This is a genomic window from Enterobacter sp. 50793107, from assembly GCF_001463365.1.
Taxonomy (GTDB): Bacteria; Pseudomonadota; Gammaproteobacteria; order Enterobacterales; family Enterobacteriaceae; genus Enterobacter; species Enterobacter cloacae.
In genome coordinates, this window is sequence record NZ_LNII01000130.1 from 1 (window position 1) to 57,671 (window position 57,671).

Here is a 57,671-nt window from a genome sequence, read left to right on the forward strand (position 1 = left end):
GTGTTAGGCCTGCCGCCAGCGTTCAATCTGAGCCATGATCAAACTCTTCAATTTAAAAGTTTGATGCTCAATGAATTAAACTTCGTAATGAATTACGTGTTCACTCGTTGAGACTTGGTATTCATTTTTTGTCCGAAGACATTAAGAATCCATGTCACTTTGAGTGCCCACACAGATTGTCTGATAAATTGTTAAAGAGCAGTGCCGCTTCGTTTTCGCTGCGGCGCGGGGTGTGCATATTACGCTTTCCCGCTTCAGAGTCAAGCGTTTAATTTGCTTTTCTCTGCTGACCCGGCGGCGTGTGTGCCGTTGTTCCGTGTCAGTGGAGGCGCATTATAGGGAGTTATTCTGAAGTGACAAGCACAAAATACAAAAAACTTTTCGTTCGCTCACTTTTCAAACTCCACGCTTAAATACGCCGCGATTCGGGTGATAAATGCGCGATTTCCCGGGCAAAACTGCTCACCTGCGTCCAGTCGGTATAAACCACTTCTTTACGCGTATCGGTTTCACCGCCGGTCATTTTCATAATCAGCCGAATCATAAAGCGGTCATACCAGCGATAGCGGGGATAACGCAGCGCCCCTGCAAAGACGGCACACACGTCTGGCTGCCATGGCGAATTCAGCAAAAACTTGCGCGTGTAGCTGTTGGTCTGCGGTGTACGCTTTTCAGGTTTGCGGGCCACCAGATTGACCGAGTAGAACGCCCCGGGCAGCTTATTGAGCGCTGCCGTATGCTTTTTCACAAAGCGATCCAGCGCAGGATGGAAATGCCCGTAACGGATAGACGCCCCAATCACCACGCGGTCGTAATCCTGCCAGGCGATTTGCTCCGTACGGTTCAGGTTCACCACATCAGAGTAAATGCCCAGCTCTTGTAGTTCAGAAGCCAGATAAGAGGCAATCTCACGCGTTTGCCCGTCTCGCGTAGAGAATAGAATAAGTGTTTTCACCGACGACTCCTTACTCGCGCCAGAATGTTGGGGTGAACAGCACCAGCAGCGTAAAGACCTCAAGACGCCCAAACAGCATATTGGCGATTAGGATCCATTTCGCGACCGGGTTCATACTGGCAAAGTTATCCGCCACGACCCCCAGGCCAGGCCCGAGGTTATTAAGTGTTGCCACAACGGACGCAAAGGCAGAGAAATCATCCACCCCCGTCGCGATGATTGCCAGCATACTGACGATAAAGACCAGGGCATACGCCGAGAAGAATCCCCACACCGCTTCGAGAATACGTTCCGGCAGGGCACGGTTGCCCAGCTTGATGCTATAGACTGCATTCGGGTGAACCAGGCGTTTTAATTCACGGTTCCCCTGCTTGAAGAGCAGCAGAATACGAATCACCTTCAGGCCACCGCCCGTCGACCCTGCGCAACCACCAATAAATGCCGAGCACAGCAGCAGCACAGGCAGGAACAGCGGCCAGCGCGCAATGCTGTCCGTGGTAAAACCTGCGGTTGTCGCCATCGACACCACCTGGAAGAACGCCTGGTTTAGCGTGGTCAGCGCCGAGTTATAGACATCGTGGAACCAGAGCACCAGCGTACAGATGACCACCAGCGTGAGCTGGACGCCAATAAACATACGGAACTCCGGGTCGCGCCAGTACACCTTCAGGCTACGTCCGCTGAGTAATGAGAAGTGTAGACCGTAGTTACAGCCGGAGATCAGCAGGAAAATAGCAATAATGGTGTTGATCGTTGGACTATCAAAGTAGCCCACGCTGGCATCGTGGGTAGAGAACCCGCCGATGGCGATTGTCGCGAAGCTGTGCCCGATGGCATCGAACGCGGGCATACCGGCAAACCACAGCGCCAGCGCACAGGCAACGGTCAGTAAAACATAAATCAGCCACAGGGTCTTCGCCGTCTCGGCAATACGCGGGCGCATCTTGTTATCTTTCAGTGGCCCCGGCATTTCTGCCCTGTACAACTGCATGCCCCCGACGCCCAGGATAGGAAGGATGGCAACCGCCAGAACAATGATCCCCATACCACCGAACCATTGCAGCATCTGGCGATAAAAGAGAATGGCGTGGGGTAACGAATCCAGCCCAACCAGCGTAGTCGCGCCGGTAGTCGTTAAGCCGGAGAAGGATTCAAAAAAGGCATCCGTGATGCTCAGATTGGGCTGTTCAGAGAAAATAAAGGGCAGCGAACCGACGCTTCCCAGCACCGTCCAGAACAGCACCACAATCAGAAACCCTTCACGTGATTTCAGCTCACCTTTCTGACGACGGTTTGGCCACCACAGCAGCGAGCCAATCGCCAGCGCAACAAAGAAGGTCTGGGTAAATGCCCGCCCCGCGCCGTCCCGGTAGATAAGCGCCACCAGTCCTGGGAGAATCATTGTCCCGGAAAAAAGTATGACCAGCAGTCCAACGATTCGGGTTATGGCACGAAAATGCATCTCTGCCGCTTCCTTTGGTATTCAAAAAGTGAGGTGGGGATTATTCTTCAATCGGCAGCAATTGCAACGAACCGCGACTAAAATCCGCCAGTTTTGCCGAAAAAGCAGCCTGTTCAGCCTGAGGAAGCGCCACGCGCAATTGCACCATTGCCTGGTAATCACTGTGTGCAATCACACCGTTAAACTGTTTAAGCAGCGCTTCGACACCCGATAGCTGGGCGTAGTCGCACAACAAAGTATATTCGGTGAGTGGCGTTTTGCGGGTAGTGACCAACATATTAAGCGCCTGCTGTACGCCCCCGCCATACGCTTTCACCAGCCCACCGGTACCTAATAAAATGCCGCCGTAGTAGCGAACAACCACGGCGGTGATTTCACCCACGCCACTGCCCATGAGCTGGGAAAGCATAGGTTTACCGGCAGTACCCGCCGGTTCACCGTCATCAGAAAAACCCAGCTGCTGCGAATCGTCTGGCGGCCCGGCGACCCACGCCACGCAGTGGTGACGGGCGTCGGGATGCGCAGCGCGGACAGACTCAACAAACGCCTTTGCCGCCTCTACGCCATCGGTGTGTGCCAGCAGCGTAATAAAGCGGCTTTTCTTGATTTCTTCAACAAAGGTGACCGGCTCAGCCGGTATCAGCCAGCTTTCCATCAGGCCAGCTTCAGGTCTCGCGTCATATTCTCGATACCGTTCTCATGAATCACGACGTTATCTTCGATACGAATACCGCCAAACGGCTTCAGCGCGTCAATTTTTTCCCAGTTGAAGTGCTTGCTGAACTGACCTTCGCGCCATGGCGCTAACAGCGATTCGATAAAGTAGATCCCCGGCTCGATGGTCAGCACCATGCGCGGCTCAAGGATACGCGTGCAGCGCAGGTAAGGATATTTAGACGGCGCGGCGAGGTGCGTGCCGGTATCATCCTGCATAAAGCCCGCAACATCATGAACCTGCAGACCCAGCGGGTGGCCGATACCGTGCGGCATAAAGGGTCCGGTCAGATCGTTTTCGACCATCGCCTCTTCGCTCATGTCTTTCACGATCTGGTGTTTACGCAGCAGTTTAGCGATGCGCTGATGGAACTGGATATGGTAATCCACATAGCTGGTTCCGGCTTTCATGGTGCTGATAAGCGCCAGTTGCTCATCGTTGACGTCTTTAATCAGATGCGCAAAATCGGTATCCGCATTGGCCGCCCAGGTACGGGTCAAGTCAGCCGCGTAGCCGTTGTACTCTGCGCCCGCGTCCAGCAGGAAGCTGCGCATCTCAGACGGCACATGGTGATCCAGTTTGGTGTAATGCAGAACAGAGGCATGCTCATTCAGGGCGACGATGTTGCTGTAAGGCACATCGGTGTCACGGTGACCGGTCGCGGTGAGGTACGCCTGATTGATATCGAACTCGCTCATACCGGACTGGAAGGCTTCATGCGCTGCACGGTGACCATTCACCGCCGTTTTTTGCGCTTCACGCATGCAGTAAAGTTCGTAGTCGGTTTTATACGCGCGGTAATAGTGCAGGAAATCCAGCACCCCTTTCGGGTTGAGTTTGTCTGCCGGGATATCCAGACCCAGCGCACGCTCCGGGACCGGGCCAATGTAGGCAATATTGCCACGCGCGGCAGGCAACTGGCTGCCAATACCGTCGGCTTTTGGTAAAGCCATGACGTCCACTTCTTCTGTCCAGAAGCTGGTCGGCAGCGGCTCAACGTTGTGCCAGTAATCCACAGGCAGATAGAACCACAGTTTCGGCTTGTTCACGCCATCCACCAGCAACCAGCAATTTGGCACCTGTGTTACCGGCACCCAGGCTTTAAACTGCGGGTTAACCTTAAACGGATACGCATGGTCATCCAGAAAGGTATTCATCAGCTCGCCAGAGTGGATTAACAGCGCATCCAGCTTAAAGCGGGCAAGTACATTACGGGTACGTTCCTGTAGGGTAACGATATGATTTTTATAAAGCGAAGCCAGTGAGTCCATCATTCTTCCTTTCGTTTTTTTGACCTCAAGTCCTCGCATCTTAGCACACCTGTCTCCGGCTGCGTGATTTCCACCGACCGTGATCAATGCAGCAATTTCTTAATGAGTAATTTGCATTTTATTAACATAAATCCCACACTCCGACTCATCTGGTATGACCAGATCCACTTGCTGGATTCAGGAGACTGACATGCTCTACAAAGGCGACACCCTGTACCTCAACTGGCTGGAAGATGGCATTGCCGAACTGGTGTTCGATGCCCCCGGCTCAGTCAACAAGCTTGATACCGCGACGGTGGCCAGTCTTGGCCAGGCGCTGGATGTACTTGAAAAACAAACTGATTTAAAGGGGCTGCTGCTGCGCTCGAACAAAGCGGCCTTTATTGTTGGTGCCGATATCACCGAATTTCTTTCACTGTTCCTGGTGCCTGAAGAACAGCTGAGCCAGTGGCTGCACTTTGCCAACAGCGTCTTTAATCGTCTGGAAGATCTGCCTGTCCCGACCCTTTCCGCCGTTAACGGCTACGCGCTGGGCGGCGGCTGTGAATGCGTGCTGGCCACCGACTACCGCCTCGCCACGCCGGATCTGCGCATCGGCCTGCCGGAAACCAAACTGGGCATTATGCCGGGCTTTGGCGGCTCCGTACGTATGCCGCGCATGCTGGGTGCCGACAGCGCGCTGGAAATTATTGCCGCAGGTAAAGATGTTGGCGCAGAGCAGGCGCAAAAAATCGGCCTGGTTGATGGCGTCGTGAAGCCAGAAAAACTGATTGAAGGCTCCCTCGCCATTCTGCGTCAGGCCATTAACGGCGATCTCGACTGGAAGGCCAAACGCCAGCCGAAACTGGAGCCGTTAAAGCTCAGCAAGATTGAAGCAGCCATGAGTTTCACCATCGCCAAGGGCATGGTGATGCAGACGGCGGGTAAACACTACCCGGCGCCGATCACGGCGGTGAAAACCATCGAAGCCGCAGCCCGCTTTGGCCGTGACGAAGCCCTGAAACTCGAAAACCAGAGCTTTGTCCCGCTGGCACATACCAATGAAGCCCGCGCGCTGGTGGGTATCTTCCTCAACGATCAGTTCGTGAAAGGCAAAGCAAAACAGCTGACGAAAAACGTTGAGACGCCAAAACATGCGGCGGTACTTGGCGCTGGCATTATGGGCGGCGGCATCGCTTACCAGTCCGCCTTGAAGGGCGTGCCGGTGGTGATGAAAGACATCAGCGAGAAATCCCTGACGCTGGGGATGACCGAAGCGGCCAAGCTGCTCAATAAACAGCTGGAACGCGGCAAAATTGACGGTCTGAAACTCTCAGGCGTGATCTCTACTATCCAGCCCGTACTGGAATACACCGGTTTTGACCGCGTCGATGTGGTGGTTGAGGCCGTGGTAGAGAACCCGAAAGTGAAGAAAGCGGTGCTGGCCGAAACGGAAGAGAAAGTGCGTCCGGAGACCGTACTGGCCTCTAACACCTCGACGATTCCGATTAGCGAGCTGGCAAGCGTCCTGAAGCGCCCGGAAAACTTCTGCGGAATGCATTTCTTCAACCCGGTGCACCGCATGCCACTGGTTGAAGTGATCCGCGGCGAAAAAACCTCTGACGACACCATCGCAAAAGTGGTGGCGTGGGCCAGTAAGATGGGCAAAACCCCGATTGTGGTCAACGACTGCCCGGGCTTCTTTGTCAACCGCGTACTGTTCCCTTACTTCGCTGGTTTCAGCCAGCTGCTGCGCGACGGCGCGGACTTCCGCAAAGTCGACAAAGTGATGGAAAAACAGTTCGGCTGGCCGATGGGGCCGGCGTATCTGCTGGATGTGGTTGGCATTGATACCGCGCATCACGCGCAAGCGGTTATGGCGGCGGGCTTCCCACAGCGCATGCAGAAAGATTATCGCGATGCGATTGACGCCCTGTTTGACGCCAACCGCTTTGGTCAGAAAAACGGTCTGGGCTTCTGGCGCTATAAAGAAGACAGCAAAGGCAAACCGAAGAAAGAAGAAGATCCGGCGGTGGATAGCCTGCTGGCCGGGGTTAGCCAGCCAAAACGTGACTTCACGGACGATGAAATCATCGCCCGGATGATGATTCCGATGATCAACGAAGTGGTGCGTTGCCTGGAAGAAGGCATTATCGCCAGTCCGGCAGAAGCCGATATGGCGCTGGTCTATGGCCTGGGCTTCCCTCCGTTCCACGGCGGCGCGTTCCGCTGGCTGGATACGCTCGGCAGCGCCCGCTATCTCGATATGGTGCAGCAGTATCAGCACCTCGGCCCGCTGTATGACGTGCCGGAAGGGCTGCGTAATAAAGCGCGCCATAACGAATCCTATTACCCAGCAGTTGAGCCAGCCCGTCCGGTTGGCGAGCTGAAAACGGCTTAAGGAGTCACAATGGAAAAGGTTGTCATTGTTGATGCGATTCGCACCCCGATGGGCCGTTCAAAAGGCGGCGCATTCCGTAACGTGCGTGCAGAGGATCTCTCAGCGCACCTGATGCGTAGCCTGCTGGCGCGTAATCCGGCGCTGGACCCGGCTGCGCTCGACGATATCTACTGGGGCTGTGTGCAACAGACGCTTGAGCAGGGCTTCAACATCGCCCGCAATGCTTCGCTGCTGGCGGAGATCCCACATTCGGTGCCGGCAGTTACCGTCAACCGTCTGTGCGGCTCCTCAATGCAGGCACTGCATGATGCGGCGCGTATGATCATGACCGGTGACGCGCAGGCCTGCCTGGTCGGCGGCGTGGAGCACATGGGCCATGTGCCAATGAGCCACGGGGTCGATTTCCACCCGGGCATGAGCCGTAACGTGGCGAAAGCCGCAGGAATGATGGGCCTGACCGCTGAAATGCTGTCCCGCCTGCACGGAATTAGCCGTGAAATGCAGGATACCTTCGCCGCGCGTTCTCATGCTCGTGCATGGGCCGCCACGCAATCCGGCGCGTTTAAGAATGAGATCATCCCGACCGGCGGCCATGATGCTGATGGCGTTCTGAAGCAGTTCAGCTACGACGAAGTGATCCGCCCGGAAACCACCGTTGAAGCGCTATCCACCCTGCGCCCGGCGTTTGACCCGGTCACCGGTACGGTCACGGCAGGTACCTCGTCGGCGCTGTCTGACGGAGCGGCCGCGATGCTGGTAATGAGCGAAAGCCGCGCCCGCGAGCTGGGGTTAACGCCTCGCGCCCGGGTGCGCTCAATGGCGGTGGTAGGCTGCGATCCTTCTATCATGGGTTACGGCCCGGTTCCGGCCTCGAAGCTGGCGCTGAAGAAAGCGGGATTGACCACCAGTGATATCGACGTGTTCGAGATGAACGAAGCCTTCGCCGCGCAGATCCTGCCGTGCATTAAAGATCTGGGGCTGATGGAGCAGATCGACGAGAAAATTAACCTCAACGGCGGCGCGATCGCCCTCGGTCACCCGCTGGGCTGCTCCGGGGCGCGTATCAGCACAACGCTGATTAACCTGATGGAACGCAAAGACGCGCAGTTTGGTCTGGCAACGATGTGTATTGGGTTGGGTCAGGGTATCGCAACGGTGTTTGAGAGAGTGTAAGTAAGGAAAAGTATCTCAAAGCCAATGACGTCAGAACAAGGCGGCAAGCGAGCGAATCCCGATGAGCTTACATTAGTAAGTGATTCGGGTGAACGAGCGCAGCCAACGCAGTTATGGCGTCATTGGCGAAGAGAGACAGTTTAGTTGCCGTTCTTCCCGCCTGTCAGGGGCGGGTTTTTTATTTAGATAAACGCAAAAGCATCGCCAAACAGACGATCTTCACGCGCATCTCGTTCGTTACAGAACAGGTCACGGGCAATTTTCGCCATCTCAAAGCGGCCAGCGATATAGATATCGTGCCCTGCCAGCGTGCCATGATCCTGTAGTACCGCCGTCAGCACTGTGCCGCTACGCCCACGCCAGCCCTCTTCCGGCTGCTCAACCACCGGTTCAACACGCAGGTTGGGATGGTTAACGCTCAGCGCTTCAAGCTCAGAGAGATCGTAGAGATGTTTCTCTTCGCGGCCACCCCAGTAGATAGTGATATCACGGTTCGGGTTACGCGCCAGGGCCGTCAACAGAATAGAGCGCACGTAGGAGAAGCCTGTACCACCTGCAATCAGGATCAGCGGACGGTCTTCATCGTCACGCAGCCATGCATCACCGTGGGGAATATCCACCACGATCTCGCGCTCTTTAAGAATGCGGTCCATGACGGCCATTGCATACAGGTTAAGCTCTGACGCACCAATATGAAGCTCAATAAATTCCTGCTCCGCTGGCGTTGAGGCCATAGAGAAAGGACGCTTATCACGTTCATCCATCACGACCATCAGGTACTGACCAGCACGGAAAGAGAATGCCGCTTCAGGCACTAAACGGACGCGATATACGGTGTCGGTGATAGCATCTACCGAGGTCACTTTACAGCTTAAGGTTGTCATTCGCTCTCTCTGTCGGGAAGTCTATAGGGCTTAACGGTCAGCCTGCGGTTTACCGTTATTCATTATGGCCAGTTCGTCCCAGATCGCGTCAATTCGCGCGGTCACAGCAGGATCTTTCTTGATCGGGCGACCCCATTCACGGTCGGTTTCGCCAGGCCATTTATTTGTGGCATCCAGTCCCATTTTTGAGCCAAGACCGGAGACCGGCGAGGCAAAATCCAGATAATCTATCGGCGTGTTTTCCACTAACACCGTATCGCGCGCCGGATCCATTCGCGTGGTAATGGCCCAGATAACATCATTCCAGTCGCGGGCGTTAACGTCATCATCGCAGACAATCACAAATTTGGTATACATAAACTGGCGCAGGAAAGACCATACGCCCATCATCACGCGTTTAGCGTGACCAGGATACTGCTTCTTCATTGTGACCACCGCCAGGCGATACGAGCATCCTTCCGGCGGCAGATAGAAATCAACAATTTCCGGGAACTGCTTTTGCAGGATCGGCACAAACACTTCATTCAGCGCCACACCCAGTACTGCAGGTTCATCCGGTGGACGTCCGGTATAGGTGGAGTGATAAATCGCATCTTCACGCTGGGTAATGTGCGTGACGGTAAACACCGGGAAGTTATCCACTTCGTTATAATAGCCCGTGTGGTCACCGTACGGGCCTTCGGGTGCCAGCTCGCCCTGTTCAATGTAACCTTCCAGGACAATCTCTGCACTCGCGGGCACTTCGAGGTCGTTAGAGATACACTTCACGACTTCCGTTTTGGTGCCACGCAGCAGTCCTGCAAAGGCATATTCAGAGAGTGTATCCGGCACTGGCGTTACCGCGCCCAGAATGGTGGCGGGGTCGGCCCCTAACGCAACTGAGACCGGAAAACGCTCGCCCGGGTGTGCAGCGCACCACTCCTGGAAATCCAGCGCGCCGCCGCGATGCGACAGCCAGCGCATGATGAGCTTATTCTTGCCAATCAGCTGCTGGCGGTAAATACCCAGATTTTGACGCTCTTTATGCGGCCCGCGTGTGACGGTGAGCCCCCAGGTAATGAGTGGCGCGGCATCTTCAGGCCAGCACTGCATGATCGGGATTTTGGTCAGATCAACCGCATCCCCTTCCAGCACTTTCTGCTGGCACGGCGCGCCGCGCAGACGTTTGGTTGGCATGTTCAGCACCTGCTTAAACTGCGGCAGCTTGTCGAACAGATCGCGGAAGCCTTTCGGTGGCTCCGGCTCTTTCAGAAACGCCAGCAATTTACCCACTTCACGTAACGCTGTGACGTCCTCCTGACCCATGCCCAACGCCACACGGCGAGGGGTTCCAAACAGGTTACACAGCACCGGCATTGAATAACCCTTCGGGTTTTCAAACAGAAGTGCCGGGCCACCGGCACGCAGGGTGCGGTCAGCAATTTCTGTCATTTCCAGATAAGGATCGACAGGAAGCGTAATGCGTTTGAGTTCGCCCTGCTTTTCCAGCAGCGTCAGGAAGTCGCGGAGATCGTGGTATTTCATGCAGTTAATCATGGCCTCTCTGTAAGCGCTTCATTATACGGCGTAAGCCTGCGTGATGCTGTAATTTTGTTAAATTAGCGTGAACTTCTGCATCCTGTTCCCTTTTCGGCCATTATAATCAACTTAGCGATCCCGCCAGGGTTTTGATATGCTTGCGCCCGAAACTAAGGGAAAGAGTGATTATGCAGGCCTGGTATTTACTGTATTGCAAACGCGGGCAACTTCAGCGCGCGCAGGAACATTTAGAACGTCAGTCTGTAAATTGCCTGACACCCGTGATCACGCTTGAAAAAATGCAGCGCGGGAAGCGCACAACCGTCAGTGAGCCGCTATTTCCGAACTATTTGTTCGTGGAATTCGACCCGGAAGTGATCCACACCACCACCATCAGCGCCACGCGCGGCGTCAGCCATTTTGTTCGTTTTGGTGCGCACCCGGCAACGGTGCCGTCGACGGTGATCCATCAGCTTTCGGTTTATCAACAACCTGAAGATATTACCGACCCGGAAACCCCGTACGCGGGAGACAGTGTCGTCATCACCGAAGGTGCCTTCGAAGGCCTGCAGGCGATTTTCGCCGAGCCGGACGGTGAAGCACGCTCCATGTTATTGCTCAATCTGCTTAATAAGCAGGTGCTACAGAGCGTGAAAAACACCGACTTCCGCAAAGTTTAAAAATCAATGCCAAACAGGCGACGCACGTTGTCATCCGTCTGCGCAGATAACCCGTGCGGATCCTCTCCGCGCCACTGCGCCACGCTCGTGACAATATGCCCCAGCCATGCCGGTTCGTTACGTCGCGATGCCGGTTTTGGTTTGATATCACGCGGCAATAAATAAGGCGCGTCGGTTTCGAGGAGCAACCGGTCGGCCGGGATCACCGGCAACAGTTCGCGAAGCTCCAGCCCGCGGCGCTCATCGCACACCCAGCCGGTAATCCCCAAATAAAGCCCACGATCCAGACAGTCCAGCGCCTCCTGACGTGAACCGGTAAAACAGTGCAGCACCGCGCCTGGCAGTTTATCCAGCCAGGGATCCAGCAGCGCGAGGAAGCGCTCATGCGCATCGCGACAGTGCATAAACACCGGCATTTCAAGCTCGGCCGCCAGGGCAAGTTGCGCCGTAAACGCTTTTTCCTGCTCGGCAGGGGTGGAAAAATTGCGGTTGAAATCGAGCCCACATTCCCCGATAGCCACCACTTCGGCAGTTTTCGCCAGCCTGTGAATGATATCAGCGCTCTCCGACGTCCACTGGCTGCTGTCATGAGGATGCACGCCCGCGGTAGACCAGCAACGGTCGTAGCGTTGGGCCAGCTGTTGCGCCTGCTCGCTTTCATGCAGGTTAGTGCCTGTCAGCAACAATCCTTTTACGCCAGCGGCAAACGCGCGCGCCACGACGTCGTCGCGATCTTTCGCAAACTGTGAACTGGTCAGGTTAAGTCCAATATCAAACATGCAATTCCCCATATGACAACCGCCCTGACGGGCGGCTGGTTTTACTCTTCAGTGCTCTTTTCAGAGACGTCGTCTTCGTCCTCTGATCGACGCCCTTTCCCCACATAGAAACGTGAGAAGAAGACGCCTACCTCAAACAGACAGTACATCGGTATGGCCAGCAGCGTTTGCGAGAAGACATCGGGCGGCGTCAGCAGCATGCCGACCACAAATGCGCCGACCAGAATATACGGACGCTTTTTACGCAGGTCTTCTGGTGTGGTTACACCCACCCAGCAAAGCAGCACAATCGCAACCGGCACTTCGAACGCCACGCCGAATGCCATAAACAGCGCCATCACAAAGCTGAGGTAGCTGGCAATATCGGTCGACACCTGTACCCCTTCCGGCGCGGTATGCGTCAGGAAGCCAAAGGCCAGCGGGAAGACAACAAAATAGGCAAACGCCATGCCGATATAGAACAGCAGCGAGCTGGAGACCAGCAGCGGGATCACCAGTTTGCGTTCATGCTTATACAGAGCGGGCGCCACAAACGCCCAGATCTGATACAGCAGGATGGGTGCAGAAGCGATCAACGATACCCAGAACGTGAGCTTAATGGGCGTAAAGAACGGCGAAGCAACGTCCGTCGCGATCATCGTTGCGCCCAGCGGCATCTGCTTTATCAGCGGCGCGGAGACAACCTGGTAGATGTCATTGGCGAAATAAACCAGGCATAAGAAAATAACGAAAACCGCAATAATGCAGTTTAACAGACGCTTACGCAGCTCAATGAGGTGCGTAATGAGCGGTTGAGTATCATCTACTGCCATGTTTACGCTTTATCACTCGACGAGGGGGATGATTCGGTAACAGGCGCGGCGGGCTTTGCTTCAGCCGCGTTGACCACAGGGTCTTCCGGCTGCGCCTGTTTTTTCAGTTCAGGTTCCTGCGGCGTATGTTCAGGCGCGGTGGCCTGATGCTCCGCGCTGGCAGGCGTTACGCCCTCGCGCTGCGCTTCACTATTTTTCACCACCGGGTTATGGATGGTGTTCGCTTCATCGCTCGCTTTTTCAGGATCGTTAACGCTGTACGAGCGCTTCATGGATTCTGCCGCTTCGCGCAGTTCATCCATGGAGGCTTTCAGTTCCGGCGTCAGGTTATCCATGCTCGCCTTCTCAACCTTTTTCAGGCTTTCCTGAAACTCCTGCAGCTTAAGTTCCTGCGCCAGCTCGTTCTGTACGGTGGATGCCAGCGAACGAAGCGCACGCACCCACCCCACAACCGTTTTGACTGCAACGGGTAAACGCTGTGGCCCCAGCACGATGAGGCCAATCACAAAGACCAGCAGCAGCTCACTAAAACCAATGTCGAACACGACTTACACCTGCTCTTTATCGTGGCGTTTAGCGTCTTCCTTTTTGGCATCTTCTTGCTTGTCGGAGATGGATTTAGCAGTAAAGTCAGCGTCCTGGCTGGTTTTATCCTGCTTGCTCTCATCATCGCTCATTGCTTTCTTGAAGCCTTTGATAGACGCGCCCAGATCGGAACCGATAGAACCGAGCTTTTTGGTGCCAAACAGCAGCACGACGATGACGGCAATAATGACTAATTGCCAGATACTGATACCACCCATACATATTCCTCAGAGATAGATGATTAATTAGTCAGACCGCATTATACGTATGCGACCTGGTGATAGCGATGCCTGTTCAGCGCGTCTTTCTCCAGCCAACGAACCAGACCACTATTCCGGCAGCCATTAGCCAGGCGGGCATCATCTGCCAGTCCGGACGGTTGATTAACAACAACGTACCACTGAGCAGCAGGGTTGCGCCAATGCCAAACAGATAGCGAGACTGGCCCTGGCGTACGCGGTTCGACTGAAGCTCGTGGGCGATTTTATCCATGCTGAGCTGAAGGTTCTTGCTCTGACGCAAACTGTCATACACCAGTTCTGGAAGTTCCGGCATTTTTTCAACCCAGAACGGTGCTTTCTCTTTGAAAGCTCGTACCAGAGCCGGAATGCCAACCTGATCCTTAATCCAGGATTCCAGGAACGGTTTCGCGGTCTTCCACAAGTCTAACTGAGGATAGAGCTGTCGACCTACACCTTCAACGTAAAGTAATGTTTTCTGAAGTAAAACAAGCTGTGGCTGCACTTCCATATTGAAGCGGCGAGCGGTGTTAAACAGATTCAGCAACACGTGACCGAACGAGATTTCTGCCAGCGGTTTTTCAAAAATCGGTTCACAGACGGTACGGATGGCAAACTCAAACTCTTCGACATTGGTGTCCGGCGGAACCCAACCTGAGTCAACGTGCAGTTCAGCCACTTTACGGTAGTCACGATTAAAGAAGGCGATAAAATTCTCCGCCAGATAACGCTTATCTTCTTTATTGAGCGAGCCGACAATACCGCAATCAATGCCGATATATTGCGGGTCGTCCGGATGCTCATAGCTCACAAAGATATTGCCCGGATGCATGTCTGCGTGGAAAAAGCTGTCGCGGAAGACCTGAGTAAAGAAGACCTGCACGCCACGTTCGGCCAGCAGCTTCATGTTCGTTCCCTGTTTCTCCAGGGCCACGACATCCGAGACGGGAATACCGTAAATACGTTCCATGACCATCATGTTCTGGCTGCAGTAGTCAGAATAGACTTCAGGAACATACAGCATCGGGCTGTTTTCAAAATTGCGCCGTAGCTGAATGGCGTTTGCCGATTCGCGCAGCAGGTTTAGTTCATCGATCAGCGTTTTTTCATATTCCCGTACCACTTCCAGCGGGCGCAGGCGGCGTCCGTCAGGGAGCAGACGCGGAACCCAGCGCGCCAGACGATAGATAAGCTTCATGTCCGCTTTGATGATCGGCAGAATATCCGGGCGGATAACCTTGATCACGACTTCTTTGCCATTCTCTTTCAGACGCGCGGTATGCACCTGGGCAATAGAAGCAGAAGCCAGCGGCTGAATGTCGAAATCGTCGAACCAGGTCTCAACAGGAATATTGCCCATCGCCTCTTCGATCTGTTTTTTCGCGCGCACGCCGTCAAACGGGGCCACACGATCCTGCAGCAGTGCCAGCTGATCGGCAATCTGGGGAGGGAAAAGATCGCGACGGGTAGAGAGCATTTGGCCGAACTTAATCCATACCGGGCCCAGCTCCTGTAGCGCCAGACGCAGGCGTTCACCCAGCGGCTGTCCTTTGTGGCGATTAGGCATCCAGAACAACATCCGCCGCCAGATACGAAGCGGCAGCGTGATACGCATTTTGGGGATAAGCTCGTCGAGCCCGTAACTCAAAAAGGTGTGGACGATAAAATAGAGGCGCCGAATTTCACCAGGCGTCATTTGCCCTCCAGTTTTTCCAGCCGTTTGGTTAACGCATCAACCGCACGTTCAACAGCCGCAGTCTCTTCCGCGAACCAGGCTACTTCCAGCGGTCCGGGGGCCATACGCCACTCTTCGGTCAGCACCTCTGCCGCATAGCGCTGCTGACGTTGCAGGCTTTTACGCAGGAAGGCGGTACCACCATGCAGGGCTTTGCCGATCCCTTCCGCTGCAATGTCGCCAATAAACGGGGCAAGCAGTTCCGCCGGGTCGAACTCGGCTAAATCGCTGAGCGCAACGAAATTTTGTACAACCTGAATGTCGCCTTCCACTTCCAGCTCACCGCTTCGGATCAGCGCCGTCAGCTGCTGGCGGTCACGCAGTTTTGGCAGCACGCTCATGCGCGTGATGACAGAGCAGTCGGCGTCTCCTTCCCACTCCCCCAGAACATCAAGCTGGCGTTCGCTGAAGACCAGCACAAGCGGCGTCGAGAACTCTTTTAAAACGATCCGCAATACCTTCCCGTTAAGTCGCTGCCGCGCGGCTTTTAGCGCTGGCGCACGATAGAGAAAGGCATTCAGTACATTCTCGATGCCTGCGGTGACTAAGGGTTTAAAGGGCACAGGACACCTCCACTCAGAACTTATAACCGCGATGCAGTGCGACGACACCCGCCGTCATGTTGAAATACTCAACGTTTTCAAACGCCGCATCCTGCATCATGGCCTTCAGGGTGTCCTGATCCGGGTGCATGCGAATGGATTCCGCCAGATAGCGGTAGCTTTCTGCGTCGTTTGCCACCAGTTCGCCAATACGCGGCAGAACATGGAATGAATAGGCGTCGTAGGCTTTGCTCAGTGGCTCGATAATCGGTTTGGAGAACTCAAGCACCAGCAGACGTCCGCCCGGCTTCAGCACGCGATACATTGAGCGCAGCGCTTTTTCTTTATCGGTGACGTTACGCAGGCCAAAAGAGATAGTGATGCAGTCAAAGGTATTGTCCGGGAACGGCAGCGCCTCGGCGTTTGCCTGCACATATTCCACATTCCCCACCACGCCGATGTTACGCAGCTTCTCACGCCCCATTTTCAGCATGGAGTCGTTAATATCAGCCAGAACAACACGCCCGGTTTCACCCACCAGACGGGAGAATTTCGCGGTCAAATCGCCCGTGCCGCCGGCAAGGTCCAGTACCGTTTGTCCACGACGCACACCGCTACAGTCGATGGTGAAGCGCTTCCACAAGCGATGAATGCCGAATGACATCAAGTCATTCATCACATCGTACTTCGCCGCCACGGAATGAAATACGTGGGCCACCATGTCAGCTTTCTGCGCTTTGGCGACAGTCTGAAAGCCAAAGTGCGTTGTGTCTTGTGAATCGTCAACCATCTCAGAGCCTGCTTATCAGTAAAATGTTCGTGAAGTGTAACAGATTGGGCGCGTTTGCCCTACGTTTCAACCACCACGTGAGAAACGCGCCAGATGCGGGTCTGGCGATAACTCTGCCGCTAACTCGTTGTCTTCACTGTCTCTCTTTTGTCCATCAGCGCCTTCGCGCAGGCGAAACTCTTCGTCCTGTGCCGTGGCTTGCTCAACCAGTTCCGGATTAATCTCGCGTTTAACCTCCACTCCCAGGCCGCGGAAGGCTTCAGCTTGCGCCAGCAGATTACCCCGCCCGGAGGCGAGTTTTTTCATCGCCTGGCGGTAGTTATCCTGCGCGCGGTCCAGGCTTTGCCCGACCGAGGACATATCATCCACAAAGAGGCGCATTTTGTCGTACAGCTTGCTGGCGCGATCGGCAATCTGCTGCGCGTTGCGGCTCTGATGTTCACAGCGCCACAGGTTGGCAATGGTGCGTAACGCCACCAGCAGCGTGGTGGGGCTGACCAGCATAATGTTGTTTTTCAGCGCTTCAGTTATCAGTTCCGGCTGTCTGTCGAGTGCCAGCAGAAACGCAGGCTCTACCGGGATAAACATCAGAACATAGTCAAGCGAGCGCAAACCCGGCAACTGCTGATAGTCTTTTCTGCCCAGCAGACGAATATGGTTCCGCACGGAGGCAATGTGCTCCTGCAACGCCGATTCGCGGGTGTAGTCATCCTCCGCGTTGAAGTAACGCTCATAGGCCACCAGCGTCATTTTGGCATCAATCACCACATCTTTACCCTGCGGAAGACGCACGATGACATCTGGCTGCATTCGCGAGCGGGCATCGTTTTCTATGCTGACCTGGGTTTCGTATTCATACCCTTCGCGCAGTCCAGAGGCTTCCAGCACCCGCGTGAGGACGACTTCACCCCAGTTACCCTGCGTTTTGTTATCCCCTTTCAGGGCGCGGGTCAGGTTGACCGCTTCCTGCGCCATTTGTGCATTCAACTGCTGCAGATTACGAATTTCGTGTGCCAGGGTGTGCCGCTCGCGGGCCTCCTGACCAAAGCTGTCCTGCACCTGACGACGGAAACCGTCCAGTTGCTCACGCAGAGGCGTCAGGAGACTGTTCAGACTCTGGCGGTTTTGTTCGTCAACGCGGCGGTTGCTGTGCTCAAAAATGCGGTTCGCAAGATTCTCAAACTGTTCGCTGAGGCGCTGCTCGCTGTTCATCATCTGGCGGATTTTGTCTTCCGCATGCAGTTGAGTGGATTCCAGGCGGGTCGTGACTTCACGGAGATCGGCTTCCAGTGAGGTGTTGATATCACGCAGATTGCGCAGTTCGTTGTTGAGTAACTCGCACTCGTCTCGCCAGTGTTCACTCAGCGCAAGTTGCTGTTTTGTCGCGCTTAACTCGGCGACTATCTCTTCACGCTCTGCCAGCTGATCGGCCTTTTGCTGCGCGTACTGATAGCTGGAAATCAGCCAGCCTATCGCCACGCCCGCGAGCGCAATCACCGCGTAAATCAGAATTGAGAGATCCACAATGCCCCCTGCATCAACGTATTACCGCACAAAATAAGATTGTGCTGTATAAACGTCCAGTTTGAAAGGGTTTTCCTGCGAGGCGCTACGCAAAAAATAAAGGCCGAACGTGTCGGCCTTTGATGTCAGAAGAGAGGATTAGATCAGACGACGGGCCGCTTCAACCACGATTTTTACCGCATGTCTTTCGGTTTGTTTCATGGTTTCGGCGTTCGGGATTTCCTGCTGGGTACGGTTGACGATAACCCCCGCCACCATACCGGCACGCAGACCCTGGCTTGCGCACATGGTCAGCAGCGTTGCAGATTCCATTTCATAGTTCATCACGCCCATAGACTGCCACTCTTCCATAGAGCCTTTAAAACGGCTCACCACACGGCCAGAGAAGGTGTCGTAACGCTCCTGACCCGGGTAGAAGGTGTCCGACGAGGCGGTTACGCCCACGTGCGTGGTTGCGCCAACGGATTTCGCTGCTTCAACCAGCGCCGTCGTACATTCAAAATCGGCAACCGCCGGGAATTCCATTGGTGCAAAGTGCAGACTCGCCCCATCCAGACGCACGGACGCGGTAGTCACCAATACATCACCCACGTTGATATGCGGCTGGATCGCACCGGTCGTCCCGATACGCAGGAACGTCCGGATGCCCAGCTGCGCCAGTTCTTCAACGGCAATGGAGGTAGATGGGCCACCGATACCGGTAGAGCACACAATCACGGCCTTACCATCCAGCTCTGCACGCCAGGTGGTGAATTCACGATGGGCTGCCAGCTTAACCGGCTTATCCATCAGCGCGGCGATCTTTTCCACACGCTCAGGATCGCCCGGGACGATCGCAAGCGTAGCCCCTTGTAAATCGTTTTTGGTGAGGCCGAGATGAAAAACATCAGACTTAGACATAGGTGACTCCTCTGTGGGTCGGTTAGTCAGAAGAAGTAAAACGGTACTTTACAGAAGCGATACGCATAATTTCGTGACACATCTCACTATGAATGAAAATGATTGCAGTAGATTTCCATAAAAGAGTGATTTACATCACATTAACAAGTTATATCGTGGTGCGCTGCACAAAAGATAGACCGTTTAAGGCACTGTGGGTTGTTAACCTGGTGTCTATATTTACCTTTGCGCTAACTCATTGGTACGGAGAATGCCATGACTGAAAAAACCGGTTTTGCACCTGCTGCGGCTCCGCATGCCTCAACCATCGTCTCAACGCCTGAAGACGCCATTACGGCGGGAGAGACCTCCATTCCCTCGCAGGGGGAAAATATGCCTGCTTACCACGCACGACCAGCATCGGCAGACGGTCCGCTGCCGATCGTGATTGTGGTTCAGGAAATTTTCGGCGTTCACGAACATATTCGCGACCTCTGCCGCCGACTGGCGCTGGAAGGTTACCTGGCCGTTGCGCCAGAGCTCTATTTCCGTCAGGGCGATCCGAACGACTACAGCGATATCCCAACGCTTTTGAGCAACCTGGTCAGTAAAGTGCCGGATGCACAGGTGCTGGCCGATCTGGATCATGTTGCCAACTGGGCGGCGCGTAACGGCGGTGATGCGCATCGACTGATGATAACGGGGTTCTGCTGGGGCGGACGCATTAGCTGGCTGTATGCCGCGCACAATCCGCAGCTGAAAGCTGCTGTGGCCTGGTACGGTAAACTGGTGGGCGAAAAAACGCTGAACTCGCCAAAACATCCGGTTGATATCGCCACAGACTTAAATGCCCCGGTGCTGGGACTGTACGGTGGTCAGGACACGGGTATTCCACTCGATACGGTAGAGACCATGCGCCATGCGCTACGCGCGGCGAATGCGAAGGCCGACATTGTCGTATACCCGGATGCCGGACACGCGTTTAACGCCGATTATCGCCCGAGCTATCACGCGGAGTCAGCCAAAGATGGCTGGCAGCGGATGCTGGCGTGGTTTAGCCACTACGGCGGCAAGAAAGCGTAAACATAAAAGCCCGGTGGCGGCGATGCCTTACCGGGCTACATAATGGGATCGACTCTGTCTTAACCCTGACGCAAATTCTGCGCCGCTTTCACCATATTCGCCAGCGCCGCGCGGGTTTCAGGCCAGCCGCGGGTTTTCAGACCGCAGTCCGGGTTCACCCACAGGCGCTCTGCCGGAATGCGCTGGGCGGCTTTCTTCAGCAGGGCTTCGATCCACTCCACGCTCGGCACGTTCGGGGAGTGAATGTCATATACGCCCGGCCCAATTTCGTTCGGATAATCGAACTCTTCGAATGACTCCAGCAGTTCCATATCTGAACGCGAGGTCTCGATGGTGATCACGTCGGCATCCAGTGCGGCGATGGAATCCATGATGTCGTTAAATTCGCAGTAACACATGTGGGTGTGGATCTGCGTGTCGTCCTTCGCCACTGCGGCATTGATGCGGAACGCTTCCACACCCCACTGCAGGTAGGCGTCCCAGTCGCTGCGACGCAGCGGTAATCCCTCGCGCAGGGCCGGTTCGTCAATCTGGATGATGCCAATGCCCGCCGCTTCCAGATCCGCCACTTCATCGCGCAGCGCCAGCGCAATTTGCTTCGCGATGGTTTCACGGGTCACGTCCTCACGCGGGAAGGACCAGCAAAGAATGGTCACCGGACCGGTCAACATGCCTTTTACCGGCTTGTCGGTCAGGGACTGGGCATATTTAGCCCATTCGACGGTGATCGGGTGCGGACGGCTGACGTCACCGATCACCACCGGTGGTTTTACACAGCGGGAACCATAGCTCTGTACCCAGCCGTTTTGGGTAAAGACGAAACCGTCCAGATGTTCACCGAAGTACTCCACCATGTCGTTACGCTCTGCCTCCCCGTGAACCAGCACGTCCAGGCCTAAGCGCTCCTGCTCCACAATCGCCTGTTTGATATGTTCCGCGATGCCGGTGCGGTAGTTGGCCGCATCAAGGTTGCCCTTTTTGAAGTCCAGGCGCAGGCCGCGGATCTCGGTAGTTTGCGGGAAGGAACCGATGGTGGTGGTTGGCCACGCAGGCAAGTTGAAACGGGCGCGCTGGGCTTCTGCACGCACTTCATAGGGGCTTTGACGCTGGCTGTCCTGCGCGGTGATGGCCGCCAGACGTTTTTCCACCGCCGGGTTGTGAACGCGAGACGAATGACGACGGGCCTGAATCGGAGCGCTCCATTCGGTAATCGCCGCCGTGTCGCCGCTGTTCAGGGCGTCACGCAGCAGAGCCAGTTCTTCACATTTCTGCAAAGCAAAGGCAAACCAGCTTTTCACTTCCGCATCCAGGCGGGTTTCAACGCTGAGATCGATAGGGCTGTGCAGCAGTGAACACGAAGAGGCCACCCATAGCTCACGTTTGCCGACGATGTCCTTAATCTGAGCATATTTTTCTGTCAGATCGGCGCGCCAGACGTTACGACCGTTTACCAGCCCGGCAGAGAGCAGCCACTCCGCTGGCAGGCGCTTGTGCAGTTCTGCAACATCATCTTTTCCATGCACCAGGTCAACGTGCAGGCCCTGTACTGGCAATTTGGTGATGGTGCCGAGGTTCGGCGTCACACCTTCAAAGTAGGTGGTAAGCAGCAGCTTCACCTGCCCGGTCAGTGCATCGTAAGCCGGTTTGAAGGCATCGAGCCACGCTTGCGGCAGCTCGAGCACCAGCGCCGGTTCGTCGATTTGCACCCACTGAATACCGCGTTTGCCCAGCTCAATCAGCACCTGTTTGTAGACCGGCAGGATATCCTTCAGCAGGCTCAGACGATCGAACGGCTCGCCTTTGACTTTCCCTAACCACAGGTAGGTCACTGGCCCCAGCAGCACCGGTTTCACCTGGTGCCCCAGCGCCAGCGCTTCGTCCACTTCATCCAGCAACTGGGTCCAGGTCAGTTTGAACTGCTGACCTTTAACAAACTCCGGCACCATATAGTGATAGTTGGTGTTAAACCACTTGGTCATTTCCGCCGCTGCCGCTGGCTCACCGGTTGGCGCACGGCCACGGCCGATGCGGAACAGCGTGTCGATATCTACCGATCCATCGTTGTTCTGATGACGAGCCGGGACATTGCCAAGCAGCAGGCTGGTCGTCAGAACATGGTCGTACCAGGCGAAATCGCCCACCGGCAGCAGGTCTACGCCCGCCTGTTTTTGCTGCTCCCAGTGGCGGGCACGCAGTTCGCGGCCCACTGCCAGCAGCTCTTCACGCGTGGTGTTTCCTGCCCAGTAGCTTTCTTGTGCTTTTTTTAGCTCGCGACGAAGGCCAACGCGAGGGAAACCGAGAGTGTGATTGCGGATTGTCATGTCATGCCCCTTGTGAAATTCGTTATTTAGACGTCCAGATGTTTACACATCTATAATTGGCAGGTACTGTATATTCCTCAAGCGCAAAATGTTCATGGCGAAGTGAAGGACTTTCATGATCGAGATAAAACACCTGAAAACGCTACAAGCGTTGCGAAACTGCGGTTCTCTCGCGGCGGCGGCGGCCTCACTGCACCAGACTCAGTCCGCCCTTTCTCACCAGTTCAGCGATCTGGAACAACGTCTCGGCTTTCGTCTTTTTGTGCGTAAGAGCCAGCCGCTGCGCTTTACCCCCCAGGGCGAGATCCTCCTGCAGCTGGCAAATCAGGTGCTGCCGCAAATTGCCAGCGCGCTTCAGTCCTGCAATGAGCCACAGCAAACTAAATTGCGTATCGCCATTGAGTGCCACAGCTGTATTCAGTGGCTGACCCCCGCGCTTGAGAACTTCCGCCAGAAGTGGCCGCAGGTAGAAATGGACTTTACCTCCGGCGTGACGTTTGACCCGCAGCCGTCACTCCAGCAGGGCGAGCTGGATCTGGTGATGACGTCAGACATTCTGCCGCGTAGCGGCCTGCATTATTCGCCAATGTTCGATTATGAGGTGCGTCTGGTGCTGGCACCGGATCATCCGCTGGCCAGCAAGACGCGTATCACCCCGGAAGACCTGGCGACTGAAACGCTGCTGATATACCCGGTGCAGCGCAGTCGCCTGGATATCTGGCGCCATTTCCTGCAGCCGGCGGGCATCAGCCCACAGCTGAAAAGCGTGGATAATACGTTGCTGTTGATTCAGATGGTTGCCGCCAGAATGGGCATCGCGGCGCTGCCGCACTGGGTGGTAGAGAGTTTTGAACGCCAGGGCCTGGTGGTCACCAAAACCCTGGGAGAAGGACTGTGGAGCCGGCTGTACGCCGCCGTGCGCGATGGCGAGCAGCGTCAGCCGATCACGGAAGCGTTTATTCGCTCAACGCGGAACCACGCGTGCGACCATCTTCCGTTTGTGCGGAGCGCGGAGCGACCCAACGGCGATGTACCCACAGCGAAGCCAGGATCACCGCTCCCCCAATAAGGAAACTCGGCCAGTGGGGCTGTTGCTGCCAGATAGCAAGGTTTACCAGTAGCCCCGCGGGCACGTGCACGTTGTTCATGATGCCCAGCGTACCGGCGTCTACCTGAGTTGCGCCATAGTTCCACATGAAGTACCCCAGCCCCGAGGCCACCACGCCCAGCCAGACCAGAATGCCCCACTGCACGGTAGTGGTAGGTAATTTTTGCGGGTTACCCAGCATAAACCAGGCCGCGACCGCGACCACCGCCGCCCCCATATAGAACCAGGCAAACGCGTTGTGCTGTGGCATCGGGCGGGTTTCCATCAGACGCTTGTAGCCCACCATACCAATAGCGAAGCTGATGTTTGCTAACTGCACGAACATCAGGCCGGTCCAGAAGTGATCGCTCACTTTATCGTAGCGAATAATCGCCGCGCCAATCACCGCCAGCGCTGCGCTCAACAGATAGCCCCAACGCAGACGACGCCTGCTGAGCAGGTCGTAAATCAGCGTGATATAGAGCGGCGTCAGCACCGTAAAGAGCAGGAACTCCGAGACGGACAAGTAGATATACGCCCGAAAGCTGAACAGATACATGATGCCGAGCTGCATCGCCCCCACCAGCATATACAGCAAAACGGTTTGCAGGGATTGTCCGCGCGTACGCAAAAAGGGCAGGAACACCAGCGCCGCCAGCCCCACGCGCATCAGCACCGAGAAATAGCTGTCGACCGATCCGGCAAGGTATTCGCCAATCAGGCTAAAGGAGAAGGCCCACAGGATAGTGGTGATAATGAGTAGCGCCACAATGCTTGTCTCTCAGAAAGAAGGAGAGGCATTGTAGCGAACTCTTTAGTTGACAACTGAGCAATAAAAAACCAAATGAAGATTATTCAAGGAACAGCTTGCGCAGATATTTTGGTACCGCATTGTCTGCGTTGGTGCCGATCACTTCCAGCTCCGGGTGCAGGTCTTTCAGGCGCTGGTGCGCGTTCTGCATGATGCAGCCTTTACCCGCCATCGAGAGCATCTCAGCATCGTTCATGCCATCACCAAAGGCGATACAGTCTTTCAGCTCAAAGCCCATGCGTTTGGCCACCGCTTCCAGAGCGTGCCCCTTGGAAACGCCACCCGCCATCACTTCCAGGCAGGTCAGCGTGGAGAAGCTTACGTTGACGCGATCGCCCCAGCGGGCGTTGATCGCCTGCTCCAGCGGCAGCAGTTCTTCGTGACTTTCGCAGGTAAAGAAGACTTTGCTGATCCCTTCCGGCTCGAGCAGACCTGGCTCATACAGGGAGTAGTTAAACACCGCTTCTTTGAAGAAGCGCATCTCTTCCGGGCGGTGGCGGTTCATGAACCAGTCATCGTCGCGGTAAACGTTCGTGACGATAGCCGGATTATTGTGCACCACACCGAACAGATCGGCGGCAATATCACGATCCAGGTTGTGGGTAAAGATCAGATTGCCATCGGTGTCGTGAACGCGCGCACCGTTGGAGGTGATCATGTACGATTTAATCTCAAGATTATCGCGGATCTGCCCCACATCCACGTGGTGGCGCCCGGTGGCAAACACAAAGTGCACGCCACGGGCAGTCAGCAGCTTTAAGGTCTCTTTCGCGTACGGCGACAGGGTGTGGTCGGGGGAAAGCAGCGTGCCATCTAAATCAGATGCAACAACCTGGTACATAGGAAAATTTAACCTCAATAGAAAATCAGTTATGCCGGTCGAAAAACTCGACGATGGCGTTAAGCGCGACTGAGCGCATAGCGTCCTTTTCAAAAAGGATCTCATGGTACGCGCCGTTGATGACCAGCGGTTTACCCCCTTCACAAGGGTGACCGGCGGCAGCGCGCAGTTCACAAAAACGGTCATGCATGCGGTTATCCACCACACGCTCTTCTTCAGCCTGAATCAGGAGTGTCGGCGTGTCATCATCACCAACGCCCGCCAGAACCTGCTCCCCTGCATGTATCCCCTCCCGCACCCAGTGCCAGGTGGGGCCGCCAACGCGCAAGCGAGGCTCATCGGCATAGAAGCGCAGGTTGCGGCGATAACGCTGACGGCTATGGGTTAAGACGTTGAGGGCAAACGGCAAAGCCCGCCAGCGCCCTGTTCCGATGGCGTAGCCTTCACGAATGCGCTGATGGCCCTCAGCCCAGTCGAGAAGATGGCGCACCATCCAGTCCGGAAAACGTATCACAATGCCATACATCGGCGCGGTCAGCGCAATGGCATCGCACTGGTGATCGTAGCGCTGCAAAAAGAGCGTAGAGATCGCGCCGCCCATGGAGTGCGCAAGAATATAGCGCTTACGCCACGGGCCGGGCTGCACTTCCTGCTGCCAGAAGGCGGCAAGATCGTCGACATAATCACTGAAGTTATCTACATGGCCGCGATGGGTATCCGGCAACATTCGACCAGAAAGCCCCTGCCCGCGATGGTCGATAATTAACACGTCAAAACCCAGATGGAACAGGTCGTACGCCAGCTCGGCATATTTTATGTAGCTTTCGATACGCCCGGGGCAGACCACAATCACCCGGTCATTTTTTTCATCACGGAAACGAACAAAGCGCACCGGGATATTCCCGACGCCCGTAAACTCATCTTCCTCACGCTGACGCCAGAAATCGGTCAGCGGCCCCATGGAGAAAGCAGCAAATGCGTTTTCTCGTGTTTCCCAGTCCTTTTTCTGCTGCAACATCGGGTTTCCACCCCCCGTCATTCAGGGAATATCGTTTTTTTCGTAACTGGTCACAAAATGACTCAACAATAGCGTATTGTGGCATAAAAACAGACGATTCGGGAGTTTCAAATGACCTTCGAGTGGTGGTTCGCTTACCTGCTGACATCCATCATCCTCAGCCTGTCACCGGGTTCGGGGGCAATTAATACCATGACAACCTCCATTAACCACGGTTATCGCGGGGCGGCAGCATCCATTGCCGGTTTGCAAACCGGACTGGGGATTCACATTGTGCTGGTGGGCGTGGGTTTAGGGACGCTCTTCTCCCGCTCGGTGCTGGCATTTGAAGTGCTGAAATGGGCCGGTGCGGCATATCTGATTTGGCTCGGTATTCAGCAGTGGCGAGCAGCAGGCTCAATTGATCTCAACACTCTTGCCCGGACGCAAACGCGCGGTCGCCTGTTTAAGCGGGCGGTGTTTGTGAATCTGACCAACCCAAAAAGCATCGTTTTTCTGGCTGCCCTGTTCCCGCAGTTTATCGTCCCGCATCAGCCGCAGGTCATGCAGTATGTAGTCCTGGGCGTGACCACCATTGTTGTCGATATTATTGTGATGATTGGCTACGCGACGCTGGCGCAGCGGATTGCAGCATGGATTAAAGGGCCTAAGCAAATGAAGGCCCTGAACAAAGTGTTTGGTTCGCTGTTTATGCTGGTTGGCGCGCTGCTTGCGTCAGCGCGTCATGCTTAGCGAGAGATAATAAGGTGAATACCAAAGCCGGCGAACAGCGCGCCGGCGAAGCCGTCAATCCACTTCGCGATGCGCTGATAGCCACGGCGCATCGCCGGTAAGGCAAACAGGCTGGCAACAACGGTGAACCACGCAAACGTCTCAACCACAATCAGCAGGAAGATACCCCAGCGTGCACCTGCCCCCACGCTGTCGCCCACGAACAGGGAGAAGACGGAACCGAAATAGATAATCGCTTTCGGGTTCGCCAGGTTGGTCAGCAGCCCTTTAACAAAGCTACGGCCGCCCGTTGCCAGCTCAATTTTTGGCTCTTGCGGTTTTTTCTCTTCTTTCTTCAGCGCCCCGCGCAGCATCTGGTAGCCCATCCAGCACAGGTACAGACCGCCACCGACCATGATGATGTTATGCAGCCACGCCATCTTCGCCAGGATGAGGTTCAGGCCAAGCAGCGCCACGGCCGCCCAGACCATAACACCCATAGTGATACCCAACACCCCCATCATTGCTTCTTTGCGGGAGCGGCTGACGGCGGTTTGTGACACGAAGAAAAAGTCAGGGCCCGGGCTCATCAGCGCAACAATGTGCACCAACGCCACGGTAAGAAATAGCATTAACATAATTCGCTCGCGGGGAAATAATTCAGTGAGTCATCATCCTGGCACTTTTTTGCGCGGCTGACTACTCCTCATCATCACCATCGACATGTGAACGGATGAGCGCCATGAATTCTTTACCAAAGCGCTCCAGCTTGCGCGTGCCCACGCCGTTGACGCTGAGCATTTCGCTGGCGCTGAGCGGCATCTGCTCGGCCATCTCGATCAGCGTCGCGTCGTTGAAGACCACATATGGCGGAATGTTCTCTTCATCGGCAATCGCTTTACGCAGCTTGCGCAGTTTGGCAAACAGCTTGCGGTCGTAGTTGCCGCCGTAGGATTTCTGCATCACCCGCGGTTTCAGGGCAACTACGCGCGGCACGGCGAGCTTGAGTTCAACATCCCCACGCAGCACCGGGCGCGCGGCTTCGGTGAGCTGAAGCGCGGAGTGCTGGGCAATGTTCTGTGTGGCAAAACCGAGGTGAATCAACTGACGAATAATGCTGACCCAATGCTCGTGGCTCTGGTCTTTGCCAATACCGTAGACAGGCAGCTTATCGTGGCCCATGTCGCGGATACGCTGGTTATTGGCGCCGCGCAGCACTTCCACCACGTAGCCCATCCCGAAGCGCTGATTAACACGGTAAATGGTCGAAAGCGCCTTACGCGCGTCCATTAGGCCATCGTACTGCTTTGGCGGGTCGAGACAGATATCGCAGTTGCCGCACGGCTCCTGACGCCCTTCACCAAAGTAGTTGAGCAGCACCAGACGACGGCAGGTCTGCGCTTCCGCAAACGCGCCCATGGCGTTGAGTTTGTGACGCTCGATATCCTGCAGCTGTCCCTGCGGTTTCTCTTCAAGGCAGCGGCGCAGCCACGCCATATCGGCCGGATCGTAAAACAGCATCGCTTCCGCAGGCAGGCCATCACGGCCTGCGCGGCCGGTTTCCTGGTAGTAGGATTCGATATTTCGCGGAATGTCGAAGTGCACCACAAAGCGGACGTTGGGCTTGTTAATGCCCATGCCGAACGCCACCGTCGCCACCACAATCTGCAGGTCATCACGCTGGAATTTTTCCTGCACGTCGGCGCGGATGTGGTTTTCTAACCCGGCATGATAGGCCGCCGCGCTAAAGCCGCGGTTTTGCAGACGCGCAGCGGTGTCTTCCACCTTCGCGCGGCTGTTGCAGTAGATGATGCCTGACTTGCCGCGTTGCTCCTGCACATAGCGCAGAAGCTGATCCAGCGGCTTGAATTTTTCCATCAGCATATAGCGGATGTTCGGGCGGTCGAAGCTGCTGACCTGGATCAGCGGGTCGTTCAGCCCCAGCAGGCGGACGATATCCAGCCGCGTGGTGTCATCTGCCGTGGCGGTCAGCGCCATAAACGGCAGTTCAGGGAAGCGCTGACGCAGCTGACCAAGTGCCGCATATTCCGGGCGGAAATCGTGGCCCCACTGCGAGATACAGTGTGCTTCATCAACGGCCAGCAGAACGGGATTCCAGTGCGCCAGATGGTCGAGGAAGTTATCCAGCATCAACCGTTCTGGTGCGATATACAGCAAGCGAACCTGTCCGGTACGGCAACCGGCCATCACCTCTTGCTGCTGCTCGCGGGTTTGCGTGGAGTTAAGACAGGCCGCCGCCACGCCGTTGGCGAGCAGCTGGTCAACCTGGTCTTTCATCAGAGAAATCAGCGGCGATACCACGACCGTCAGGCCATTAAGTACCAGCGCGGGCACCTGATAGCAGAGCGATTTACCGCCACCGGTCGGCATTACCACCAGGCAATCACGGCCTTCCAGCACGGTTTCAATGATGGTTTCCTGGCCAGGACGGAACTGCTGGTAGCCAAAGGTTTCATGCAAAACCTGTTTAGCCAGCGACTCCTGATTCAATACTTCCGCCTGCGCCACATTAACCCCATATGCCAGAAATGAAACAGGCGCTATTTTCAGCGCCTGAGAGAGAAACTTCAACGTTTAACGCAAAAACATTCGAGCGTCTTAGAAAATATCGTTCAGCATCACGCCGACACCCACGCGGGTCTGATTGAAGTTGTAATCGATGAGCGACTCGCCGTAACCGCTGTAGACCTGCGTATAGATACGCACGTGTTTGGTCATCGGGTAGCTTAAGCCCACTTCTGCGCCGCCGTAACCGGTGTTCCAGTTGTACTGGCCCCTGGCGCTCAGCACCGCATCACCCAGCTGATAGCCAATCCTGAGCTGATAGTAGCCCATATATTTGGTGATATCCGGGTTGTCATCGGTGCTGCCCACCACGTACCACGGCTTCACTTCCACCATCATATTACCGTTTTGCGCCATCAGGCGCGTATAGGCGCGGTTCCAGCTACGTGAGGTTGGATCGGAACGGCCGTTGGAGTCATGGTTGAAGCCCACTTCAACGTCACGCAATGTCCAGCCTGCAAACTCATAATCCGTGGCGAACCCCAGGAACAGCTGTGGCTCATAGTTGGTTTCACGGAACGGTGAAGATTCACCGCTGTTGGAAAGCTGCCACCAGGATTTCTGGGTATAAGATGCACCGAGAACCGAATTCGGCCCCAGAATGCCGCGCCAGAACGGAAACGCGAGGCTGAGCTGATATTTCACCTCATCTTTGCGCGCATTCTCAGCCCAGTCATAGGAGCGAATCGCCTCTTTGTTGAGATCGCTGGTCCAGGTATAGAGCACATAGTTGGTGTCGTACGGGTAGAGCGTGAAGGGATTATCATGCTCCTGCAGCAGGTTAGCGATAATGCTACCGCGAACTGCTGGCGTATCATGCACCTCTTTGACTGTCGCTTCCTGCGCATAGGCTGTGAGGGGCAGCGCAACCGCTGCCAGTAACCCTGCCAGATACGTCCGCATCGGTGGTGTTCTCCTGCAAAATGTTAAATGATCTGAATCGTTATATGGCGCACATTCTACAGACTTCTGCAGCAACTGCTGCATCCTCGTTTCTGAAAGTGGCATTCTTGCCTGTCCGGGCATAAAATCAACATTTTATTAACATTAAGGATGTGATGTCTCATGTCAGCCATGCTAACCGCCGAAGAAGCGTTAAAACTCGTGGGCGAGATTTTTGTTTACCATATGCCGTTTAACCGCGCGCTGGGACTGGAACTGGAGCGTTACGAAAAAGACTTTGCCCAGCTCAGTTTTAACAACCAGCCGATGATGGTAGGCAACTGGGCACAGAGCATTTTACATGGCGGGGTAATTGCCTCCGCGCTGGACGTGGCTGCAGGGCTGGTATGTGTTGGCAGCACCCTGACGCGCCATGACACCATCAACGAAGACGAGCTGCGTCAGCGCTTATCCCGCATGGGTACCATCGATTTACGCGTCGATTATCTGCGTCCCGGGCGCGGAAACCGCTTCACCTGCAGCAGCAGCCTGCTCCGTGCGGGTAATAAGGTCGCCGTGGCGCGTGTTGAATTGCATAACGAAGAACAACTTTATATCGCCAGCGCAACCGCCACTTATATGGTGGGTTGAAGCTGAAAAATCGGGTAAAGTTAATTCACTTTTTTGTCACGGATTTTCCCGATGGATGCTAAACAGACGCGGCAGGGCGTGTTACTCGCCCTTGCCGCTTATTTTATTTGGGGTGTCGCACCCGCCTACTTTAAACTTATCGCTTACGTACCGGCTGATGAGATCCTCACTCACCGCGTCATCTGGTCCTTCTTCTTCATGATCGCGCTGATGAGCGTTAGTCGTCAGTGGTCTGGCGTCAAAACGCTGCTACAAACCCCGAAGAAGATCCTCCTGCTGGCACTCTCGGCAGTACTGATTGGCGGAAACTGGCTGCTGTTTATCTGGGCGGTGAATAACCATCACATGCTCGAAGCGAGTCTGGGCTACTTTATTAACCCGCTGGTGAATATTGTGCTGGGGATGATTTTCCTCGGCGAGCGCTTCCGCCGGATGCAGTGGCTGGCGGTGATCCTCGCCTTCTGCGGCGTGCTGGTTCAGCTGTGGACCTTCGGTTCACTGCCTGTTATTGCGCTGGGGCTGGCGTTCAGCTTCGCGTTCTACGGGCTGGTGCGCAAGAAGATTGCCGTGGAAGCACAAACCGGCATGCTGTTTGAAACCCTGTGGCTGTTGCCGGTGGCCGCTATCTATCTCTTCGGCATTGCCGACAGCCCGACCAGCCACATGGGCAGCAACCCGTGGTCCCTGAATGTAATGCTGATGGCCGCAGGCGTGGTGACGACCATCCCACTGCTCTGCTTTACCGGTGCGGCAACGCGCCTGCGTCTGTCCACGCTGGGCTTTTTCCAGTACATCGGCCCAACGCTGATGTTCCTGCTGGCGGTGGTGTTTTACGGCGAAGTGCCGGGTGCGGATAAGATGGTGACGTTCGCGTTTATCTGGGTGGCACTGGCGATTTTTGTCGCTGACGCGATTTATACCCAGCGCCGGGTGCGTAAAGGGCTGTGATTTTCCCCCTCCCGGCGGGAGAGGGAATTCGATCGTAGGGCGGGTAAGCGCAGCGCCACCCGCCAGATTTTTACAGCCAGTTGCGACGCTTGAAATAGAGATACGGCGCCAGCCCGGCGAGGATCATAAAGATAATCGCCCCTGGATAGCCGAAACTCCACTTCAGCTCTGGCATAAACTCAAAGTTCATCCCATAGCTGGATGCCACCAGCGTCGGCGGCAGGAACACCACGGATACCACCGAGAAGATCTTGATAATGCGGTTCTGCTCGATGTTGATAAAGCCCATCGCCGCCTGCATCAGGAAGTTGACCTTCTGGAACAGTGATTCGTTGTGCGGCAGCAGGGATTCGATATCGCGCAGGATCTCACGCGCCTGTTCCAGCTGGCCGCCCGGCAGACGCGCCTTGCGCACCAGGAAGTTCAGCGCGCGCTGGGTATCCATCAGACAGAGACGCACCTTCCAGCCGATATCTTCCAGCTCCGCCAGCGTGGAGAGCGCTTCGTCGTATTCATCGCCCTGATGGCCTTCCATGATGACGCGGCTCAGTTTTTCCAGATCGCTGTAGATGTTTTCAATCTCATCCGCCAGTTGCTCAATTTTGGTTTCGAACAGATCGAGCAGCAATTCGTAAGCATTGCCGTCCACCATCGCCTGGCTGCGGGCGCGCATACGATAGAGACGAAACGCCGGCAGTTCGCGCTCGCGCAGGGTAAACAGGCGACCGTCGCGAATGGTGAATGCCACGGTGGAGTTCCCCGCGTGGTCTTCGGCATCTTCAAAGAAGAAGAAGGAGTGAATGTGCAGGCCGTCTTCGTCTTCAAAAAAACGTGCGGATGCTTCGATGTCTTCCAGTTCCGGGCGAGTGGCCAGACTCTGCCCCAACTCAGATTGTACGCGCAGGCGTTCATCGTCGTCCGGCTCGACCAGATCCACCCATACGGCATCAATGAGGGGCTGTGACTCTTCGGCTTCAAGCCGAGTCAGTCGGTTATTTTCGAGTTGAAATGCGCTCAACATGACCGGGACTCCCAATGCAAAAAATATCGGACAGTTCGGTGGGCACACAGAAACAAATTGGGTTTCAGACCATTAAACAGCCTGACTCAGCGCGACGGGAATAATGCAGGTCGCTGACAACCACTAAGGCCATCAGCAAGAGGAGATAGCCTTAGGAGTTGTTCCTGGATGACAGGGAATTGAGCCAGTATCTACTGGGTGTGTCCAAGGCGAATGTCCTCTTAGCGTAATCGTGCGCGCATGTTACGCCAGCAGCAACTGTGGCGTCAACACGCAACGAAACGCTGAAGGGCATTAATTGACCTTCAACGTATAAGGCTAGCAGATTATTACAAAATAATGATATTTTTCTGAAAGTTACACTGCTTCCAGCTTGGCATACGCGGCCACCAGCCATTTGATCCCCTGCCCCTGGAACGCCACCTGCAGGCGGCTGTGCTCGCCGCTGCCTTCCAGATTGACGATGGTGCCTTCACCAAACTTCGAATGACGCACGCGCTGGCCCAGCTTATAGCCGGTGTCGGTTTCCGCAATCGGCGAGCCCATCCGCTGATGGCTGACCGGGCGGCTGATACTGGCACGCAGACGAACCTCTTCGACACACTCTTCCGGCAATTCGCCGATAAAGCGCGACGGACGGTGATAGACCTCTTTACCGTACAAACGGCGGGTTTCAGCGTAGGTCAGCGTCAGCTTCTGCATCGCTCGCGTCACGCCTACGTAAGCCAGACGGCGCTCCTCTTCCAGACGCCCGCCTTCATCCAGCGACATCTGGCTCGGGAACATGCCCTCTTCCATGCCGACGATAAACACCTGCGGGAATTCGAGGCCTTTGGCAGAGTGCAGGGTCATCAGTTGAACCGCATCCTGCCAGGTATCCGCCTGCCCTTCGCCCGCTTCCAGCGCGGCGTGAGAAAGGAACGCCTGCAGCGGCATCAGGTCTTCGTCTTCTTCGTTGTAGCTGAACTGGCGCGTTGCCGTCACCAGTTCCTCTAAGTTCTCAATACGGGTCTGGCCCTTCTCGCCTTTTTCCTGCTCGTACATGGTGCGCAGGCCGGAGTCTTTGATTACCCGGTCGGTCTGCACGTGCAGCGGCATGTCGGCGGTTTCCTGCGCCAGCGCGTCAATTAGCTCCAGGAAGCGCTGCAGCGCGCTCGCGGCGCGCCCGGCGAGGGCTTTTTCCTGTAACAGCTCGCGGCACGCCTGCCAGAGCGTGAGCTGGCGATCGCGCGAGGCCTGGCGCACCACGTCCAGCGTACGGTCACCGATGCCGCGGGTTGGCGTATTCACCACACGTTCAAATGCCGCATCGTCGTTTCGGTTAGCGATCAGGCGCAGATACGAGAGCGCGTCTTTGATCTCCTGACGTTCGAAGAAGCGCATGCCGCCGTAGATACGGTACGGCATGCTCACCTGCAGCAGCGCCTCTTCCAGCACGCGCGACTGGGCGTTGCTGCGGTAGAGAATGGCACACTGTTCCAGCGCGCCACCGTTGTCCTGCCAGGTTTTGATGCGGTTCACCACGAAACGTGCTTCGTCAAGCTCGTTGAAGGCGCAGTAAATCGAAATCGGCTCACCGTCGACCCCATCGGTCCACAGCTTTTTACCCAGGCGCCCGTTGTTGTTTTCAATCAGGGCGTTGGCCGCGCTGAGGATATTGCTGGTCGAGCGGTAGTTCTGCTCCAGACGGATGGTTTCGGCGCCGGGGAAGTCGTTGAGGAAGCGCTGAATGTTTTCCACCTGCGCGCCACGCCAGCCGTAGATGGACTGATCGTCATCGCCTACGATCATCACCTTGCCGGTATCCCCGGCCAGCAGGCGGATCCAGGCGTACTGGATGTTGTTGGTATCCTGGAATTCGTCCACCAGGATATTGGTGAAGCGTTCACGGTAGTGCTGCAGGATATGCGGTTTGTTCAGCCACAGTTCGTGGGCGCGCAGCAACAGTTCGGCAAAGTCCACCAGCCCGGCGCGGTCACACGCTTCCTGGTAGGCCTTGTAAACGTTCTGCCAGGTCTGCTCCACCGGGTTGCCAAAGCTCTGAATATGATGTGGGCGCAACCCTTCGTCTTTCTGGCCGTTGATGTACCACATCGCCTGACGTGGCGGCCACTGTTTCTCGTCGAGATTCATCGCCTTAATCAGGCGTTTCAGCAGACGGAGCTGGTCTTCACTGTCGAGGATCTGGAAATCCTGCGGCAGATTGGCGTCCATATGGTGCGCACGCAGCAGACGGTGCGCCAGACCGTGGAAGGTGCCGACCCACATGCCGCCCTGGCTGGTGCCCATCAGTTGGGCAATACGGTGGCGCATCTCCGCCGCCGCCTTGTTGGTGAACGTGACCGCCATGATGGAGTACGGAGAGCAGTTTTCCACGCTCTGCAGCCAGGCGATACGGTGAACCAGCACGCGCGTCTTACCACTGCCCGCCCCAGCCAGCACCAGCAGGTTGGTACGCGAGGCGGCAACCGCGTCACGCTGTTTGTCATTAAGGCTGTCGAGCAGGTAAGAAACGTCCATTGGCACCGTCACATAGTATTCAGGAACACAGCAAAGCGCCCGGTGGCGCTTTGCTTACCGGGCCTACAACTGCAAAAACCCTGGTAATTTATACAATATTACTGGTGATTATATCAGCGTCGTGAGGGATGCCAACCGTGAAATTTCCAGGTGCGGCAGAAGACGGCTGTCCGGGGCGATCATCAGGTCCGTCTTTTCTGGCTTGATCCAGCAGGCCTGCATACCGCAGCGGATGGCACCCGCTACGTCTGTGGTCAGGTCATCACCCACATGCAACATTTCGCCGAGCGGCAGGTTCAGCTTCTCCGCCGCCAGATGATACATATCGTTAAACGGCTTCGAGCGCCCGTGCGGACCCGCCCGCAGCACAAATTCAAAGTAATCCCCCAGACCAAACAGCTCCGGCTGCGCATTGCCATTGGTGATTGCGACCAGCGGCCATTTTTCTGCCAGTTTTGCCAGGGTGTCGTGCGTTTCCTGCGGCACGTCGATACGGCTGCGCCATTTGGCGAAGTTTTCCATTGCGGCTTCAGCCCCGACGGCCGCATCCTGTGCGCTCAGCCCAGCGTTGAGCATCGCCTGCTCCACCGCACGGCGACGCCATTCGGTTACATCGTGATAAATATCCGGCTCGGTCTCACGCAGGGACTGGCGCAGCAGCTGAAAGTCCTTGTTCTGCATCGTCTTTAGCGCCGGATGGTAGTTCTGAACAAACGCCAGTGACTCCTGCTCAGTTCGCAGGATCACTTCACGGTTGTCATAAAGGGTGTCATCAAGATCAAAAGTCAGGGCTGAGATGTGACCCAGTGGGCGGTAAAAACGCATTATTTCCCCCGTTTGGCGCGTGGATGCGCCGCGTCATACACCGACGCAAGGTGTTGAAAGTCTAAGTGGGTATAGATTTGGGTGGTGGAGAGATTCGCGTGGCCGAGCAGTTCCTGCACGCCACGCAGATCGCCACTCGATTCCAGCATGTGGGTGGCAAAGGAGTGGCGCAGCTTGTGCGGATGGACGTGGCTGTTCAGCCCCTGTTTAATGCCCCACTCTGCAAAGCGTTTCTGTACGTTACGCGCCGAGATCCGCTTGCCGAGTTTCGACAGGAACAGCGCATCCTCCTCGGTGCCAAACAGCCCGCGCAGATCCAGCCAGTGCTCAATCCACGAGACGGCATTACGGCCAATCGGCAGGCGGCGCTCTTTGCTGCCCTTACCCATCACCCACACTTCACCGGACTCCAGATCGAGATGTTTTAAATCGAGATTAACCAGTTCGGAAAGACGCAGACCCGCACCGTACATGACCTCCAGCATCGCGCGATCGCGCACGGCCAGCGGGTCGTTGAGGTCAATATCCAGCAGGCGGTTTACATCGTCGACGTCGATATTTTTCGGCAGGTGACGCGGGGCTTTCGGCGTGGCGATGCCTTTCGCCGGGTTGGCTTTTAAGCCGCCCTGGCTCACCAGCCAGTCGAAGAAACTGCGCAGCGCAGAAAGCCTGAGCGCCAGACTCGCCGGGCTTAGGTTTTTTTTACGGCTACGCACAACAAACCCACGGACGGTTGCAGCGTCACATTGTTGCCAGCTTTTCAGGCCGATCTCATCGGCAATCTGCATGATGGCATCAAGCTGACGCTGATAGTTCAGCAGCGTAATGGGGCTTAGCTGACGTTCAACGCCCAGGTAGCGCAGAAAGCGCGAGACGTCAGTCGCGAGCAGGGCGTCCGTCATACACGTTCAATCCAGCGCTCCAGCAGCTCAGGCAGCATCAGGGCGATCTCCTGCAGCAGCTGCGTGCCTTGTCCCTGCTCGTAATGATGCGCGTCGCGGCTGGTAAATAACATCACCCCCAGATCGCCATCACGCCCCATCATCGACATCGCCACCGAGCCTATCGCTTTCGCCTCCGGCAGTACCACCAGCAGTTCCGGTCCGTTAAGCGGCCCAAGATAGTGATGTTCGTGGCCCAGACGCTGAATACGCAGGGGTTCAAACGCCTGGCGACTCAACGCCAGATGGGTAAAACCGGACGGCGCGCCAATGCGCCAGCGGTCAGGGAAAAGACGAATCGTTGCGCCAGCCAGCCCCAGTTCACGCGCCCAGCGGTGGAAACGGCTGAGAAATTCTTCAAGGCTGTGCGCCGAGGCCAGACGCGCCTGCAGATGCAGAAGACGATAGAACAGGCTTTCGTTCGTGTTGGCCTGCTCCATCAGCAACGTCATGTTCTCTTCAAGCTGATTGATGTGGTTGCGCGAGCGTGCCATGTGCCATTCGACCAGCGACACGGTCCCGCGAACCGGATGCGGCACACGCATCGCTTCGACGACGCGTGCATTGCGAATAAAAAACTCAGGATTGCGCAGCAGATAATCAACAACAGCCCTGTCGTCCAGTTCCGTCACCGTTTCCTGCAGTTCTTCCCCTGGTTGTTTCATAGATGGATAAACCCGTCATAGACATGTGCCGCCGGGCCAGTCATATACAGTGGATGACCCGGTCCTTTCCAGGCGATATCAAGACGACCGCCTGGTAACTCCACGCGAACCTCTTCGGCCAGTAACCCCTGAGAGATGCCGACGGCCACCGCAGCACAGGCACCGCTTCCGCAAGCCTGCGTTTCGCCCGCGCCGCGCTCGTACACGCGCAGACGGATATGCTCACGCTTCACCACCTGCATAAAACCGATATTCGCCCGTTCCGGGAAACGTTCATGGCTTTCCAGCACCGGACCCAGGGTTTCAACCGCGGCCGTTTCCACGTTATCGACCTGAATCACACAGTGTGGGTTGCCCATCGAGACGACGCCACACAATACTGTCTGCTCGGCCGCACGCATAATATAGGTCTTTTCCGCTTTGTTTGCGCGAAACGGCACCGCAGAAGGTTCGAAGTTTGGTTCGCCCATGTTCACGCGCACCAGCTCGTCATCGGTAACGCTGAGCACCATGCGGCCATTCGCCGTGCTGACACGGATATCGCGTTTGTTGGTCAACCCTTTCAGGCGGACAAAGCGGGCAAAACAGCGCGCGCCGTTGCCGCACTGATTCACCTCGCTGCCATCCGCATTGAAAATACGGTAGTGGAAATCGAGGTCGGGATCGTACGGCGGTTCAACCACCAGCAGCTGATCGAACCCCACGCCCAGGTGTCGATCCGCCAGGCGGCGGATCAGTTCCGGGGAGAAAAAGACATTCTGCGTTACCGCGTCGACGACCATAAAATCGTTACCAAGGCCATGCATTTTAGAGAACTGCATCATTTGCTCCATTGCGCGGGTACAGAACGTGATCGTCAGAGATTAACCTGAGTCGGGCCACCGTTGTTGCCACGATCGTTAGTGTCTGGCGTAGATGACTCAATGCCGCTGTTCACAGGTTTCGTCGGCGGCGGCGCGGTTTTATCCGCTGGCGGGAAGTACAGCGGCCCCTTCAGTCCACAGCCAGTCAGACTAAACAGCGTGATGAGAACGGCAAGCGTTCGGAAAGCGTTTTTCATTATAAAGTTGCCCGTAAGTTCAAATCTGTTTCTATCATCGCAGGAGAAGACACAAAAGCAAGAGTTTGCCGCTTTCCTGCAACGGGAATTATTTAGGGTTATACTGCCGGCATCACGAAAAACAGGAACAAAACCATGAACGACAGTGAATTCCATCGCCTTGCCGACACCCTGTGGATGACCATTGAAGAGCGCCTGGACGACTGGGAAGGCGACAGCGATATCGATTGTGAAATCAACGGCGGTATCCTGACCCTCAGTTTCGAAAACGGCAGCAAAATTATTATTAACCGCCAGGAGCCGCTTCACCAGGTATGGCTTGCGGCCAGACAGGGTGGCTACCATTTCGATCTGAAAGGGGATGAATGGGTTTGTGACCGTAGCGGCGAAACCTTCTGGGATCTGCTGGAGCAGGCTGCAACCGCGCAGGCGGGTGAAGATGTGAGTTTCAGGTAGTGTTGTTGCCCGGTGGCGGCTACGCCTTAGCGGGCCTACAACGGCTCGGACCGTAGCCACCCGGCGAAAAGCATCACGAGAAATACTGCTGCAACAGCGGTGCGGTATCCTGATTCGCAGGCACGGCAGGCGTGACGGCCTGAGTACGGAACGGAATCACCTGCGCACGGCCATCGACATTCACAATCTGGTAGAACTGCGGCAGGTTGAAGTTGATGAAGCTGGAGCCGTAGGTGAAGCGGTCGTGTGATGAGGAGTAGAAGCGGCTAACGTCACGCACCAGCTCCTCTTTACTGCCTTCGCAGTGGTGATACACCTCTGCGCGGTTGGTCTCATCAAGAATATAGATGTTGAAACCGGCATCGTCTCCCGACTCTTCAAAGAAGAACTGGATAATCCCTTCACTGGCAAATCCATCCACCACCTGCGGCAACTTGACGTGGTTGGTCTCCACCTGAACCGACAGACCATGCAGTTTGTTGTGCGAAATCGCGCCGTAAAACTCAATGGCGTTCTCCAGCTTCTGCACCGACACGTTCAGGCGTTCGAAGAACAGACCCCAGGTTTGCCCTGAAACACGCAGCGCTTTAAAGCGACCGGTTTCCTGACGGGTACTGGAAAGACGCAGCTCAATACACTCTGAAACTAACTGCTGCACGCGGGTACGAATCAAACCACGCAGGTGCTGGCTGTAGCAGAACACTTCCACGCTGTCCGGCGGCGCGGCATCCTGGTGCATCTTACCGAGAATGGTTTTCAACGCTTCGATCATCGCCTGCTCGCCGTTGAAGTGCAGCGTACGCACTTCGTTCCACGAGTTGCGGTACAGCAGATCCACGCTGCCGACCAGGCAATTTTGCTGCTCGCCAAAGCTGAAGACGTCCAGCTTGCGGAAGTCAAAATGCACGACCTGATTGCGGAAGGCCGCCGTCGGGTCATATTCCAGGTTGACGATAATCGCCAGATGACGAATTTCACACGGGCTGTAGAGCGCTTTTGGCGTGGGTGCCGGCAGACGCAGCGGGAAGTGATGGGAGACATCCGCCACCATCTCCTGCAGTTTGGCTAAATCGACCACCTCGTTGCCTTTGATAAACAGGCGGGTGCGCGAGGTCAGCAGGCCGTTAAACCAGGCCCAGGCCACCAGCTTGTTCAGGTAGCGGTTATACTCCAGCGGCTGATGGCTAATGATCGAATCCATGCTTGGGGCACGGTTATACAGATACCACCCGGTGCGGTTCGCGCGGCCCGGCGGCACATAGATAAAGGTCAGGTTTGGCTCTGACAGATCGGGCGAAATTTGCGGGTTAACCAGGGTGACTTTGCCCGGCAGCGCTTCAAACGCGGCATACAGTTTGCGGGTCAATACCCCGATGTCCTGCGGGCTGGCGGACACGCTGAGATTGTTACGGCGCGCAAAGCGGATCAGGTTACGGTAGCTTTGCATCATCGCATCAAGCAGTTCGTTGTGCGCTTCACGCACCTGATCGATTTTCCAGTTGGCGCGATTGTCGAGCATGGAGAGACGCTCTTCGCCCCATCCCCACTCTTTGACGAGCTGAGAGACCACTTCACGACGCCAGCCCACGCAGGCGCGTTCACGGCTCAATTTCTCACAAACTTTGAGATAGAAACATCGACGCACCAGGTCGAGACGCGTGGTGTCATCAATGGCTTTCAGGTATTCGGTAACGCGTTCCAGCATCATGCAGTAGGCGTCAAGCCCAAAGGAGACAATCTCCCCGTCGTGCAGACGCTGCTTGATATCTTTCGCCAGCAGGCGTGGGGTTGGGTATTCCCAGGAATAGGCTTCGAGCAACAGCGTTTTCAGCACCGCTTTGTACGGTGAGTCGATGCTCTTATAAAGCTGCCAGAGGCTCGCGCCAAAGTACTCTTCGGCTGACAGGGAGCTCAGGCCGCCCAAATCCAGCCATTCGTTTGGCGTCAGTACGCCCTGCGCGTAGAGCGACATCACGTAATCATCGTAATGCTCTTCTTCTTCGCACGGGACCATATTCCACAGAATACGCTTCCCGGCCAGACGCACTGCCGTACGGTAAAATTCGTCCAGCAATAAAATGTGCTGCGTGGAGCCACAGTCCTCACCACCCAGACTGCCGCTTTCGTTATGGCGGAAACGGTTTTCATCAATCAGGAAGAAGCTCACTTCCACGCCAAGCGATGCCGCCCAGCTTTCCAGCAGGCTACATTTACGCTGCAGCAACTGACGCTCTTCGTTATCGAGCCAGGATTGATGACAGACCCAGATGTCCAGGTCAGACGAACAGCTTTGCCCTACCGAAGAGGTGCTCCCCATGGAGTAAACGCCGGTGATAGGCAGTTCACCTTTCGGGGATTCCTGCGGCGGCATGCCACGGTAGAGTTCAAGTTCGTTGAGATAATGCTGTTGGGTTTCATCAGGCGTGAAAAGGCAAATGCCCTTGGGAACGTTACCGTCAAGGTAACCCGGCATCAGCGGATGGTGATAGTGCAATAATGTCGGCAGCAGACTGTATACCTGCTGGAAAGCAGGGCCCATGGCAGCAAGCGCGCGATCCACACGCAGTTGATTGATGGCATCCAGTCTCTGTTTCAGAGTCTCAATATAGAGGTACAAGACGTATCGCCTGATGTTTCCGGGTGTCGCAAGCTATTCAAAAACCAAAATAACAGCGAGCCCGCAGTATTTCAAAAAGATAACCGTTACCCTTTTTCGCCCTTATCATTATGCTGGTACCGACGAAAAAATGGTCTAAAACGTGATCAATTTAACACCTTGCCGATTGACCGTAAAGAAAGTTGCGCTACATACAAAGTGTAGCACCGTTCTGTACGTGTAAATTCCTTAATACGGCTGTGGCTGACGAGAACTCCCGCCCTGTCCCTCTCTTCTTCATCACCGTAAAACTGCCATCCCAGAGTCAACAATGTTAGGATGGTTAGCGATTGATAATGACGGTAACAAGCATGTTAGACAATGTTTTGAGAATTGCCACACGCCAAAGCCCTCTTGCGCTCTGGCAGGCACATTATGTTAAGCAGCGCCTGGAAGCCTGCCACAGCGGCTTGCGCGTCGAGCTGGTGCCCATGGTCACGCGCGGCGATGTGATCCTTGATACGCCGCTGGCGAAAGTGGGCGGCAAAGGCTTGTTTGTCAAAGAACTGGAACTGGCATTGCTTGAGAACCGCGCCGACATCGCCGTGCATTCGATGAAAGACGTGCCCGTCGAGTTCCCGGAAGGGCTGGGGCTGGTGACCATTTGCGAGCGCGAGGATCCGCGCGATGCGTTTGTCTCTAACCAGTTTGACTCGCTTGATGCGTTGCCCAAAGGCAGCGTGGTTGGCACGTCCAGTTTACGCCGCCAGTGTCAGTTGGCTGAACGCCGTCCGGATCTGATCATACGCTCGCTGCGCGGTAACGTTGGGACGCGTCTGGGCAAGCTGGATAACGGCGATTACGATGCCATTATCCTCGCGGTAGCAGGACTTAAGCGTCTGGGGCTGGAGTCACGCATTCGCGTCGCGTTGCCACCGGAGCTCTCTTTGCCGGCCGTGGGACAGGGCGCTGTAGGTATTGAGTGCCGTCTGGATGACAGGCGTACCCGTGAACTGCTTGCGCCGCTGAATCATGACGAGACGGCCATTCGCGTCAAAGCCGAGCGTGCGATGAATACCCGCCTTGAAGGGGGGTGCCAGGTGCCGATTGGCAGCTATGCTGAATTAATTAACGGTGAACTGTGGCTGCGTGCGCTGGTTGGCGCGCCGGACGGTTCGCAGATGGTACGCGGTGAGCGCCGCGGTAAACCGCAAGATGCTGAGCAGCTTGGCGTTTCGCTGGCGGAAGAGTTACTGGATAACGGTGCCCGCGAGATTCTGGCTGACGTTTACGATGGAGAGCCCCCTGCATGAGTATTCTCGTCACCCGCCCTTCTCCCGCAGGAGAGCAGTTAGTGAGCCGTCTGCGCGCACTGGGGCAGGTGGCCTGGAGTTTTCCGCTTATTGAATTCTCCCCGGGTCGGGAGCTGTCCGCGCTCGCCGACCATATGAATACCCTTCAGGAAGGCGACCTGCTGTTTGCCTTGTCGCAACATGCCGTGGAATTTGCCCATGCGCAGCTACAACAGCAGGGACTGAACTGGCCTACCGCGCCACGCTATTTCGCGATTGGCCGTTCCACCGCCCTGGCGCTGCATACCGTAAGTGGAGCAGACGTGCGTTACCCGTTAGATCGGGAAACCAGCGAAGTCTTGCTACAATTACCTGAATTACAAACCCTAATCGGAAAACGTGCGCTGATTTTACGCGGTAACGGCGGACGCGAGCTGTTAGGCGAAACGCTGCGTGAACGCGGAGCTGACGTCACGTTTTGCGAATGTTATCAACGCTGTGCAAAACATTACGATGGTGCACAAGAGGCGATGCGCTGGCATACGCGCGGCATTACAACGCTGGTGGTGACCAGCGGCGAAATGCTGCAGCAACTCTGGTCGCTGGTGCCGCTTTGGTATCGTGAAAACTGGTTACTCCACTGTCGGCTTTTGGTCGTCAGTGAGCGTCTGGCGAACCTCGCCCGGGAACTGGGCTGGCAAGATATTCGGATCGCTGATAACGCCGACAACGATGCGCTGCTGCGCGCATTACAATAACTCTCATAATGGGATGCCATAATGACGGAACACGACAAATCCTCCGCCGTGGTTGAAGAGACCAGGGAGACTGTGGACATGACGCCACAGTCAGAAACGACTGAGAAAACCGTTGAGAAGAAAAACGGCAGCAACAAGACCAGCCTCGCGCTGAGCGCGATTGCCATCGCCATTGCGCTGGCAGCAGGCGTCAGCCTCTACGGCCTGGTGAAACAGCAAAGCACCAATCAGACGGCAACCAGCGACGCGCTGGTTAATCAGCTCGCCGCGCTGCAAAAAGCGCAGGAGACACAAAAAACCGAGCTGGAAGGCGTCATCAAACAGCAGGCCGCCGCGCTTGCCGATGCGAACAGCAAACAGGAAGAGCTAACCAAACAGCTGGACGAAGTGCAGCAAAAAGTGGCCACCATTTCCGGTACCGATGCCAAAACATGGCTGCTTTCTCAGGCCGATTTTCTGGTGAAACTGGCCGGGCGTAAGCTCTGGAGCGATCAGGATGTCACCACCGCCGCCGCTCTGCTGAAAAGCGCAGATGCGAGTCTGGCGGACATGAACGATCCAAGCCTCATCACCGCACGTCGCGCCATTACCGAAGACATCGCCAGCCTCTCCGCCGTTTCTCAGGTGGATTATGACGGCATCATCCTCAAGGTAAATCAGCTCTCGAACCAGATTGATAACCTGCAGCTGGCAGATAACAACGACGACGATTCTCCCATGGATTCCGACGGCACCGAGCTGTCCAGCTCCCTGAGCGAGTGGCGTGTAAACCTGCAAAAAAGCTGGCAGAACTTTATGGACAGCTTCATCACCATTCGTCGCCGTGATGAAACCGCCGTGCCGCTGTTAGCGCCGAACCAGGATATCTACCTGCGTGAGAACATTCGTTCCCGTCTGCTGGTCGCGGCCCAGGCCGTGCCACGTCATCAGGAAGAGACCTACAAACAGGCGCTGGATAACGTCTCCACATGGGTACGTGCTTACTACGATACCGATGATGCCACCACCACGGCGTTCCTCGATGACATCGACAAACTGAGTCAGCAGAACATCACCATGAACGTGCCGGATAAACTGGCCAGCCAGCCGATTCTGGAAAAGCTGATGCAAACGCGCGTACGTAACCTGCTGGCACAGCCGGGCGTTCCGGCTGAGCAGACGGGTGAACCTGCACCAGCCGCCGCGCCCGCGCCTGAAAGCGCCCCACAAGGAGAGTAACGATGCTTAAAGTACTCTTACTCTTTATCCTGCTGATCGCCGGGATCGTCCTTGGGCCGATGCTTGCCGGTCACCAGGGGTACGTGTTGATCCAGACCGACAATTACAACATCGAAACCAGCGTAACGGGTCTGGTGATCATTCTGATCCTGGGCGTTGTGGTGTTGCTGGCGCTGGAGTGGATCCTGCGCCGTATTTTCCGCACCGGTGCCCATACCCGTGGCTGGTTCGTTGGCCGCAAGCGCCGTCGCGCCCGTAAGCAGACCGAGCAGGCGCTGATTAAGCTCGCCGAGGGCGATTATCAGCAGGTGGAAAAGCTGATGTCGAAAAACGCCGATCACGCCGAACAACCCGTCGTGAACTATCTGTTGGCTGCTGAAGCAGCTCAACAGCGTGGTGACGAGGCCCGTGCAAATCAGCATCTGGAGCGCGCATCGGAGATGGCGTCCGACAACCAGATCCCGGTTGAGATCACTCGCGTTCGCCTGCAGCTGGCACGTAATGAAAACCATGCGGCGCGCCACGGCGTTGACCGTCTGCTGGAAATCACTCCTCGCCACCCTGAAGTGCTGCGCCTTGCCGAGCAGGCCTATATCCGTACCGGTGCCTGGGGTTCACTGCTGGACATTATTCCTTCGATGGCGAAAGCCGACGTGGGTGATGATGAACATCGTGACGAACTCCAGCGCATGGCGTGGATTGGTTTGATGGATCAGGCGCGTGCCGATCTGGGCAGCGATGGTCTGAAAACCTGGTGGAAGAATCAGAGCCGCAAAACGCGTCAGCAGGTTCCTCTGCAGGTGGCAATGGCGGAACACCTGATTGAATGTGATGATCATGACACGGCTCAGGAGATCCTCCTCGACGGTCTGAAGCGCCAGTACGACGATCGTCTGGTCATGGTGATCCCGCGTCTGAAAACCAACAACCCTGAGCAAATCGAAAAAGTGCTGCGTCAACAGATCAAAACCGTTGGCGATCGTCCGCTGCTCTGGAGCACGCTGGGCCAGTCGCTGATGAAACACGGTGAATGGCAGGAGGCGAGCCTCGCCTTCCGTGCGGCGTTAAAACAGCGCCCGGATGCGTTTGACTACGCGTGGCTTGCCGATACGCTCGACAAGCAGCATAAACCGGAAGAAGCTGCTGCCATGCGGCGCGACGGGCTTCTGCTAACGCTACAGAACAACGGAACGCAGCAGTAATTATCAAGGAGGCCAGACGGCCTCCTTTTTTAGGCATAAAAAAACGCCTGCTATAAAAGCAGGCGTTAAAACAGGTCTGTAAGACAACATATTTGGTGCTTCACTCAACGTTATGCCCATGGTGTCTGATGAGGCCGAAGCGACATCTGTCAGTGGACGATAAGCACCGTAAATGGCTCTGCATCATTCCTGAGTTTATGAGGCACGAAGGCGAACATAAGAGATGGAATGAGCATCTACACGTATATTATTGCACGTTACATGCCAACGTTACACGAAGAAATTTTACATCGCGCAACATTTTAAGATAAAAGGAATTTCTGCTGCCAAGACCCGTCTGACGCACCATAAGATATCGGTAAAAGCGCAGAAGTGTCGTCAGAAAGAGACGGTTAAGACGCTGATGCAATATTATTTTAGTTTTCAATTAATTAAGTGTCGCTGGTTCGCGACAACAGGAAACGCGTATGTCGGGGAATGGATACAGAGGTGAAAAGCCGCAGAAAACAAAAAACCCCGCCGAAGCGGGGTTCAAAATTGGTCGGCGAGAGAGGATTCGAACCTCCGACCCACTGGTCCCAAACCAGTTGCGCTACCAAGCTGCGCTACTCGCCGATGTACTGCTTTTTGAATTTTTAGTTCAATTCATTAAAGTCGTGGTGCGAGGGGGGGGACTTGAACCCCCACGTCCGTAAGAACACTAACACCTGAAGCTAGCGCGTCTACCAATTCCGCCACCTTCGCAATTCACAACTCTTCAATAATGGGGTGGCTAATGGGATTCGAACCCACGACAACTGGAATCACAATCCAGGGCTCTACCAACTGAGCTATAGCCACCACTGTATTCTTTCACGCGGTACTGACTACTTCTCAGACCACCGCAGCTCTAGCGCCGGGACTAAAATGGCGCGCCCGACAGGATTCGAACCTGAGACCTCTGCCTCCGGAGGGCAGCGCTCTATCCAGCTGAGCTACGGGCGCTTAGCGCCGTTGCGGGGCTGGATATTACGTACCTCCGACCCCGCTGTCTAGTGCTTTTTTGAAAAAAATGCGCGTTTGGTTATGGTTTGCACATTTTGCCGCTTATTCCTCCACTTTCTGCGTGGTGGCGCGGCGCCCCAGCCCAAATAGCTTATAGGCTGCAGTGACTGCCGCCAGGAAGATCATCCCGACAAACAGCGACATGCGGGTATCATCATTAAAGTACATCCCGATTAATACGCAAATCAGGAACGCCATCGTCAAATAGTTCGCATACGGGAACAGAATCGAGCGGAACGGATGGCTGGCAATCGCCTGTTTATGCGCATGGCGGAAACGCAGCTGGCTAATCAGAATAACGAACCACGGCACCATCCCCGGCAGCACGCTGGCGCTGTAGACATAAACAAATACGCGCTGCGGATTTGGAATAATGTAGTTCAGGCATGAGCCAATCAGCAGGATGGCAATCGACACCGCCACACCCGCAACAGGCACACCCGCGCGGGACACTTTACTCATTGCCGCAGGCAATTGGTTATTCTTCGAAAGCGCATAGAGCATACGACCGCAGCTGTACATTCCGCTGTTACAGCCAGACAACGCCGCCGTCAGGACGACAAAGTTGATGATACCTGCTGCCGCCGTAATACCTATCTTCGCGAATGTTAAGACAAACGGGCTGCCTGTCGTGCCGATCTCATTCCACGGGAAGATGGTCACGATAACGAAGATCGCCCCCACATAGAAAATCAGGATACGCCACAGCACTTTACCCACCGCACTACGCAGCGTGACCTGCGGGTTCTTCGCTTCACCGGCCGTAATACCAATAAGCTCAACGCCCTGATAGGACGCGACAACGATACACAGCGCCGTCAGGAAGCCTTTCCAGCCACCAGCGAAGAAGCCGCCGTGTTCGGTCAGGTTACCGAAGCCAATCGCGTGACCACCGTTGCCAAAGCCGAAGAAGATGACGCCGAGTCCAACCACAATCATCACGATGATGGTGGTGACTTTAATCATCGCAAACCAGAACTCGATTTCACCATAAAGGCGAACGGCTGCCAGGTTTGCCATTGCCACCAGCCCCACAGCAATCAGCGCCGGTATCCACTGGACCATGTCCGGGAACCAGAACTGCACATACACCCCGATTGCGGTAATCTCCGAGATACCCACCGCCATCCACATAAACCAGTATGACCAGGCCGTCAGGTAGCCGAAGAAAGGGCTCATGTAGCGGTGCGCATAGACGGCGAAAGAGCCGGTCACTGGCTCCAGGAAGAGCATTTCGCCCATCGAACGCATAATGAAGAAAACGAACAGGCCAGCAATAATATATGCCAGCAGAACGGATGGCCCGGCCCATTTGAGCGTGCTTGCAGAGCCCATAAACAGGCCCACACCAATAGTGCCGCCCAGCGCTATCAGTTCAATATGACGAGCTTCCAGCCCACGCTGTAGCTCCGGTTTTTTCTCTGCCATAGATCCTCGGTTGTGTTTGCTGTTTCCCGGCTTAATACCAGGTATTGTTTTTTAGGGGTACTAAAATACGGAGCGAATGGTTTCTTAAATTCTGCAAAATGGCAAACAATGCATTAAAAAAATAAATGCATTGCACAGTTTCGCAGCAGTTTTGCAGGGGAGTTGCAGCGCGAACAGCATATCGCGCTACATTTTGATTACATTTTTCCGGTGTAGTGCCAGGCGAGATAACGCAGCAGACGGAGCTGGCGTTTAATACGTGTTGGTTGCGACAGCAGGCGGTACAGCCACTCCAGTCCCAGGTTTTGCCATACCTTCGGCGCACGTTTTACATGGCCAGTAAAGACGTCATACGTCCCGCCGACGCCCATATAGAGGGCATCCGGGCAAACCAGACGGCAATCACGCATCAGAATTTCCTGGCGCGGTGAGCCCATCGCCACGGTGACAATTTTCGCCCCGCTGTCGCGCACGCGGTCAAACAGCGCCTGCCGGTCCTCGGGTTTAAAATAGCCGTCCTGACTACCCACAATATTAACATTCCACTGACGCCGCAGCTTCTGCTCGGTCTGCGCCAGGACCTCAGGCTTACCGCCAATAAGAAATACGGGCGTGCCTTCTGCCCCTGCACGTGCCATCAGCTGTTCCCAGAGATCGGCCCCCGCGACGCGTGAAACATTAGCACCAGGAAACTTTTTGCGGATCGAGCGTACCACGCTGATACCGTCCGCGTATTTAAACTCGGCGGCCTCGATCAGACTTCTGACTTCAGCGTTATCTTCTACCGCCAGCATCTTCTCCGCATTGATGGCGACCAGCGTACCGGATTTCATCTGGCCACCCGCAAAGAGAAAATCCAGCGCGTGTTGCATATCGCGCCAGCCAATAAGCTGCAGGCCACGCAGCGCGTAGCGCGGTGCAGAGGTTGTGTCGGTCATGACTATCCTTACTCAGACTTGCGACAGCGTTCTGCTGCCCTGTGGCTCGCGCTTATGCACAAGCCCTGCACTGTCAAACAGCCAGTACAGCAGTTTGGCCAGCAGCAGGCAGACGCCGAAAACGACCATGAAGAAAACCACGCGCGAGACGAAGGAATCCAGCCCCTCGCGCGCCAGAACGATCATATTGAAAATGGCACCAAAGCAGAAACTGTGCAAAATGGCGGCCTTGTAGCGGTTAGTCTCTTCGTTGCCGAGCACATAGAGCCAGTCAAACCATTTGATAATCAGCCCTACCACAACCGCGCCCGGCAGAATAAACCAGCTTCCGCCCATTACCACCAGCGAACCAATCAGCGTAGGGGAAATGGCCAGACCTGAATGGTTGTTCAGCACTTCCCAGGTGAAGTAGTTCGCTGTGTTGAGCACGGCACCCGGGCGGTCAGGCCACAGCCACGACGGGATAAACACATAGAAGTCACGCACAATGGGCGCCAGCCCCTGGAAATCGATCTTGTCGTAGTTTTGCAGCAGTAAAGCGAGGTTTTCCCACGGCGAGAAGGTGTCGCGCGTGAGATACAGGAAGGTGTAAAACGCTTCGTCACCGGCCACGTTCAGTCCATAGCGCTTAAGGGCCAGCCAGAACATCCCCACAATGCCAAACACGCCCGCTGCCGCCAGCATCCACAGGGAGATCCACCCGCGAATGATGCCGATAAACAGGAAAATCGCAAAGGCGATAATAATGTTGGCGCGCGTCCCACCCACAATCATGTAGGTCAGGAAACCAAAGGCGACCGTGCTCACCAGGAAGAAGAGCCAGGCCTTACTGTCCTGGCGCAGGAAAAAGATCACCAGCATTGCCGGGATGAAGAAATAGAAGAAGCGCTTAAGCGCCACGCCCGAAACTTCGGCAGAAAAAATCTGACTGTAGGAGTGCAGCTTAAACAGCAAAAAGCCGTTATGCATGAAGAAGATCCCCACGCTGACCAGCGCGATGGTCATCAGCATTACCCACGTCAGATGGGTCTCTACCCTGTTCATGGTGAACAGCGGACGACGCGGCGCACTCGCTTTCACCGCGCGCAGACGCGTTTTATAGGTGACGTAGTACACCGCATAGAAGCAGGTCGCCGACAAGAGTGCCTGGAGCAGGATTTCCGGCGGCGCGACACTCACGTCAAAACGGAAAACCAGAATACTGGTCAGCGGAAAACCGAAGAAGAAGGTCAGAAGAAACAGTAACGAGAAGAAGACGTTAAAGTTAAAACGCACGCGGCGGAACTCAAACCAGGTCAGAGTGGCGATAAATAGCGTGCTCAGAAGCCATACCACTAACAAGCCGCTGAATTGCAACTGGCTCATGCGTTGTCTCCTGAAGCGATACGCAGCGCACGGTGCCACGGCGTAAGGTAGTTCGGACTAAAGAAATCGATGGTACTTTTATCCACCAGCGCCAGTTGACGCTGAACTTCACGTACCACCTCCACGTTCAGGGTATCCGTGGTGAACAGCACCGGAATGTGTTGTTCAGCCATATCCTGCCAGAACGGATTATCGCGATTAAGCACACAGGGAACGCCTGCCTGAATCAGCAGGCACAGCGTGCCAATTCCCTGCTGGCGGGCAAAGATGAAATAGCCGAGATCGCACTGGCGAAGCAGCGCAAGATATTCATCAAATTCCAGCTTATCGCGCAGGATGTTCACATTCTCCGGGCTAAACAATCCCAGAGCCTGCTGGCGAACGTCGTTGATGTAAGCATCATTATTGGCCGGATAGCCCATCGGCACAACGACATTTACCGTGTCGCCAAACTGCTGATGTACCGCCTTCAGCGCAACAATATGCTCATTGCTGCGATCACCAGAGTTACCCACCAGGATCGTCAGCTTACCCTCACGCGGCGTATCGTTTGCCATGTTATTCAGCGCCGGGTTCATGCGTGTCGGGAAATAGAGCAGCTCACCGCGAACGTTGGGGTGCTGTTTCGCGAAGTAATTGAGATCGCCACGGGTGGCGAAAACACAGCCAACCCGCCCCTGCGCCATACGCCGTAGCGGGTAGAAGAGCCGGAACTTCCAGCCGCGGGAGACTTCATAGAGATCGGCTCCCCAGATATGCCAGCTGCACTGGGAAGGTTTAATCCCGCCGCTCAGGAGAGCCAGCCACAGACCGGTATTAAATTGTCCATGGAAGAAGAAGCGCTGCTCACGATCCGCTTTCGCTTTCGCGACAACTGCCTTCGCCAGGGCGGCTTTATCCGGCCAGAAGGTAAGCGTCAGCGCCGGACACATCTCGCTCAGCCCCCTGTCCTGGCCTGCAACCATAAACTCGCGTGCATCGGGATTGTCCGGGGCCAGCTCATCGTTGAAGAACCGCAAAACGGTCTGGTTATGGTGTGGGATATCCGATCCCAGTATGTGAATCAGTGCAGTCATGCGCGTTTACGCCAAAGTAAAAATACGCCGCAACAGGCAGCGAAATAAACGATATAGGTTGCCATATAGGCCTGAGCCGCCCCCAGTGCACCGTGTGCCGGGATCAGCCAGTGTGAGAACGCCGTCAGGAGCGTAAACTGGCTTATCTCTGCCAGGATATACAAACGCAGCGAGGCTTTCGCAATCACCAGATATCCGAATACGTAAGCGCCTACTTTCAGTACATCCCCCACCAGCTGCCAGGCAAACAGATCGCGCATGGCGATGAATTTCGCCGAAAAGAGCAGCCAGATGGCGACATCGCGCAATAACCACACGGTAAAACTGGCCGCCGCCACGGTGGGAAGTACAAAACGCAGCGAGCGGGTAATCTCGCGGGTAATATCCTGTCGGGAGCTCAGACGCGATAAGGTTGGCAGCAACCAGACGCTAAAGGAAGCCGTTATAAATTGGAGGTAGGCGTCAGAAATGCTGCTTACGCCCTGCCAAATTCCCACTTCATCCCAGCTGTAATGCGCCGCCAGCAGGTTTCGCATCATCACGTAAGCCACCGGCAGCGTAACAGAGGTAATGAGCGCCATCAGGGTAAATTTACCCAGTTGACCCGCCAGCACCTTGTCCCATTGCGGTTTCAGGTAGCTTAAGGGGATAACGCCACGACGCATCAGCATAAACGCCGCCGGAACGACCACTAACGCAGGTACCAGCGCCAGACCCAGCAGCGCGCCTTCATACCCGCCCAGGCGGTAGCAGAAGTAATAGGCGATAACACCTATAACGCTGCCCAGGATCAACGCAAGCGCGTTCCCGGCAGCATCACGAAACCCTTTCATCAGCGCCAGTAGCAGGTTAGCCCACGCGATCCCCATCTGAACCAGAGCGACCAGACGCACCAGCCCTTCATAATGCGTGTGTCCAAACAGCCCCTGGCTAATGGGGGCCGCCGCCAGCAGAAACACCGCGGCCAGCAGAGTAGAGAAACCTAACACCATCGCCGACGATGTGCCGACGACTTTGCGCAGCTGCGCTGCGTCATCCTGATGCTGTGCAACGTATTTCGTAACGCCGTTGAAGATCCCGGCGCCGGCCAATACCCCAAGGACGGTGACAAGCTGGCGGAAATTGCCCGCCAGTCCCACCCCAGAAGGGCCGAATGAGACGGCCAGCAGCTTGACGACCAGCAGCCCGGCGCCAATTTTGACAAGCGTGGACGCGGCGGTCCACACCGATGCTTTTGCCAAAGACATATCAGCCGAAATAGCTCAGAAGGGTATTAATCACCGTACGCTGGTTAACCGGCGCGAGGTTGTAGAACAGTGGCAAGCGAAGCAAACGCTCACTTTCTTTCGTGGTATAGAGGTCTTCACCCGCGAATGTCCCGAACGCTTCACCGGCCGGGCTGGAGTGCAGCGGAATGTAGTGGAACACCGCCATAATCTCAGCCTCTTTCAGCCAGGCAATCAGCTTGCTGCGATCGTCGTTATCGCGCAGTTTGATATAGAACATATGGGCATTATGGACGCAGTCTGCCGGAATGGTCGGCAGCGCAATACGCCCGGCTTTTGCCAGCGGTGCCAGCGCGTCGTAATAGGTCTGCCACAGGGACAAACGCTGCAGGTTAATGCGCTCTGCCGCCTCCAGCTGTGCCCACAGATACGCCGCCTGCAGATCCGCCATCAGATAGCTTGAGCCAATATCGCGCCAGGTATACTTATCAACCTGGCCACGGAAGAATTGGCTGCGGTTGGTGCCTTTTTCGCGGATCACTTCCGCACGCTCAACCAGCGCGCGGTCGTTAATCAGCGTCGCGCCGCCTTCACCACCTGCGGTATAGTTTTTGGTTTCGTGGAAGCTAAAGCAGCCGATATGGCCGATGGTGCCGAGCGCGCGTCCTTTGTAGGTGGACATCACGCCCTGAGCGGCATCTTCCACCACAAACAGGTTATGCTTTTTCGCGATCGTCATAATGGTGTCCATTTCACAGGCCACGCCCGCGTAATGGACCGGAACAATCGCCCGCGTTTTATCAGTGATCGCCGCTTCAATCAGCGTTTCATCGATATTCATGGTGTCCGGACGAATATCCACAAAGACGATTTTCGCCCCGCGTAACACAAACGCGTTCGCCGTGGAGACGAAGGTGTAGCTCGGCATAATCACTTCATCACCGGGCTGAATATCAAGCAACAGCGCAGCCATTTCCAGCGACGCCGTACAGGAAGGGGTCAGCAGCACTTTAGCGCTGTGAAAACGCTGTTCCATCCACTGCTGGCAGCGACGGGTAAACCCACCATCACCGCAGAGTTTGCCGCTGCCCATAGCAGACTGCATATAGTCGAGTTCGGTTCCCACGACGGGTGGTGCGTTAAATGGAATCATCTTGTCACCTGTATAACCAGTAGGCGGTGGCGTCGATGTTGGCACCACTCGCAATATAACGTTTAAGCGCAGCGGTGTTGCCCATCTGGGTTGCCACCCGCAGCGTCGAGACCTGTTGCTGCTGCGCCCAGTGTAGCGCCGCCTGCATGAGTTTCTCGCCCACACCCCGGCCAGCTAATAAGCCGATACGCGCCTCGCGCTCGTTGAGCTTGCGAAGCGAAACAAAACCCTGGATCTGGCCGTCCGCCGCGCGGAACACCAGACAAACATGATCGAACGTCCCTTTTACCGCATTCTCAATCCACTGGGCATAGAAACGTCCGCTGTCCTCAGGTGCATACCAGGGCGCACGAAAGCGGCTGCGGGCAAACGCCTGCGCCGCCATTTCGCGCAGCACCGGGATATCCTGCTCAGCGGCAACCTCCGCGCCTGGCGCCTCATGCCGGGTTAGCGTAATGGCAAGATCGACTTCGCCTTCCACCAGCTGAAAACCGTGTTGCTGAAGCGCATCAAGCAGGTCGGCGCGGTCCGCCGGGATCTTCGCCTGTACCCGCTGCCAGACGCGAAAGTCGGCGTCAGTCAGTGCCGGTGCAGTTTCGCGCAAACGCAGAATGGCTGAAGGCAGACCAAAAAAATGGCTCTCCCACTCTAGGGACTCAAGCGTCCCGTTCAGGTTGCTCAACGCCAGACACCTTTGGTATCAACAATGTAACGCTGCTGTACGGCATCAGCGGGGGTCGCTTTAAACTCTTTATGATCCACCAGCAGCACCAGTACGTCCGCCGTGGCCAGCGCGTCATCCAGCGCGGTAAGCGTGCAGTGCCCCGCCAGTTTTGCCGGCAGTTCATGAATATTCGGCTCGACTACCAGCGTTTCGCCCGTGTGCCATTGGGCAATCATCTCAGCAATTTCCATCGCCGGGCTTTCGCGCAGATCGTCGATGTTAGGTTTGAATGCCAGGCCAAAGCAGGCAATTTTCAGTTCACTGGCCCGTTTGCCACTCTCAGCCAGACAATCTGCCACCGTGGTTTTAACCTGGTTGAGAACCCAGTGTGGCTTGCTGTCGTTAACTTCACGCGCGGTGCGGATCAGGCGTGCCTGATCGGGGTTTTGCGCCACGATAAACCATGGATCGACGGCGATACAGTGACCGCCCACGCCCGGGCCTGGCTGCAGAATATTAACGCGCGGATGACGATTCGCCAGGCTGATTAATTCCCAGACGTTAATCCCCTGATCGGCACAAATGAGCGAAAGTTCGTTGGCAAAAGCGATGTTCACATCGCGAAAGCTGTTTTCCGTCAGTTTGCACATTTCTGCGGTACGGGAGTTCGTCACCACGCATTCGCCTTCGAGGAAAATCTTGTACAGCGCGCTGGCACGAGCGGAACAAACAGGCGTCATCCCGCCAATCACGCGGTCATTTTTAATCAGTTCGACCATCACCTGCCCCGGCAGCACGCGCTCCGGACAGTAGGCGATATTGATATCGGCCTGCTCTCCCGCCTGCTGCGGGAAGCTTAAATCCGGCCGGGCTTCTGCCAGCCACTGTGCCATCTGCTCGGTTGCGCCAACCGGAGAAGTGGACTCCAGGATCACCAGCGCCCCTTTCTTGAGCACAGGTGCAATAGATTTCGCAGCGGCCTCTACGTAGACCATGTCGGGTTCATGGTCGCCTTTGAATGGCGTCGGCACAGCAATGAGATAAGCATCGGCTTCAACCGGCGTGGTACTGGCGCGCAGGAATCCCCCATCAACGGCCTCTTTGACCACGCGGTCGAGATCGGGCTCCACAATATGGATTTCGCCACGGTTAATGGTTTCCACCGCGCGCGCATTGATATCCACGCCTACAACCTGTTTTTGACGAGAGGCAAATGCTGCCGCAGTAGGCAAGCCAATATAGCCAAGACCAATGACAGAGATGGTAGTAAAACTCATAGCGATACCCGATTGTGTTTAAGTGCATGCAAAATACGGCCACAAGCCAGCCCATCACCGTACGGGTTATGGGCCCGGCTCATCGCCTGATACGCTTCTTCGTCGTGCAGCAGGTGTGTCACTTCATCGACGATACGCTGCTTATCCGTGCCGACCAGACGCACCGTGCCCGCTTTTACCGCCTCCGGGCGCTCGGTGGTTTCACGCATTACCAGCACCGGCTTGCCGAGTGAAGGTGCTTCTTCCTGAATACCGCCTGAATCAGTGAGGATCAGCCAGGCATGATTCATAAGCCAGACAAACGGCATGTAGTCCTGCGGCTCAATCAGAAGGACATTTTCAACATGCCCCAGAATGCGGTTGACCGGTTCGCTGACGTTAGGGTTGAGATGCACCGGATAGACAATCTGCACATCTTCGTTTTGCGCGGCGATTTCAGCCAGCGCATGACAGATTTGCTCGAAACCCCGGCCAAAGCTTTCACGACGGTGGCCGGTGACCAGAATGGTTTTTTTGCCGTTGTTCAGGAACGGGTAGCGCGCAGCGAGTTCTGCCTGAAGTTCGTTGTTAGCCAGCACACGGTCACGCACCCAAATCAGGGCATCAATAACCGTATTGCCGGTCACAAAGATTTTATTGTCGGCGATATTTTCACACAGCAAGTTCTGGCGCGAATTTTCGGTGGGTGCAAAGTGGTACATCGCCAGATGTCCGGTAAGCGTGCGGTTGGCTTCTTCCGGCCACGGCGAGTAAAGATTGCCGGTGCGCAGGCCCGCTTCAACGTGGCCGACAGGAATACGTTGATAAAACGCAGCCATGCTGGCCGCCACAGTAGTGGTGGTGTCGCCATGCACCAGCACAACATCAGGCTTAAAGGATTCCAGAATGGGCTTAAGCTCTTGCAAGATACGGCAGGTAATCTCCGTTAATCCCTGCCCCGGCTTCATAATATTCAGATCGTAGTCCGGGACGATGGAAAAGAGCGTTAAAACCTGATCGAGCATCTCCCGGTGTTGCGCCGTAACGCACACTTTCGCTTCAATATCAGGATCGCTGGCCAGCGCATGCACCAGAGGCGCCATCT

The 57,671-nt window shown here is 55.6% G+C and carries 53 protein-coding genes and 4 tRNA genes (1 of these 57 running past the window's edge); 13 read left to right on the forward strand and 44 right to left on the reverse strand.

What is annotated here, in order from left to right:
* Nucleotides 1-409 precede the first annotated feature (409 nt).
* The 4 genes from hemG to pepQ are packed head-to-tail and all read right to left on the reverse strand — an operon-like array spanning nt 410 to nt 4,403.
* Complete coding sequence (gene hemG, locus APU11_RS16985; RefSeq protein ID WP_048972348.1) at nt 410-955, reverse strand: menaquinone-dependent protoporphyrinogen IX dehydrogenase; 546 nt, start codon at nt 953-955, stop codon at nt 410-412.
* A gap of 10 nt (nt 956-965) precedes the next feature.
* A complete protein-coding gene (gene trkH, locus APU11_RS16990; RefSeq protein WP_013099227.1) occupies nt 966-2,417 on the reverse strand; it encodes a Trk system potassium transporter TrkH in 1,452 nt (483 codons plus the stop codon).
* A gap of 40 nt (nt 2,418-2,457) precedes the next feature.
* Complete coding sequence (locus tag APU11_RS16995) at nt 2,458-3,072, reverse strand: IMPACT family protein (RefSeq protein WP_013099228.1); 615 nt, start codon at nt 3,070-3,072, stop codon at nt 2,458-2,460.
* Nucleotides 3,072-4,403, reverse strand: coding sequence for a Xaa-Pro dipeptidase (gene pepQ / locus APU11_RS17000; protein ID WP_058650618.1), 1,332 nt, complete (start codon nt 4,401-4,403; stop codon nt 3,072-3,074). The genes APU11_RS16995 and pepQ overlap by 1 nt, the downstream gene beginning before the upstream one ends.
* A 190-nt stretch (nt 4,404-4,593) precedes the next feature.
* Here pepQ and fadB point away from each other — a divergent pair, with 190 nt between their 5' ends.
* Together fadB and fadA are read left to right on the forward strand one after the other, a co-directional pair.
* Nucleotides 4,594-6,783, forward strand: coding sequence for a fatty acid oxidation complex subunit alpha FadB (gene fadB, locus APU11_RS17005; protein WP_060578677.1), 2,190 nt, complete (start codon nt 4,594-4,596; stop codon nt 6,781-6,783).
* Between the two features lie 9 nt (nt 6,784-6,792).
* Nucleotides 6,793-7,956: an acetyl-CoA C-acyltransferase FadA gene (gene fadA, locus APU11_RS17010; RefSeq protein ID WP_020688730.1), complete on the forward strand. Its 1,164-nt coding sequence runs from the start codon at nt 6,793-6,795 to the stop codon at nt 7,954-7,956.
* 182 nt (nt 7,957-8,138) lie between these two features.
* On the opposite strand, the gene fre is transcribed toward fadA, so the two are convergent.
* Both fre and ubiD read right to left on the reverse strand, forming a co-directional pair.
* Entirely contained in the window at nt 8,139-8,840 is a 702-nt protein-coding gene (gene fre / locus APU11_RS17015; RefSeq protein WP_013099232.1) for an NAD(P)H-flavin reductase, read from the reverse strand.
* Between the two features lie 30 nt (nt 8,841-8,870).
* Complete coding sequence (gene ubiD / locus APU11_RS17020) at nt 8,871-10,373, reverse strand: 4-hydroxy-3-polyprenylbenzoate decarboxylase (RefSeq protein ID WP_161496900.1); 1,503 nt, start codon at nt 10,371-10,373, stop codon at nt 8,871-8,873.
* A gap of 173 nt (nt 10,374-10,546) precedes the next feature.
* On the opposite strand from ubiD, the gene rfaH reads away from it, so the two are divergent.
* Complete coding sequence (gene rfaH, locus APU11_RS17025; protein ID WP_013099234.1) at nt 10,547-11,038, forward strand: transcription/translation regulatory transformer protein RfaH; 492 nt, start codon at nt 10,547-10,549, stop codon at nt 11,036-11,038.
* On the opposite strand, the gene tatD is transcribed toward rfaH, so the two are convergent.
* From tatD to udp, 9 genes are all read right to left on the reverse strand, one after another.
* Nucleotides 11,035-11,817 carry a 3'-5' ssDNA/RNA exonuclease TatD gene (tatD, locus tag APU11_RS17030; protein WP_058650619.1) on the reverse strand — a complete coding sequence of 261 codons (783 nt, stop codon included), beginning with the start codon at nt 11,815-11,817 and terminating at the stop codon, nt 11,035-11,037. The genes rfaH and tatD overlap by 4 nt on opposite strands.
* 41 nt (nt 11,818-11,858) lie before the next feature.
* On the reverse strand, nt 11,859-12,629 hold the full coding sequence (gene tatC, locus APU11_RS17035) for a Sec-independent protein translocase subunit TatC (RefSeq protein ID WP_013099236.1): 771 nt from the start codon (nt 12,627-12,629) through the stop codon (nt 11,859-11,861).
* A 2-nt stretch (nt 12,630-12,631) separates the two neighbouring features.
* Nucleotides 12,632-13,174: a Sec-independent protein translocase protein TatB gene (gene tatB, locus APU11_RS17040; RefSeq protein WP_023621768.1), complete on the reverse strand. Its 543-nt coding sequence runs from the start codon at nt 13,172-13,174 to the stop codon at nt 12,632-12,634.
* A 3-nt stretch (nt 13,175-13,177) separates the two neighbouring features.
* Nucleotides 13,178-13,432, reverse strand: a complete 255-nt coding sequence (tatA, locus tag APU11_RS17045; protein ID WP_013099238.1) for a Sec-independent protein translocase subunit TatA — start codon at nt 13,430-13,432, stop codon at nt 13,178-13,180.
* Nucleotides 13,433-13,508: 76 nt separating this feature from the next.
* Nucleotides 13,509-15,149, reverse strand: a complete 1,641-nt coding sequence (ubiB, locus tag APU11_RS17050) for a ubiquinone biosynthesis regulatory protein kinase UbiB (RefSeq protein ID WP_020688734.1) — start codon at nt 15,147-15,149, stop codon at nt 13,509-13,511.
* Nucleotides 15,146-15,751, reverse strand: a complete 606-nt coding sequence (gene ubiJ, locus APU11_RS17055) for a ubiquinone biosynthesis protein UbiJ (RefSeq protein WP_029883134.1) — start codon at nt 15,749-15,751, stop codon at nt 15,146-15,148. Before ubiJ ends, ubiB begins: the two co-directional genes overlap by 4 nt.
* A 13-nt stretch (nt 15,752-15,764) precedes the next feature.
* Nucleotides 15,765-16,520 (reverse strand): bifunctional demethylmenaquinone methyltransferase/2-methoxy-6-polyprenyl-1,4-benzoquinol methylase UbiE, encoded by a 756-nt coding sequence (ubiE, locus tag APU11_RS17060; protein WP_013099241.1) that lies wholly within the window; start codon nt 16,518-16,520, stop codon nt 15,765-15,767.
* Between the two features lie 66 nt (nt 16,521-16,586).
* Nucleotides 16,587-18,044 (reverse strand): DNA recombination protein RmuC, encoded by a 1,458-nt coding sequence (rmuC, locus tag APU11_RS17065; RefSeq protein ID WP_058650620.1) that lies wholly within the window; start codon nt 18,042-18,044, stop codon nt 16,587-16,589.
* Between the two features lie 138 nt (nt 18,045-18,182).
* Complete coding sequence (gene udp, locus APU11_RS17070; protein ID WP_060578678.1) at nt 18,183-18,944, reverse strand: uridine phosphorylase; 762 nt, start codon at nt 18,942-18,944, stop codon at nt 18,183-18,185.
* 255 nt (nt 18,945-19,199) lie between these two features.
* On the opposite strand from udp, the gene APU11_RS17075 reads away from it, so the two are divergent.
* Nucleotides 19,200-20,006 (forward strand): dienelactone hydrolase family protein, encoded by an 807-nt coding sequence (locus APU11_RS17075; RefSeq protein WP_058650621.1) that lies wholly within the window; start codon nt 19,200-19,202, stop codon nt 20,004-20,006.
* 59 nt (nt 20,007-20,065) lie between these two features.
* Here the strand turns inward: APU11_RS17075 and metE are convergent, their stop codons facing one another.
* Nucleotides 20,066-22,327 carry a 5-methyltetrahydropteroyltriglutamate--homocysteine S-methyltransferase gene (gene metE, locus APU11_RS17080; protein WP_047352124.1) on the reverse strand — a complete coding sequence of 754 codons (2,262 nt, stop codon included), beginning with the start codon at nt 22,325-22,327 and terminating at the stop codon, nt 20,066-20,068.
* 115 nt (nt 22,328-22,442) lie between these two features.
* On the opposite strand from metE, the gene metR reads away from it, so the two are divergent.
* Entirely contained in the window at nt 22,443-23,396 is a 954-nt protein-coding gene (gene metR, locus APU11_RS17085) for an HTH-type transcriptional regulator MetR (protein ID WP_013099245.1), read from the forward strand.
* Here metR and APU11_RS17090 read toward each other — a convergent pair.
* The 3 genes from APU11_RS17090 to pldB form a co-directional block, all read right to left on the reverse strand.
* Nucleotides 23,284-24,183: a carboxylate/amino acid/amine transporter gene (locus APU11_RS17090; protein ID WP_023621553.1), complete on the reverse strand. Its 900-nt coding sequence runs from the start codon at nt 24,181-24,183 to the stop codon at nt 23,284-23,286. The two genes, metR and APU11_RS17090, sit on opposite strands and share 113 nt — an antisense overlap.
* Before the next feature lie 82 nt (nt 24,184-24,265).
* Complete coding sequence (gene yigL / locus APU11_RS17095) at nt 24,266-25,066, reverse strand: sugar/pyridoxal phosphate phosphatase YigL (RefSeq protein WP_013099247.1); 801 nt, start codon at nt 25,064-25,066, stop codon at nt 24,266-24,268.
* A 25-nt stretch (nt 25,067-25,091) separates the two neighbouring features.
* A complete protein-coding gene (gene pldB, locus APU11_RS17100) occupies nt 25,092-26,084 on the reverse strand; it encodes a lysophospholipase L2 (protein WP_013099248.1) in 993 nt (330 codons plus the stop codon).
* Nucleotides 26,085-26,195: 111 nt separating this feature from the next.
* On the opposite strand from pldB, the gene rhtB reads away from it, so the two are divergent.
* A complete protein-coding gene (gene rhtB, locus APU11_RS17105; protein ID WP_013099249.1) occupies nt 26,196-26,816 on the forward strand; it encodes a homoserine/homoserine lactone efflux protein in 621 nt (206 codons plus the stop codon).
* Here the strand turns inward: rhtB and rhtC are convergent.
* The 3 genes from rhtC to pldA form a co-directional block, all read right to left on the reverse strand.
* Nucleotides 26,813-27,433 carry a threonine export protein RhtC gene (gene rhtC, locus APU11_RS17110; protein ID WP_048972354.1) on the reverse strand — a complete coding sequence of 207 codons (621 nt, stop codon included), beginning with the start codon at nt 27,431-27,433 and terminating at the stop codon, nt 26,813-26,815. The two genes, rhtB and rhtC, sit on opposite strands and share 4 nt — an antisense overlap.
* 61 nt (nt 27,434-27,494) lie before the next feature.
* Complete coding sequence (gene recQ, locus APU11_RS17115; protein WP_029883130.1) at nt 27,495-29,324, reverse strand: ATP-dependent DNA helicase RecQ; 1,830 nt, start codon at nt 29,322-29,324, stop codon at nt 27,495-27,497.
* Between the two features lie 90 nt (nt 29,325-29,414).
* Entirely contained in the window at nt 29,415-30,284 is an 870-nt protein-coding gene (gene pldA, locus APU11_RS17120; RefSeq protein WP_013099252.1) for a phospholipase A, read from the reverse strand.
* 162 nt (nt 30,285-30,446) lie between these two features.
* Here pldA and yigI point away from each other — a divergent pair, with 162 nt between their 5' ends.
* A complete protein-coding gene (gene yigI / locus APU11_RS17125; protein ID WP_013099253.1) occupies nt 30,447-30,914 on the forward strand; it encodes an acyl-CoA thioesterase YigI in 468 nt (155 codons plus the stop codon).
* A gap of 51 nt (nt 30,915-30,965) precedes the next feature.
* The gene (rarD, locus tag APU11_RS17130) at nt 30,966-31,862 is read left to right on the forward strand and encodes an EamA family transporter RarD (RefSeq protein WP_058650622.1); all 897 of its coding nucleotides are present in this window, start codon (nt 30,966-30,968) and stop codon (nt 31,860-31,862) included.
* A gap of 70 nt (nt 31,863-31,932) precedes the next feature.
* Here rarD and corA read toward each other — a convergent pair whose 3' ends face one another.
* The 8 genes from corA to APU11_RS17165 all read right to left on the reverse strand — a co-directional run bounded on the left by corA (nt 31,933) and on the right by APU11_RS17165 (nt 38,894).
* On the reverse strand, nt 31,933-32,883 hold the full coding sequence (corA, locus tag APU11_RS17135) for a magnesium/cobalt transporter CorA (protein WP_008501540.1): 951 nt from the start codon (nt 32,881-32,883) through the stop codon (nt 31,933-31,935).
* 151 nt (nt 32,884-33,034) lie between these two features.
* On the reverse strand, nt 33,035-33,091 hold the full coding sequence (ysgD, locus tag APU11_RS28945) for a YsgD/CorL family protein (RefSeq protein ID WP_212743980.1): 57 nt from the start codon (nt 33,089-33,091) through the stop codon (nt 33,035-33,037).
* Nucleotides 33,092-33,240: 149 nt separating this feature from the next.
* Nucleotides 33,241-35,403 carry a DNA helicase II gene (gene uvrD, locus APU11_RS17140; protein ID WP_013099255.1) on the reverse strand — a complete coding sequence of 721 codons (2,163 nt, stop codon included), beginning with the start codon at nt 35,401-35,403 and terminating at the stop codon, nt 33,241-33,243.
* Between the two features lie 108 nt (nt 35,404-35,511).
* Entirely contained in the window at nt 35,512-36,228 is a 717-nt protein-coding gene (gene yigB / locus APU11_RS17145; protein WP_013099256.1) for a 5-amino-6-(5-phospho-D-ribitylamino)uracil phosphatase YigB, read from the reverse strand.
* The gene (gene xerC / locus APU11_RS17150) at nt 36,228-37,130 is read right to left on the reverse strand and encodes a tyrosine recombinase XerC (RefSeq protein WP_038420795.1); all 903 of its coding nucleotides are present in this window, start codon (nt 37,128-37,130) and stop codon (nt 36,228-36,230) included. The genes yigB and xerC overlap by 1 nt, the downstream gene beginning before the upstream one ends.
* Nucleotides 37,127-37,834, reverse strand: coding sequence for a DUF484 domain-containing protein (locus tag APU11_RS17155; RefSeq protein ID WP_013099258.1), 708 nt, complete (start codon nt 37,832-37,834; stop codon nt 37,127-37,129). The genes xerC and APU11_RS17155 overlap by 4 nt, the downstream gene beginning before the upstream one ends.
* On the reverse strand, nt 37,831-38,655 hold the full coding sequence (gene dapF, locus APU11_RS17160; protein WP_013099259.1) for a diaminopimelate epimerase: 825 nt from the start codon (nt 38,653-38,655) through the stop codon (nt 37,831-37,833). The genes APU11_RS17155 and dapF overlap by 4 nt, the downstream gene beginning before the upstream one ends.
* A gap of 35 nt (nt 38,656-38,690) precedes the next feature.
* Nucleotides 38,691-38,894, reverse strand: coding sequence for a lipoprotein (locus APU11_RS17165; protein ID WP_013099260.1), 204 nt, complete (start codon nt 38,892-38,894; stop codon nt 38,691-38,693).
* A gap of 135 nt (nt 38,895-39,029) precedes the next feature.
* On the opposite strand from APU11_RS17165, the gene cyaY reads away from it, so the two are divergent.
* A complete protein-coding gene (cyaY, locus tag APU11_RS17170) occupies nt 39,030-39,350 on the forward strand; it encodes an iron donor protein CyaY (RefSeq protein ID WP_013099261.1) in 321 nt (106 codons plus the stop codon).
* Nucleotides 39,351-39,423: 73 nt separating this feature from the next.
* Here the strand turns inward: cyaY and cyaA are convergent, their stop codons facing one another.
* A complete protein-coding gene (cyaA, locus tag APU11_RS17175) occupies nt 39,424-41,967 on the reverse strand; it encodes a class I adenylate cyclase (protein WP_013099262.1) in 2,544 nt (847 codons plus the stop codon).
* A 350-nt stretch (nt 41,968-42,317) separates the two neighbouring features.
* On the opposite strand from cyaA, the gene hemC reads away from it, so the two are divergent.
* Genes hemC through hemY form a run of 4 tightly spaced genes read left to right on the forward strand, consistent with a single transcriptional unit; the run spans nt 42,318 to nt 46,416 of the window.
* Nucleotides 42,318-43,259 carry a hydroxymethylbilane synthase gene (gene hemC / locus APU11_RS17180; protein WP_032618596.1) on the forward strand — a complete coding sequence of 314 codons (942 nt, stop codon included), beginning with the start codon at nt 42,318-42,320 and terminating at the stop codon, nt 43,257-43,259.
* Nucleotides 43,256-43,996, forward strand: a complete 741-nt coding sequence (gene hemD / locus APU11_RS17185; protein WP_029883127.1) for a uroporphyrinogen-III synthase — start codon at nt 43,256-43,258, stop codon at nt 43,994-43,996. The genes hemC and hemD overlap by 4 nt, the downstream gene beginning before the upstream one ends.
* Nucleotides 43,997-44,017: 21 nt before the next feature.
* Nucleotides 44,018-45,214 (forward strand): uroporphyrinogen-III C-methyltransferase, encoded by a 1,197-nt coding sequence (hemX, locus tag APU11_RS17190; protein WP_038420796.1) that lies wholly within the window; start codon nt 44,018-44,020, stop codon nt 45,212-45,214.
* 2 nt (nt 45,215-45,216) lie between these two features.
* Nucleotides 45,217-46,416 (forward strand): protoheme IX biogenesis protein HemY, encoded by a 1,200-nt coding sequence (gene hemY / locus APU11_RS17195; protein ID WP_013099267.1) that lies wholly within the window; start codon nt 45,217-45,219, stop codon nt 46,414-46,416.
* Nucleotides 46,417-46,954: 538 nt separating this feature from the next.
* On the opposite strand, the gene APU11_RS17200 is transcribed toward hemY, so the two are convergent.
* The 13 genes from APU11_RS17200 to wecB all read right to left on the reverse strand — a co-directional run.
* Nucleotides 46,955-47,031 (reverse strand) — tRNA-Pro (locus tag APU11_RS17200).
* A 42-nt stretch (nt 47,032-47,073) separates the two neighbouring features.
* Nucleotides 47,074-47,160, reverse strand: a tRNA-Leu gene (locus APU11_RS17205).
* Nucleotides 47,161-47,180: 20 nt separating this feature from the next.
* A tRNA-His gene (locus APU11_RS17210) sits at nt 47,181-47,256 on the reverse strand.
* 67 nt (nt 47,257-47,323) lie between these two features.
* Nucleotides 47,324-47,400, reverse strand: a tRNA-Arg gene (locus APU11_RS17215).
* A 102-nt stretch (nt 47,401-47,502) separates the two neighbouring features.
* Nucleotides 47,503-48,888 (reverse strand): amino acid permease, encoded by a 1,386-nt coding sequence (locus APU11_RS17220; RefSeq protein WP_023619875.1) that lies wholly within the window; start codon nt 48,886-48,888, stop codon nt 47,503-47,505.
* A gap of 197 nt (nt 48,889-49,085) precedes the next feature.
* Entirely contained in the window at nt 49,086-49,826 is a 741-nt protein-coding gene (gene wecG, locus APU11_RS17225) for a lipopolysaccharide N-acetylmannosaminouronosyltransferase (RefSeq protein WP_013099269.1), read from the reverse strand.
* A gap of 12 nt (nt 49,827-49,838) precedes the next feature.
* Complete coding sequence (gene wzyE, locus APU11_RS17230) at nt 49,839-51,191, reverse strand: ECA oligosaccharide polymerase (protein ID WP_014833719.1); 1,353 nt, start codon at nt 51,189-51,191, stop codon at nt 49,839-49,841.
* Nucleotides 51,188-52,267, reverse strand: a complete 1,080-nt coding sequence (locus tag APU11_RS17235) for a TDP-N-acetylfucosamine:lipid II N-acetylfucosaminyltransferase (protein WP_058650623.1) — start codon at nt 52,265-52,267, stop codon at nt 51,188-51,190. The genes wzyE and APU11_RS17235 overlap by 4 nt, the downstream gene beginning before the upstream one ends.
* Nucleotides 52,264-53,514 (reverse strand): lipid III flippase WzxE, encoded by a 1,251-nt coding sequence (gene wzxE, locus APU11_RS17240; protein WP_058650624.1) that lies wholly within the window; start codon nt 53,512-53,514, stop codon nt 52,264-52,266. Before wzxE ends, APU11_RS17235 begins: the two co-directional genes overlap by 4 nt.
* A gap of 1 nt (nt 53,515) precedes the next feature.
* Nucleotides 53,516-54,646, reverse strand: a complete 1,131-nt coding sequence (gene rffA / locus APU11_RS17245; RefSeq protein WP_058650625.1) for a dTDP-4-amino-4,6-dideoxygalactose transaminase — start codon at nt 54,644-54,646, stop codon at nt 53,516-53,518.
* 4 nt (nt 54,647-54,650) lie between these two features.
* Nucleotides 54,651-55,328: a dTDP-4-amino-4,6-dideoxy-D-galactose acyltransferase gene (gene rffC / locus APU11_RS17250; RefSeq protein WP_038420802.1), complete on the reverse strand. Its 678-nt coding sequence runs from the start codon at nt 55,326-55,328 to the stop codon at nt 54,651-54,653.
* Nucleotides 55,325-56,587 carry a UDP-N-acetyl-D-mannosamine dehydrogenase gene (gene wecC / locus APU11_RS17255; protein WP_038420803.1) on the reverse strand — a complete coding sequence of 421 codons (1,263 nt, stop codon included), beginning with the start codon at nt 56,585-56,587 and terminating at the stop codon, nt 55,325-55,327. Before wecC ends, rffC begins: the two co-directional genes overlap by 4 nt.
* A protein-coding gene (gene wecB / locus APU11_RS17260) for a UDP-N-acetylglucosamine 2-epimerase (non-hydrolyzing) (RefSeq protein ID WP_038985275.1) crosses the window boundary here: on the reverse strand, nt 56,584-57,671 show its 3' portion. It continues 43 nt past the right edge of the window; 1,088 of the gene's 1,131 nt are visible here — the last part of the coding sequence; its start codon lies beyond the right edge, outside the window; the stop codon is at nt 56,584-56,586. Before wecB ends, wecC begins: the two co-directional genes overlap by 4 nt.

Coding starts and splice junctions, on each gene's coding strand:
- trkH (WP_013099227.1), bottom strand. CDS start 2,417: ATGCATTTTCGTGCCATAACCCGAATCGTTGGACTGCTGGTCATACTT.
- APU11_RS16995 (WP_013099228.1), bottom strand. CDS start 3,072: ATGGAAAGCTGGCTGATACCGGCTGAGCCGGTCACCTTTGTTGAAGAA.
- pepQ (WP_058650618.1), bottom strand. CDS start 4,403: ATGGACTCACTGGCTTCGCTTTATAAAAATCATATCGTTACCCTACAG.
- fadB (WP_060578677.1), top strand. CDS start 4,594: ATGCTCTACAAAGGCGACACCCTGTACCTCAACTGGCTGGAAGATGGC.
- fadA (WP_020688730.1), top strand. CDS start 6,793: ATGGAAAAGGTTGTCATTGTTGATGCGATTCGCACCCCGATGGGCCGT.
- fre (WP_013099232.1), bottom strand. CDS start 8,840: ATGACAACCTTAAGCTGTAAAGTGACCTCGGTAGATGCTATCACCGAC.
- rfaH (WP_013099234.1), top strand. CDS start 10,547: ATGCAGGCCTGGTATTTACTGTATTGCAAACGCGGGCAACTTCAGCGC.
- tatD (WP_058650619.1), bottom strand. CDS start 11,817: ATGTTTGATATTGGACTTAACCTGACCAGTTCACAGTTTGCGAAAGAT.
- tatC (WP_013099236.1), bottom strand. CDS start 12,629: ATGGCAGTAGATGATACTCAACCGCTCATTACGCACCTCATTGAGCTG.
- tatA (WP_013099238.1), bottom strand. CDS start 13,432: ATGGGTGGTATCAGTATCTGGCAATTAGTCATTATTGCCGTCATCGTC.
- ubiB (WP_020688734.1), bottom strand. CDS start 15,149: ATGACGCCTGGTGAAATTCGGCGCCTCTATTTTATCGTCCACACCTTT.
- ubiE (WP_013099241.1), bottom strand. CDS start 16,520: ATGGTTGACGATTCACAAGACACAACGCACTTTGGCTTTCAGACTGTC.
- udp (WP_060578678.1), bottom strand. CDS start 18,944: ATGTCTAAGTCTGATGTTTTTCATCTCGGCCTCACCAAAAACGATTTA.
- APU11_RS17075 (WP_058650621.1), top strand. CDS start 19,200: ATGACTGAAAAAACCGGTTTTGCACCTGCTGCGGCTCCGCATGCCTCA.
- metE (WP_047352124.1), bottom strand. CDS start 22,327: ATGACAATCCGCAATCACACTCTCGGTTTCCCTCGCGTTGGCCTTCGT.
- metR (WP_013099245.1), top strand. CDS start 22,443: ATGATCGAGATAAAACACCTGAAAACGCTACAAGCGTTGCGAAACTGC.
- yigL (WP_013099247.1), bottom strand. CDS start 25,066: ATGTACCAGGTTGTTGCATCTGATTTAGATGGCACGCTGCTTTCCCCC.
- pldB (WP_013099248.1), bottom strand. CDS start 26,084: ATGTTGCAGCAGAAAAAGGACTGGGAAACACGAGAAAACGCATTTGCT.
- rhtB (WP_013099249.1), top strand. CDS start 26,196: ATGACCTTCGAGTGGTGGTTCGCTTACCTGCTGACATCCATCATCCTC.
- rhtC (WP_048972354.1), bottom strand. CDS start 27,433: ATGTTAATGCTATTTCTTACCGTGGCGTTGGTGCACATTGTTGCGCTG.
- pldA (WP_013099252.1), bottom strand. CDS start 30,284: ATGCGGACGTATCTGGCAGGGTTACTGGCAGCGGTTGCGCTGCCCCTC.
- yigI (WP_013099253.1), top strand. CDS start 30,447: ATGTCAGCCATGCTAACCGCCGAAGAAGCGTTAAAACTCGTGGGCGAG.
- rarD (WP_058650622.1), top strand. CDS start 30,966: ATGGATGCTAAACAGACGCGGCAGGGCGTGTTACTCGCCCTTGCCGCT.
- corA (WP_008501540.1), bottom strand. CDS start 32,883: ATGTTGAGCGCATTTCAACTCGAAAATAACCGACTGACTCGGCTTGAA.
- uvrD (WP_013099255.1), bottom strand. CDS start 35,403: ATGGACGTTTCTTACCTGCTCGACAGCCTTAATGACAAACAGCGTGAC.
- yigB (WP_013099256.1), bottom strand. CDS start 36,228: ATGCGTTTTTACCGCCCACTGGGTCACATCTCAGCCCTGACTTTTGAT.
- xerC (WP_038420795.1), bottom strand. CDS start 37,130: ATGACGGACGCCCTGCTCGCGACTGACGTCTCGCGCTTTCTGCGCTAC.
- APU11_RS17155 (WP_013099258.1), bottom strand. CDS start 37,834: ATGAAACAACCAGGGGAAGAACTGCAGGAAACGGTGACGGAACTGGAC.
- dapF (WP_013099259.1), bottom strand. CDS start 38,655: ATGCAGTTCTCTAAAATGCATGGCCTTGGTAACGATTTTATGGTCGTC.
- APU11_RS17165 (WP_013099260.1), bottom strand. CDS start 38,894: ATGAAAAACGCTTTCCGAACGCTTGCCGTTCTCATCACGCTGTTTAGT.
- cyaY (WP_013099261.1), top strand. CDS start 39,030: ATGAACGACAGTGAATTCCATCGCCTTGCCGACACCCTGTGGATGACC.
- hemC (WP_032618596.1), top strand. CDS start 42,318: ATGTTAGACAATGTTTTGAGAATTGCCACACGCCAAAGCCCTCTTGCG.
- hemD (WP_029883127.1), top strand. CDS start 43,256: ATGAGTATTCTCGTCACCCGCCCTTCTCCCGCAGGAGAGCAGTTAGTG.
- hemX (WP_038420796.1), top strand. CDS start 44,018: ATGACGGAACACGACAAATCCTCCGCCGTGGTTGAAGAGACCAGGGAG.
- hemY (WP_013099267.1), top strand. CDS start 45,217: ATGCTTAAAGTACTCTTACTCTTTATCCTGCTGATCGCCGGGATCGTC.
- APU11_RS17220 (WP_023619875.1), bottom strand. CDS start 48,888: ATGGCAGAGAAAAAACCGGAGCTACAGCGTGGGCTGGAAGCTCGTCAT.
- wecG (WP_013099269.1), bottom strand. CDS start 49,826: ATGACCGACACAACCTCTGCACCGCGCTACGCGCTGCGTGGCCTGCAG.
- wzyE (WP_014833719.1), bottom strand. CDS start 51,191: ATGAGCCAGTTGCAATTCAGCGGCTTGTTAGTGGTATGGCTTCTGAGC.
- APU11_RS17235 (WP_058650623.1), bottom strand. CDS start 52,267: ATGACTGCACTGATTCACATACTGGGATCGGATATCCCACACCATAAC.
- wzxE (WP_058650624.1), bottom strand. CDS start 53,514: ATGTCTTTGGCAAAAGCATCGGTGTGGACCGCCGCGTCCACGCTTGTC.
- rffA (WP_058650625.1), bottom strand. CDS start 54,646: ATGATTCCATTTAACGCACCACCCGTCGTGGGAACCGAACTCGACTAT.
- wecC (WP_038420803.1), bottom strand. CDS start 56,587: ATGAGTTTTACTACCATCTCTGTCATTGGTCTTGGCTATATTGGCTTG.